A 57,396-nucleotide genomic window follows, 5' to 3' on the forward strand; every position below is an offset into this window, starting at 1 on the left:
CACTCAGCAGTACCAGAGATTTTGTTACGCACACGACGATGTCTCTTCTGACGTGTTTTGTTTTTATCTGGTTTTGTAATCACAATTGTCACCTCTTTGATTTGATAAACTGCTGAATCAGCAGTTCTCATTCAGGAACAGTAATAAAGGATAGGTGGAAAATCAGCTTTAGCGATTTTCCTACACATCTTTTATTATTATTTACCTGTTTTACCTTCTTTACGGCGTACGTATTCGCCAACATAGCGGATACCTTTGCCTTTGTAAGGCTCTGGAGGACGAACGCCGCGGATGTTCGCTGCTAATTCGCCTACAACTTCTTTATTGATACCTTTTACAACGATTTGTGTATTTGAAGGTACGTCAAATGTTACACCTTCCGGTGCTGTCATTTCTACGGGATGAGAGTAACCAACGTTTAAAGTTAGTTTGCTTCCCTGTGCCTGCGCACGGTACCCAACCCCGATAAGTTCCAACGCTTTTTCAAACCCGGCACTTACACCAACAACCATGTTGTTGAAGTTCGCACGAGTTGTTCCGTGGATTGTTTTCATTTCTTTGCTGTCATTTGGACGAGTGAATGTTACCTCGTTTCCTTCGATATTCATTTTAATATCAGCTGAAAACTCACGAGTTAATTCACCTTTTGGTCCTTTTACAGTGACGTTGTTTCCTTCTTGCTTCACTTCAACGCCAGCAGGAAGAACAACTACTTTATTACCAATACGGCTCACTTAGAGACACCTCCTTGTGTATTCTTTAAAATTACCATACGTAGGCGATTACTTCGCCGCCGATGTTTTTCGCTCTAGCTTCTTTATCAGTAACAACACCTTCTGAAGTAGAGATGATCGCAATACCTAAACCGTTCAGTACTTTTGGTACTTCGTCAGCTTTTACGTAAGCACGTAAACCTGGTTTAGAGATACGTTTTAAGTTAGTGATAACACGCTCGTCGTCTTTACCGTATTTTAGGAAAACACGGATCACGCCTTGCTTGTCATCTTCAATATATTCTACATCGCGAACGAATCCTTCACGTTTCAGGATTTCTGCGATATCACGTTTGATTTTTGATGCAGGTACTTCTAAGCTCTCATGTTTAACCATGTTCGCATTACGAATGCGAGTTAGAAAATCTGCAATTGGATCTGTCATGACCATTGAACTAGTTACCTCCTTTATGCAAGTTTACTTGTTTACCAGCTAGCTTTCTTCACGCCGGGAATTTGACCTTTATAGGCAAGTTCGCGGAAGCAAATACGGCAAAGATGAAATTTACGATAAACTGAATGTGGACGTCCGCAACGTTCGCAGCGTGTATAAGCCTGTGTTGAATGTTTAGCAGGGCGTTTGTTTTTAGCAATCATTGATTTTTTAGCCACGTAGTTCGCCTCCTTATTTTATTTTTGGAATGGCATGCCTAGTTGTCCCAACAACTCACGAGATTCTTCGTCTGTGTTTGCTGTTGTAACGATAACGATATCCATACCACGTACTTTATCTACTAAATCATAATCCACTTCTGGGAAGATTAATTGTTCTTTAATACCTAAAGTGTAGTTACCGCGTCCGTCAAAGGCTTTTTTACTGATACCGTGGAAGTCACGTACACGAGGTAGAGAAACTGAAACCAGTTTATCCAGGAATTCGTACATTCTTTCTCCGCGCAGTGTTACTTTCGCACCGATCGGCATTCCTTCACGAAGACGGAATCCAGCGATTGATTTTTTTGCTTTAGTGATGATTGGCTTTTGACCAGAGATTAAAGCTAATTCTTCAACAGCTTTATCTAAGTTCTTAGCATTTGATACTGCATCACCCACACCCATATTGATAACAATTTTCTCAACTTTTGGTGTTTGCATGATTGAACTATAATTGAATTTTTCCATCAATGATGGTGTTACTTCTTTAATATATTTTTCTTTCAGGCGGTTCATTCAATAAGCCCCTCCTTCCTCAATGTTTATTTATCTAAAACTTCACCTGTTTTTTTAGAAACACGTACTTTTTTACCGTCTACTTCTTTGTAGCCAACTTTAGTAGCTTCACCGTTAGAAGGATCGATCACCATCACGTTAGAAACATGAATCGGTGCCGGCTGTTCCAAGATTCCTCCTTGAGGAGCATCTTGACTAGGTTTCTGGTGTTTTTTCATGATGTTGATGCCATCAACGATCACTTTGTCTTTTTTAGGAAACGCTTCTAGAACAACGCCTTCCTTGTTTTTATCTTTACCAGTGATAACTTTTACTTTATCGCCTTTTTTAACAAACATTAGTGTTTCGCACCTCCTTTGATAAGTGTCTCGATTATAATACTTCTGGTGCAAGAGAAACGATCTTCATGAAGTTGTTCTCACGTAATTCACGTGCAACAGGTCCGAAGATACGTGTACCGCGCGGGCTCTTATCATCACGGATGATTACCGCAGCATTTTCGTCGAATTTAATGTAAGAACCGTCTGGACGACGAGCTCCTGATTTTGTACGAACGATAACGGCTTTAACTACTTCACCTTTTTTGACAACACCACCTGGCGTTGCTTGTTTAACCGTAGCAACAATTACGTCACCAATATTAGCAGTTTTACGACCAGAACCACCAAGGACTTTGATCGTTAGAATTTCACGCGCACCTGAGTTGTCAGCAACTCTTAATCGGCTTTCTTGTTGGATCACGATGTGTATCCTCCTTTCAGATTTATACTCAATCTATATAGGAAAATCTCGTTTTATTAGATAACAACTGCTTCTTCGACTACCTCTAGTAAACGGAAACGTTTTGTAGCTGATAATGGACGAGTTTCCATGATTCTTACGATGTCTCCAACTTTTGCAGTGTTGTTTTCATCATGTGCTTTGTACTTTTTAGAATATTTCATGCGTTTACCGTAGATAGGGTGGTTTTTCTTTGTTTCAACGACAACTGTGATTGTTTTATCCATTTTGTCAGAAACTACACGTCCCTGGTAAACCTTACGTTGATTTCTTTCTTCAGACATACGCGTTTGGCCTCCTTCCACTATTAGTTAGCTTGTTCACGCAATACTGTTTTGATGCGTGCAATCGATTGACGTACTTCTTTAATACGTGCAGTGTTTTCTAATTGTCCTGTTGCTAGTTGGAATCTAAGGTTAAACAATTCTTCTTTCAATTGTTTTTCCTGGTCAAGCATTTCGGCAGTGGTTAATTCTCTGATATCTTTAACCTTCATTCGATTCACCACCCATTTCCTCACGTTTTACGATCTTAGTTTTTACTGGCAGTTTGTGGGATGCAAGGCGCAGAGCTTCGCGAGCAACTTCTTCAGGAACGCCGGCAATCTCAAACATGATTTTACCACGTTTAACTGGAGATACCCATCCTTCAGGAGCACCTTTACCTTTACCCATACGAACACCAATAGCTTTACTAGTATATGATTTGTGAGGGAAAATTTTGATCCATACTTTCCCGCCACGTTTCATATAACGAGTCATGGCAATACGGGCAGCTTCGATTTGTCTGTTTGTGATCCAATGAGATTCAGTTGCCTGAAGACCCCATTCACCAAAAACGACTTCTTTTCCGCCTTTTGCTTCACCGCGCATTTTACCTCTAAACTCACGACGGTGTTTTACACGTTTAGGTACTAACATGCTTATTTCCCTCCTTTCTCAGTGTTTTTTTTCGCTGGAAGAATCTCTCCACGATAGATCCACACTTTTACTCCTAATTTTCCGTAAGTTGTGTCTGCTTCTTCCCATGCGTAGTCAATATCGGCACGCAATGTATGAAGAGGAACAGTTCCTTCTGAATATCCTTCTGAACGAGCAATATCTGCACCATTCAAACGACCGGATACTTGTGTTTTGATTCCTTGAGCGCCTGAACGCATTGTGCGTTGAATCGCTTGTTTTTGTGCACGACGGAAAGCTACACGGTTTTCTAATTGACGTGCAATTCCTTCGCCGACCAATTTAGCATCTAAATCTGGTTTTTTGATTTCAACGATGTTGATGTGAACTCTTTTACCAGTTAGTTTATTTAGTTCTTTTCTAAGGTTTTCAACTTCAGATCCGCCTTTACCGATAACCATACCCGGTTTAGCTGTGTGGATTGAAATGTTCACACGGTTTGCAGCGCGCTCGATCTCAATTGTAGACACAGCGGCATCAGCAAGTTTTTTAGCGATGAATTTACGGATTCTTAAATCTTCGTGTAAGAATTCAGCATACTCTTTTTCAGCATACCATTTTGCATCCCAGTCGCGGATGATGCCTACACGCATTCCAATTGGATGTACTTTTTGACCCACTGGTTGTCCCTCCTCTTATCATTTGAGGCTTGTTTTTAACAAGCTGCTCTTTTTGAGGTCCGGCAGCCATTGTTGCAGCACATAGCATCTGTTAAGCAGAACTGATGTGGTACAGTGCAAGGCTCCTCCTCTTATCCTTTTAAGGATTATTTTTCTGATACTACTACTGTAATATGACTTGTACGTTTCATGATTGGTGATGCTGAACCTTTAGCACGCGGACGGAACCGTTTCATAGTTGGTCCTTCGTTAACAAAAGCTTCAGATACAACAAGATTTTCAACATCTAAGTCAAAGTTGTTTTCTGCGTTAGCAACTGCTGACATTAAAACTTTTTCAATGATTCCAGCAGATTTGTTTGGTGTGAATTTCAAAATTGAAATTGCATCTCCAACGCTTTTTCCTCTGATAAGATCGATTACTAAACGTGCTTTACGAGGAGAAGTGCGAACTGTTTTCGCAGTTGCTTTAGCTGATGTGATTTGTTCTGCCATGTTGATGTTTCCCTCCCTCAAAATTAACGTCTAGTTTTCTTATCATCGGCAGCATGCCCACGATAAGTTCTAGTTGGTGCAAATTCACCTAATTTATGTCCTACCATATCTTCTTGAATGTATACTGGAACGTGTTTACGTCCATCATATACAGCAATTGTAAATCCAACAAATTGTGGAAAAATTGTAGAGCGGCGAGACCAAGTTTTAATTACTTTTTTCTTTTCAGCGCCTTGTTGAGCTTCGACTTTCTTCATTAAATGATCATCAGCGAAAGGCCCTTTTTTCAAACTACGACCCATGGTGAACCTCCTCTCAAAATGTACGACACATGGTCAAAAATATAAATCTTGTTAAATAAACAATCTCTATTATTATCTCTTTTGTTTTTAACAAAAGACACGTTTCGTGTAATGTAGCTTTCACAAAATTTATATAGATTATTTAGTACGGCGACGAACGATAAGTTTGTCGGATTTGGCTTTTTTGTTACGAGTTTTGTAACCCAATGCTGGTTGACCCCAAGGTGATACTGGAGCTTTACGTCCGATTGGAGTTTTACCTTCACCACCACCGTGTGGGTGATCGTTAGGATTCATTACGCTACCACGTACAGTTGGACGCTTGCGCATCCAGCGAGAACGACCGGCTTTACCGATGTTGATTAGTTCGTGTTGCTCGTTACCAACTGAACCGACTGTTGCACGGCAAGTTGCCAAGATCATACGAACTTCGCCTGAGTTCAGACGGATCAATACGTATTTACCTTCTTTACCAAGTACTTGTGCACTTGTACCAGCTGAACGGATTAATTGTCCGCCTTTACCTGGCTTCATTTCGATGTTGTGAACAACAGTACCGACTGGAATGTTACTCAACGGCAGTGCGTTCCCAACTTTGATGTCTGATTCTGGACCGGAAACGATTTTTGTTCCAACTTCCAATCCTTTAGGTGCTAAGATGTAAGCTTTCACTCCATCTTCATAGTGTACTAATGCAATGTTAGCTGAACGGTTCGGATCGTACTCGATCGTTTGAACAGTTGCAACAACGTTGTCTTTGTTACGCTTGAAGTCGATCACGCGGTATTGGCGTTTGTGTCCGCCACCATGATGACGAACAGTAATGCGACCGTTGTTGTTACGACCAGCATGATTTTTTAACGGCTGTAGTAATGTTTTTTCTGGTGTAGAAGTTGTGATTTCAGCGAAATCAGAACTAGTCATATTACGACGGCCGTTTGTGGTAGGTTTGTACTTTTTAATCGCCACGTCTTGTTTCCCTCCTACTTTACTTCGATCATTATCTCAGGTTCTGCTTTTATTCAGCAGCTTCGAAAATTTGAATTCCTTTTGAATCTTCAGTCAATGTCACAATAGCTTTGCGACGTTTTTTAGTATATCCTGCATATTTGCCCATGCGTTTGAATTTAGGACGCACGTTGATGATATTCACGTTTTTAACTTTTACGTCAAACGCAGCTTCAACAGCTTGTTTCACTAAAGTTTTGTTCGCGCGAACGTCTACTTCGAACGTATATTTTTGTTCGTCCATAGCAAGCATTGATTTCTCAGTGATTACCGGGCGTTTGATTACGTCTAGTAAGTTCATTATGCAAGCACCTCCTCAATTTGAGTAAGAGCAGTTTGCGTTGCTAGCATTTTTTGGCTTGAAACAATATCCAATACGCTGATGTTGTCTGAAGTGACAACTGTTACGTTTGGCAAGTTACGAGCAGATAATGCTGCAAAGTCATTCTCAGGTTCAAGAACCACCAATACTTTTGTATCGATAGACAAATTACCAAGAACTTGTCTGAATTCTTTTGTTTTTGGTGCGTCGAAGTTCAAGCCTTCAACTGCTACCAGATTACTTTCAGCAACTTTTTCTGACAATACAGATTTCATTGCTAAACGACGAACTTTTTTAGGAAGTTTGTAGCTGTAAGAACGTGGTGTTGGTCCGAAAACTACGCCACCTCCACGCCATTGTGGTGAACGGATTGAACCTTGACGGGCACGACCTGTTCCTTTTTGACGCCATGGCTTACGGCCACCGCCGCGAACAGCACTGCGGTTTTTCACAGCATGTGTTCCCTGTCTTAATGAAGCGCGCTGCATGATGATTGCATCGTATACAACACTTTCATTTGGTTCGATTCCGAAGATTTCTTCGTTTAAAGTGATTTCACCATTTTGAGTTCCATCTTGTTTAAATAATGCTACATTCGGCATTCCTTAGTTCCTCCTTTCCTACACGATTATTTAGCTTTTACAGCTGATTTGATTGTGATTAATGATTTTTTAGATCCAGGAATGTTTCCTTTGATCAGAATTACGTTTTTGTCTGCGTCCACTCTAACAATTTCAAGGTTTTGAATTGTTACGCGGTTGCCACCCATACGGCCGGCAAGCTTTTTATTTTTAAACACACGGTTTGGTGCAACTGGACCCATTGACCCAGGACGACGGTGGTAACGGGAACCGTGAGACATTGGTCCGCGGCTTTGTCCATGGCGTTTGATAACCCCTTGGAATCCTTTACCTTTCGTAGTACCTGTAACATCAACGATGTCTCCTGCTTGGAAAACATCTACAGCGATTTCGTCTCCAACTTTATATTCTCCCAGCTCAACATCTTTGAATTCCTTAATGAAGCGCTTAGGAGCCGTGTTTGCTTTTGCAACATGACCTTTCGCAGGTTTGTTCGCTAATACTTCACGTTTGTCTTGGTACCCGACTTGAATTGCTTCGTAGCCGTCTGTTCCAGTTGTTTTCACTTGTAGTACTACATTAGGAGTAGCTTCTACAACTGTTACCGGGATCAGCTCACCAGATTCTGTAAAGATTTGCGTCATTCCGACTTTTTTCCCTAAGATTCCTTTGGTCATGAGTACACCTCCATCATCTTGTTTTTTTTATTATAGTTTGATCTCAATGTTCACACCAGATGGTAAGTCAAGCTTCATTAAAGCATCAACTGTTTTTGGTGTTGGGTTCACAATGTCAATCAGACGTTTGTGAGTACGCATTTCGAATTGTTCGCGTGAATCTTTGTATTTATGTGTCGCACGAATAACAGTGTAAAGACTGCGTTCAGTTGGTAATGGAATTGGACCAGATACGCCAGCTCCAGTTCTTTTTGCAGTTTCTACGATTTTATCCGCTGATTGATCTAAAATACGATGTTCATACGCTTTTAAACGGATACGAATTTTTTGTTTTGCCATCTTGTTTCCCTCCTTCGCCTATTTTGAAAAGTAGACATGGCTCCACGAAAATCTCCGTCACGCTCGTCCATGGCAAAGCGTCCGGGCGTGTCGCAACCTCTCGTTTCCTAGCCGGTAAAATCTTTTTCAGATTTACCAGTGCTTTTCACACTCCTGTAAACAGCACCTTTATGATTATATTACAGAAAAGCCGAGATAGCAAGGTTTTTTTCAAGGTTTTCAGATTTATTTTCATGATTTTCATTTTATATTTTTTCTCTACTTATTTATTCAATTTTACGCTTGATTTCTTCTTCTAGATCAATACAGTCACATCACTCTCATACTATTTCAGCCTTATAAATCCAGCGACTCCTTCTTTTAACTTCTATAAGTAGTTTAGCCAAACTTCCCGCTGATTTTAATATCCCTCTGGTTTTTAGCAATCATGTTCGATTACTACTATAATATTAATCGGTATTTCTTCAAAAAACTTCTATCCTATTTTTTCTTTTAGCTGTTTCGAGCAAAAAAACACTTCCCGCTTATTCTGGAAGTGTTTTTCATTTGATTAGTTTGTTGATTCTCTATTTCTTCTCTGTATACCCTTGTTCCAGCAGCATCTCTTTGGACTGCTTCATACTAATATATTTTACAACTCTATCTTCTTCTGATCCATCGGTAATAGTTCCCATAAGCGTCATCACTTCTTTAAGGTCGGCTACTTCATAATCAACAACGACCTTTTCAACCATTTTATCTTCCTGATAATCCGCTTTATAGGTAATCCCTTTAACATCATATTCATCCTTTACAAAAGAAAACATTTCCTCTGCCTCTTCTTTAGAAGAGATGTTTAACGGCTCATATTCAATCGTAGAATACGTTTCCTGCTTCACTACTTTATCCCCATTATGAGTATAGATGATTTCCATCTCCACTCCATCCTGTTTCATTTCAAAAACCGTGGTAGCTAAATTACTATTCTTACGTTTACTCGTTGAACCACCAGTAGAACAGCCGGTTGCAATTAGACAGATTAGAAGTATCGGCAGCAGCCACCCTTTTCTCAAAACTTTTTTCATTTTCTTCCCCCCTACATTTTTATCCTTACTAACAATCGTAATTCTTTTTTTATGATATATCAATCTTTTTTTAGCTAGTAATTTTCTAATAGCCATAGAAAATTTTGTTTCTTTCACCGGATTGACTTACACTCATTCTTGACCTAATATAGAGATACGATATATAGAGGCTCGATATATATAAAAGAAGGGAATTTTTAAAGATGGATGAAAAAATCAGGCGGATATACAGCCCTATGACAGAAACCGGCTTTTATATTCTTTATTCCCTACAGTCAAAAAGACATGGCTACAGTATTATTCAGTTTGTCAAAGAACTAACTGATAACGAAATTATCATAAGCGCAGGAACCATGTACGGCAGCTTAAGTAAAATGGAACAAGACGGATTAATTCAAGTAGTCGCAGAAGAGAACCGCAGGAAAATATATGCATTGACTGAATCAGGAACAGAAGTTTTGCTGCTTGAAAAATTGAGAATTCAACGGCTTTATAAAAATAGCATAGGAGAGAAGTCATATGAATAGAAAACATATAAGAAAGTTTTTTAGCTTAGCCGACTACCTTGACGAGGAGCTTTTTCTGCAGTCCATGCATAAAGCCGGCTGGAAAATGATTAATTTCAAAGCTCTGGGCTGGCAGTATACTTTTGAAAAGTGTGAACCAGAAGACTATATTTATCAACTAGATTTTAAACAGAAAAAAGAACAAGACGAGGCGGACTATCTACTGTTATTCGCAGACTGCGGATGGGAGCATTTTTTCACTTTCAACGGCTGGTATTATTTCAGAAAGGTAAAATCAGAAGCAATGGAAGAAAATATGATTTTCAACGATGCTGCTTCCAGAGCGGAAATGGCAAAAAAGATTATGAGCTATCAATGGCTGATTATTTTCCCTACATTAATTTTCCTATTTGTTTATACGACAAATTTTTTAATAAACACTCGTTCTTTCTGGGGACATTTATTTACATTTTTTTACTTATCCTTAGCATTGCTGGCGATTGGAATAGCTGTCAGAAACTATCTAAAGCTAAATAAAATCATCGAACAAAACACTTTATTGTAAATACTGCATAAGGTTACCTGAAGTATTAGAATCAGATTGATTCTGATACTTTTTTATTAACCAAAAAACTCCAGAGGGAAATCCCTCTGGAGTTACGTCCGAGTACACCGATTTTTCCAAATCAGTTTTATTTATATTAAAACGAATTATTTAGTGATTTCAGTAACAACGCCTGAACCAACAGTACGTCCGCCTTCACGAATAGAGAAACGAGTTCCGTCTTCGATTGCGATTGGGTGGATTAGTTCAACGTCCATAGTTACGTTATCGCCAGGCATAACCATTTCAGTTCCTTCTGGCAATTCAACTACACCAGTTACGTCAGTTGTACGGAAGTAGAACTGAGGACGGTAGTTAGTGAAGAATGGAGTGTGACGTCCGCCTTCTTCTTTTGATAAAACGTAAACTTCAGCTTTAAATTTTGTATGTGGAGTGATTGTAGCTGGTTTAGCTAATACTTGTCCACGTTCGATTTCTTCACGTGCTACACCACGTAGTAATGCACCAATGTTGTCTCCCGCTTCAGCGTAATCCAACAATTTACGGAACATTTCAACACCTGTAACAGTTGTTTTAGAAGTTTCTTCTTGAATACCAACGATTTCGATTTCGTCACCAACACGAACTTGTCCACGTTCAACACGTCCAGTTGCAACAGTTCCACGTCCAGTAATTGAGAATACATCCTCAACTGGCATCATGAATGGTTTGTCAGTATCACGAGTTGGTGTTGGGATGTATTCATCCACAGCAGCCATCAACTCAAGAATTTTTTCTTCGTATGAAGCGTCGCCTTCAAGAGCTTTCAAAGCAGAACCAGCAACAACAGGAGTGTCATCACCTGGGAAGTCGTATTCTGACAATAGATCGCGAACTTCCATTTCTACTAATTCAAGTAATTCTTCGTCATCAACCATATCCATTTTGTTCAAGAAAACAACGATGTATGGTACACCAACGTTACGAGACAACAGGATGTGCTCACGAGTTTGAGGCATAGGACCATCAGCAGCAGATACTACTAAGATAGCTCCGTCCATTTGTGCAGCACCAGTAATCATGTTTTTAACGTAGTCCGCGTGTCCTGGGCAGTCAACGTGCGCATAGTGACGTGCGTCTGTTTCATACTCGATGTGAGAAGTGTTGATTGTAATTCCACGTTCTTTTTCTTCAGGAGCGTTATCGATTTCAGCATAGCTGGCAGCTTCTCCGCCACCGTGTTTAGCTAATACTGTAGCAATTGCAGCAGTTAATGTAGTTTTACCATGGTCAACGTGTCCAATAGTACCAATGTTTACATGGGGTTTAGAACGGTCAAATTTTTCTTTAGCCATTTTAAAATGTTCCTCCTAAAATCAAATGATTTATTTTTTGTATATCTGATAGGCGGCTCTACGACCGCCTGATCATCTTTAATTATTTTACCTGAAATCTCTAAAAAAGCATAGTCCCAAATACAGCTTTAAACAAAACTGAATATCTAGCGTCTTAAAACACCTAGCCTTGGTCACAACCACAGCTAATCAGCATTTCAAACTCGACCTTGGTTATTATTCAGATTTTCCGCCGTTTTTCTTGATGATTTCTTCTTGTACAGATTTAGGTACATCTTCATAGTGGTCAAATACCATCATGAATGTTCCGCGTCCTTGCGTTGCAGAACGAAGAGTTGTTGCATAGCCGAACATTTCAGCCAAAGGAACGATTGCGTTCACGATTTGTGAATTACCGTGAGCTTCCATACCTTCAACACGTCCCCGACGGCTTGTAACGTGTCCCATAATATCACCTAGGTAATCTTCTGGTACAGTAACTGTTACTTTCATCATCGGTTCCAAAATAACCGGATTTGCATTTTTAGCAGCCGCGCGCAGTGCCATAGAAGCCGCAACACGGAAGGCAGTTTCATTTGAATCGACATCATGGTAAGAACCATCGTAAAGCTTAGCTTTGATATCAACTAATGGATAGCCGGCAAGCACACCATTGTTCATTGAATCTGCTAATCCTTTTTCAACAGCTGGGATGTATTCACGAGGAACCACACCACCGACAATTGCGTTTTCGAATTCAAATCCTTTACCTTCTTCGTTTGGTGTAAATTCAACCCATACGTGACCGTATTGTCCTTTACCACCAGACTGACGTACAAACTTACCTTCTGCTTTAGTCGCAGAACGGAATGTTTCACGATAAGATACTTGAGGAGCTCCAACGTTTGCTTCAACCTTGAACTCACGTCTCATACGGTCAACCAATACGTCTAAGTGCAGCTCACCCATACCAGAGATAACTGTTTCACCAGTTTCAACGTTTGTTTCAACGCGGAATGATGGATCTTCTTCTGCAAGTTTTTGCAGAGCCACACCCATTTTATCTTGGTCAGCTTTTGATTTAGGCTCAACAGCTACTTGGATAACCGGTTCTGGGAACTCGATTGATTCAAGAATAACTGGTGCGTCTAAAGCACATAATGTATCCCCAGTTGTTGTATCTTTCAGACCAACAGCTGCTGCAATATCACCTGAGTACACTTTATCAATTTCTTGACGTGTATTCGCGTGCATTTGCAGGATACGTCCGATACGCTCTTTTTTGTCTTTAGAAGCGTTCAATACATATGAACCACTTTCAAGAACACCAGAGTATACACGGAAGAATGTTAAACGACCAACGAACGGGTCAGTCATAACTTTAAATGCTAATGATGCAAACGGACCTTCGTCATCGGCAGGACGAGTAGTTTCTTCGTCTGTCTTAACGTCAACCCCTTTGATTGCATCGATGTCAAGTGGTGAAGGCAGGTAATCAAGTACCGCATCCAACATCAATTGAACACCTTTGTTTTTGAAGGCTGAACCAGCTAATACTGGGAAGAATTCAACGTTGATTGTTGCTTGACGGATACCCGCTTTCAACTCTTCTTCAGTAATTTCTTCACCTTCAAGATATTTCATCATCAATTCTTCATCAGTTTCAGCAACAGCCTCAACTAATTTTTCACGCCATTCAGTTGCTAACTCCAAATAATCTTCCGGGATATCAGTTTCTTGAATATCAGTTCCTAAATCATTTGTGTAGATTTCAGCTTTCATTTTGATCAGGTCAATAATTCCAGTGAAATCATCTTCAGCACCGATTGGTAATTGAATTGGATGAGCATTTGCCTGTAAACGATCATGTAATGAGTTTACAGAGTACAGGAAGTCTGCACCGATTTTATCCATTTTGTTACAGAAAACAATACGGGGAACTCTATAATCAGTTGCCTGACGCCAAACCGTTTCAGTCTGAGGCTCAACCCCTGATTGTGAGTCAAGTACTGTTACTGCTCCATCTAGTACACGCAACGAACGCTGTACTTCAATTGTGAAGTCAACGTGTCCCGGTGTATCGATGATATTTACGCGGTAGCCGTTCCACTGTGCAGTTGTTGCAGCAGAGGTAATCGTAATCCCACGCTCTTGCTCCTGTTCCATCCAGTCCATCTGTGAAGCTCCTTCGTGAGTTTCACCGATTTTATGGATTTTACCAGTATAATACAAGATACGCTCTGTTGTTGTAGTTTTACCTGCATCAACGTGAGCCATGATACCAATATTACGAGTTTTTTCCAATGAAAATTCTCTTGCCATTCTGATTTGTTCTCCTCTCTTGTTTAAATAAATATATCAAGTCAATTCCTACGTCAGTAAATGTGCACGCAGAGAGGATTTTACCAACGGTAATGTGCAAACGCACGGTTGGCATCTGCCATTTTATGAGTGTCTTCACGTTTCTTAACTGAAGCACCAGTATTGTTGGCAGCGTCCATGATTTCTTTAGCTAGACGTTGTTCCATTGTATGTTCACCGCGCAGACGTGCGTAGTTAACTACCCAACGTAAACCTAGTGTTGTACGACGCTCTGGACGAACTTCAACTGGTACTTGGTAGTTAGAACCCCCAACACGACGTGCTTTAACTTCAAGAACAGGCATAACGTTCTTCATTGCTTGCTCAAACACTTCCAATGGGTCGTTACCTGTAGATTCTTTGATGATATCAAATGAATTATAGATAATGTTAGCAGCAATCCCGCGTTTTCCATCAACCATTACACGGTTGATTAAGCGAGTTACTAATTTTGAGTTATAAATAGGATCTGGTAAAACATCACGTTTTGCAACTGGACCTTTACGAGGCATCCGTAACTCCTCCTTCCGAAATATTTCTTCTATAGTATATGTCAGTTAATGTCAAATTAATTAGCAGCTTTAGGTCTTTTAGTACCATATTTAGAGCGGCTTTGTTTACGGTCAGTAACACCGGCAGTATCAAGCGCACCACGAACGATATGGTAACGTACCCCTGGTAAATCTTTTACACGTCCGCCGCGCAGCAATACAACGCTATGCTCTTGCAGATTGTGTCCGATTCCTGGAATATAAGCTGTAACTTCAATCAAGTTTGACAAACGAACACGGGCATATTTACGCAAAGCTGAGTTCGGTTTTTTAGGTGTCATAGTTCCCACACGTGTACACACCCCACGTTTTTGCGGAGAGTTCACATTTGTTTGGGCTTTCTTAAAGCTGTTATATCCTTTGTTCAATGCAGGTGAGTTAGATTTTTCCACCTTTGATTTACGAGGTTTACGTACTAATTGGTTAATTGTAGGCATTCCTTGTTTTCCTCCTTCCTCAATTCGCTTCTAGTTCCACACATCCAGGTGGTTCTTTTTTTGCGATAAAAAATAATGCATCTATGCATCCTTTATCAAATATGCTTTGATAGACAGTCAGCACGTCTCCGGAAAGAGACCTGTACATAAAGCACCTTCGCTAGAATATCATGATATATCTACTATGTCAAGCTTTTCCTGACTATTTAAATGTAAAAAACACAGTTTTATCTTTCTGTTATTTTTAGAATTTTTCTTGTTGATCTTCCTATCTTTTCTTGGGAATCCACGGTACAATATTTTTGATAAACCGAAAGGAGCATGCACTGAAATGAACCTTAAACAAATGGTCGGAATAGAAGCTGCAAAATATGTCGAAGATGGAATGATTGTAGGTCTAGGTACTGGCTCTACTGCAAAATACATGGTGGACGAAATCGGCCGGCGAATCAGAGAAGAAAACCTGTCGATTATTGGTGTTACTACTTCAAAGGCAACAGAAAGACAAGCTGCTGAACTGGGAATTCCTTTGAAAAGCATCGATGATGTTCCTTACGTCGATTTGACTATCGACGGTGCAGATGAAGTCAGTGCTGATTTCCACGGAATTAAAGGCGGAGGAGCGGCGTTGCTTTTTGAAAAGATTGTTGCCTCTTATTCGAAAAAAAACATCTGGATTGTGGATGAATCAAAAATGGTAGATAAACTGGGGGCATTTCCTCTGCCTGTAGAAGTAATTCCCTACGGCAGCCAACAACTGCTTCGACTTTTTGAAGAAAAGGGCTACCAGCCAGCGTTGAGAAAGACAACTGATAATAAGGTTTTGGTAACAGATGGCGGGCATTACATCATCGACCTCCAGCTTGATGTGATTGAAGATCCAATAGCTTTGGGTGCTTATTTGGATCAGTTGGTTGGTGTTGTAGAACACGGACTTTTTCTAAAAATTGTTTCTACGGTAATTGTCGGACGTGAACAAGGTCCGCTGACTATTCCGAATACTCAAAAGTAATACCGCAAAATCCAAAGCTAAGCATAGAAGAAGGGAGATATAATGAATTTAATCGGCTATGCACGAACAACCATTAACGAATGCAATTTGGATACACAGCTTTCACTCTTGTCAAACTACGGCTGTGACAAAATCTACCAGGAAACATTTGAGCCTGCTGGGGACATCCCAGCCTGTTCCCTTCTGGATACGGTGATTGATACACTGGAGGAGCGAGATACCCTTGTAATTTGCCGGCTGAATCATCTTGGAAAATCAACCAGACAGCTTACAGATTTGACTCAGCTTTTCAAAAAGAGCGGAATTCATCTGGTCAGCCTTGAAGAAGGCATTGATACCCGTGGACCTGAAGGCGGCGTCTACTTTAGATTAATGGACGGCTTAGCTCAGATGGAGTGCGAACTCATCAAAGAACGGACATTAGTAGGCCTAACGAATGCCCGCAAAAAAGGCAAGGTTGGCGGGCGACCAAAAATCGATTTTAAAACAATCCGCCGCATTCGCCAAATGTACTACGAAAAACACGAAAATGTTCAAATTATTGCAGCAAAGTGCCGGGTTTCTATCGGAACCTGTTATAAGTATATTAACCTTTCTGAAGCAGAAACCGAGCAGCTTAACAAGTAATAGCTCAATGTTTACTTAGCTAGTCTACCTCTATCTTTTATGCCGGACTTCAGCAAGCTGCTGAGGCGGAGAAGAATATTTCTATATAATTGCTGTTCCAATCAGAGTAGAGACAAAAACTAGCAGATGCACAGGTAATTTTCATGTTCAAAAAACATAAATGCCGTGGAAACACAGGAGCGTATGAAAAGCCCACTGTGTTTCCACGGCATAATTTATCTCTTTCTTCGTTAACAGCTCCTCAACAGCCTACTCTTTTCTTTACTGGTTCAAACAATTGAAGACGATAGCTTTCATTCCCCTTTTCATCTATTATTTTTATATGTTCTTCCAAACAAAGTCTTGACCGGTCTGAGGTATAGACTTTGTTTTGCTTAAGCTGCAGCATTAGCTGTCCCCATGACGCAGGAATGTTCTCTGTACTTTCAAAAACAGCATACACACCTCCCGGCAGCAGCAATTCTTTCATGTCGCCAGGCAGTTGAATATTTTTGGGGATTGATGCACAGACACCATAGCCATAAGGATCCCCAGCCTTTTTAGCTTTCGGCGGCATATCCCCGCCAAAAATCCGAGCCGTTCCCAGCAGTTCTTCTGCTTCCAGCCATAATAGCATTTTCTCTAACGCTTCACTTTCAGGCTCTTTATTCACCACCACCGTATAGGCCATACGCATAGCTGGCAATAAGGCAAAGGTTAGCTCATTCCCAGCCTGAAGCTCCGCTTTATCTTGAATCCGTTTAAATCTGTCCATTAGCTTCTCCCCCCATTCTAAATGATTTTCTGCTTCGGTATTTTTCATTAATTCTTGTAAATATTGTTTCAAATTTTCTAGTCTATCTAATTCCTCGGATAGTTCTTTTTTCTCTAACTGCTGCTGTTTTATTTTTTTATCTGTCAAGTTAGCCAACTGTCGATAAGACGGAGCTGCTAAAAACTGAGAAACTTCTTTGATTGAGAAATGCCAGCTTCTCAGACAGTGTATGATTTTTATCTTTAGTACTTCTTCCATTGAATACATCCGCCAACCAGATTCCGGATTCCTAATACTAGTTGTCAGCCCGACAGCCTCCCAATATCTGATTGTTCTGCTGGTAACCCCCAGCTCTTTGGCGAGTCTTTGTATCGAGATACTCATCTTCATCCCTCCTAGCTTCTTGCTACCCTTATTCTATCAGTTGTCCTTACGTCAATTACAACCCTTTCTTGCTTTTCCATCCTTTTTTTAAGATAAGTTTGGGACATAACTAAATGTCCAAACTCTGCCTTCTCTAAAATCCGAATAAATAGTGAGACAGAAGCAATTTTTTCTTAATTTCTGCTTGTTTCAAAAATTTTCATTGGAAATTGACGAAAAAACGTTGTACAATAAGCACGTACTGAAATTTTCAGAAACTATACACAAAGGAGACTTATTATGCCAAAATTAGTTTTTTCTCGTCACGGACTTAGTGAATGGAATGCATTAAACCAGTTTACTGGATGGGTTGATGTAGATTTAGCACCTGAAGGTATCGAAGAAGCAAAAGAAGGCGGACGCAAAATTAAAGAAGCCGGAATCGAATTTGACGTAGCATTTACTTCAGTATTAACACGTGCTATCAAGACTTGTAATCTGATTTTAGAAAACTCAGATCAATTATGGGTACCCCAAGTAAAATCATGGCGCTTAAACGAACGTCATTACGGAAAATTACAAGGATTGAACAAAAAAGAAACAGCTGAAAAATACGGAGATGAACAGGTTCACATCTGGCGTCGTTCTTATGACACACTTCCTCCACTATTAGAAACTACTGATCCTGGTTCTGCTGCAAACGATCGTCGTTATGCAATGCTTGACCAACGTGATGTACCTGGTGGAGAAAACCTGAAAGTAACTTTGGAACGTGCGTTACCTTTTTGGCAAGATGAAATCGCTCCTGCTTTATTAGATAACAAAACTGTTTTAGTTGCTGCTCACGGTAACTCTTTACGTGCATTAGCTAAACATATCGAAGGTATCTCTGATGACGATATCATGGATTTAGAAATCCCAACAGGTCAGCCGCTTGTTTATGAATTAAACGATGATTTAACTGTTGCTAAGAAATATTATCTATAAGAAATTAAGAAAAACCGCCGTTCTGAGTAAGTCAGAACGGCGGTTTTTTCAAATTCCAATAGCATTAAAAAGTAATGAACAAGCTCATTCTATTTTCCTGCTATTTTGAATAGTTAAAACTTACATAATAAGGCGCGCCGGCTTTACGATTCGCTAAATGTACATAGATATACGTCCCTGCTTCATAAGTCAATGGTAAATTCCCACCTGTTGAAGCACTGCTTCCGCCTTTCGCGCAATCTGCAAAGTAATACCCTCTCCATTGTGCATCATCATAAAAATTCGTTTCTATTCTATGACTAGAGGTAGCTGTATCTTGTGACCAAAGATCCTGCACTTTATATTTCGCTGTTTCAGGTGCTTTAAATTTAAGCCAACCTGACTGATTCGCATAAATTGTTCCCATGCCAAATCCCATACCAAAATTCGGTGCAACTTCTACAGCTGTCTCCTGCGTTTGACCTAAAGAAAATACTTCAACTTCCACAAATTCTTCCTGATTACTGCCACTCATCTCTTTGACACGAATCGTAGTTTTTCCAGGTGCTTTCCCAATAATCTTAAAGCGGTTCGCTCCATCACTAACAACTTCAGCAATCTTTTCATCATCTGAGAAGTACTGAACATCATTTGGTTTTGTTGTATAGCTATCTACCTTGTATGAGAAGGATACCGAATTACCAGGATTCAACAATGGTTTACATTTGTATGGAATCGTTAGCTGCGTGGTATAGATAGGTTGAGCATCTTTCGTAGTTCGCTGTAAGACAAAGTAAAATGGTTCGCCATCCATATTTGTAGAAAGCTTCAAATAGACATACTCTCCAGCACCATAGTATACGGGTGCTTTTGATGATACAGATGATGAATTAGACGTTCTTCTATGTGCCGAATAATACCCCAAAGAACGGTTCTCCCATTCATTATAGAAATTGATTTCTGATTTTTGATTAACGACGTTGTTTCCATTCAAACCACCAGCTAGCGAATACATTGCTGCTTCATCCGCTTTGAATTTCACCCATCCTGTTTGATTGACGAAAATTCGAGTAGACTGACTATCAGCTGCTGGAAAACCAGGATTAATTTCTGGCGCATCTTCCCTTGTTGCCGCCGGTTGGACAGTCGCAACAGAAGCCTTAATGGTTTTACTTAGCTTTCCGTCCTCTGTTTTAGCAGTGATTGTCACGCTGCTCCCTGTAGCTGCTTTGGCAGTAAGAACCCCATCTTGCGACACACTGACCAAATTAGCATTAGAGCTGCTCCAAATCATTTTCCCTGTATATTCTGCATCCTCGGGTAAATAACTTAGATTCAGATTTCTCACTTCACCTTGCTGCATTTTTATAAATGATTCTTCGAATTTGAAATCTTCCAACGGCACTTTGTATTCTTTATTCAAATCATAAAGTCTTGTTGTGTATTCATAAGAATCCTTTTTCCCGCTTAATCCTTCTACTTTAACAGTGAATTCATCACCTTCAGCATAATTGATTTCATTTGGTGCAAAGACCACTGTGTCATATCCCCAGCTGTTCGCAACAACGGTATATTCACCATCTTTTTGTGTATCTGAAAAATGCCATTCCTGACCACTTTTATTATTTTTCAGTGTAACCTTCAAGTTATTCCGATCAAAATCATAACCATTTGAGTTAAAACTCGCTGACCAGCGAAGATTGTAGTTATATTTTTTCATATCCTGTATTGGAAAAACTGATTCTGTTGGCCAAGTAACAATAGAATCATCCGGCACAGTATACGAGCCATCGCCTTGGGCATAAAGGGCAGCTGAGTATTCGACCTCTCTTCTTTCAGGAACATCGAGTTCAGCAAAGCCAAAGCCAATTGTTTGATACCATGGATTCAAAACAATTCTTCTGTGTCCAACTGATTGATTTCCATTTCCGTAATCAAACATGTATAAATCGCTATATTCATTCAGCGTTGGGATTGCTTCCCCATAAAACGGACTACGAACACTCCTCGCCAAATTACTTAAACGCGCACCATTGGAAGCCTCCTGCCAAAAGCTATCAGTCATTCCCTCAGGCTTTGTGTACTTTGTTCCAATGTTATGATCGATTACTCTAAGCGAGGCAATCCCTACTGCAGCATGTTGAGCAATACTTACTCTTGCTTGCGAAACGGTAACAGGGGTAAGTCCCGCGCTCTCTCTTAGCAGATTAATGTAGTCTGTTGCATTTTCCAATGTAGACGTTTTAAATGTACCTGTCGTATATTGCTCCGGACCAATGATTGGATTGATATCAAACTTATCATCAAACGCTTCCTTGCTTCGTATCTCTTTATACTTTTTTTGATAGTCCTGAATCTTTCTTACTTGTTCTACAGAAAAATCTGTAACAGTTGAGGCACTTAATGGATTTATTAATCCATCTGCCGAAGCTTCTGTTTGTACCTCTTCAATCACACCTTCAACAGGTACTTGGGTTTCATCTGCAAATACCGATCCGGCAGGACCTCCTAAACCAGCCAACACAACCATACCTAATAACCATTTTTTCTTTTTCATGCTATTTCCTCCTTTTTTAATCGTAAACTTACCTACTCCTTTTTTATAAGCTTACAACTAAAATAATAACATAATATTCTTTCTTCGGAACATTTATTAATCATAATAGAAGAAATTAACATACAATAAAAACCTAATCACCTTTCCGTTGTTCGACAGCTGCCTGAACAATAAAAACTACCCCAGAACATGATTAAATCATACTCTGGAGTAGTTTTGGTGTTAATCTTCAAATCCATTGCTTTCTGAAACTGTTTTGTACCAGTAGCCAGATTTTTTAATTGTTCTCTTGCCTTCCTGGTTCAGGTCAACCGCAATGAAACCATAACGATTCTTATAGGCGTTCATCCAAGACCAGTTATCCATACAGGTCCACATGTGGTATCCTAGACAACCACTGCCTTCTTCCAACGCTTTGTGTACGTAACGCAGATGATCTTTAACAAAATCAATGCGATAATCATCCTCTATCATCCCATCTGCATTTATATACTGTTCTTCACCTTCTACCCCCATACCGTTTTCCGAAATATAGCAGGGAATATTCCCATAGTTCTCACGAACATTAGTCAAGATATCATAGATGCCTTTTTCATAAATTTCCCAGCCGCGGTAGGGATTCATCTTTTTCCCTGGCATGTCATAATTGTCAAAATAATCATCCGGCATCGGACCGTGACTGTGATCTATTTCAGATTCCTTCGCTTTGATGCGACGAGGCTGATAATAGTTAATTCCCAGAATGTCTATTGTGTGTTCTTTAATTATTTCTAAATCTCCCGGCTCAATAGCAGGTAGTATATCCAGCTCTTTGACAACCTCTACTAATTCAGAGGGAAACTCACCTTTAACCGCTGGATCAAGAAATGAACGGTTGAAGAAAGCATCTGCCATTGCCGCAGCTTTCACATCAGCCGGATTCTTTTCATCACGAGGATAACTAGGCGTTAAGTTCAAAATAATACCGATTTGTCCGTCGAGATTCAGCTCATGATAGGCTTTAACTGCCATTGCACTTGAAAGTACCTCATGATATCCCACCTGAACAGCGTGCTCCATGTTAATCTCATTTGGATAGTGGAACTGATACAAGTAACCGCCCTCTACAGGAACAATCGGTTCGTTATGTGTGAACCATTTCTTCACCCGATCACCAAAAAGCTCAAAACAGGTTTTCGCATAGGTCACATAAGCATCCACTGTTTTGCGGTTAAGCCACCCGCCTTGCTCCTGAAGACTTAAAGGCATGTCAAAATGATATAGATTCATAAAGGGTTCAATCCCCGCTTCAATTAAGCTATCAATATAGTCATTATAGAAATCCACAGCCTTAGGATTCACTGCTCCTGTTCCATTTGGAATTAAGCGGCTCCATTGGATTGAAGTCCTGAAACTGTTGTGTCCCGTTTCTTTCATCAGCTGAATATCTTCTTTATATTTTGTGTAAACCCGAGATGTTTGTTCTGGTCCTACTTGGTCGAAAAACTTTTCTGGTTCCTGCTGATACCAATAATCCCAAATGTTTTCACCCTTGCCGTCTTCAGCGACTCTTCCTTCTGTTTGCGGACCACTGGCCGCTGAACCCCACCAAAAATTTTCGGGAAATTTATATATTGCCATTTCTATCCATCCTCTCTTTCCTTTTCTCACCTCAATGATAATCTATCACTCTGAAAAAATCAATACTTTAAAAATAAATGACTAGACATTTATTTTTAAAGATGATATATTACTTGTGTAATCGATTGCAAAACATATTATATAACTAGGAGGAATTTTCATGAACGGTTTAATGGATAAGCTTGGTGAGAAAATCATGCCTTTAGCTAACTGGTTGGGGCAGAACCGTTATCTAACTGTTTTAAGAGATGCATTTATGTTGTCATTTCCTTTAACAATGTTTGGTTCTATTGTTGTTGTTGTCAATAACCTGCCATTTTTCAGCGATGAGTTAAAGGGAACATTGGGTTCATTATTCGGAAACGGGCAAAACGCTACAATGAGCATCATGTCTGTCTTTGTTACTTTTGGTATTGGCTATTATTTATCTAAATCCTATGATGTAGAAGGCATTTTCGGCGGAGCGGTTTCTTTTGCCAGCTTCCTGATTCTGACACCCTTTTTTATGGATACTGAAAGCGGAGAAACCGTTAGCGGGGTTCTTAGTCTTGATCGTTTAGGCGCAAAAGGAATGTTCATTGGAATGCTTGCTGCTTTTATTGCAGGGGAAATTTATTGCAGAGTTACTAAAAAGGGTTGGCAGATTAAAATGCCTGATGGAGTACCTCCCGCAGTATCAAAATCTTTTGCAGCTCTGATCCCAGCTGTATGTACACTAACTGTCTTTCTTTTTATTAATGCAGCAGTAACCGGCTTTTTCAACACAAATCTTCACGATGTTATTTATGAAGTCATTCAAAAACCATTAACTGGTTTAGGAAGTAGTCTTCCGGCAACCTTAATTGCGCTCTTTTTTGTTCAGTTCCTTTGGTTTTTCGGTCTGCATGGACAAATCATTGTCAACTCAGTAATGGACCCAATCTGGAATACATTAATGCTGGATAATCTAGAGGCTTACCAATCTGGTAAAGAATTACCACATATTATCACAAAACCATTTATGGAAACATTCACCGTTGGTTTAGGCGGTTCCGGCATGACACTGGCAGTGGTATTGATTATGGCTTTCTTCCTTAAGAAAAAACAATATAGAGACGTCGGCCGACTAGCAATAGCACCTGGCCTCTTCAATGTAAACGAACCGGTTATTTTCGGTTTGCCAATTGTTCTAAATGCATCTATTTTCATCCCGTGGCTGCTGGCTCCTCTCGTAGTTACTACACTGAACTATTTAGTGATGGCAGCCGGTATTGTACCGCCGCCAACTGGAGTTTCTGTTCCATGGACCGTGCCAATCATTGCCAGCGGGGTTCTGGCTACCAACTCATGGCTGGGCGGTTTGCTGCAAGTGGTTGACTTCATCATCGTCGCGCTAATCTGGTACCCATTCTTAAAAATTATGGATAAACAAGTAGATATAGATGTTTAGACCATTACCCTCACGAAATGTGAAGGACTAATTTCCAAGAATTAAACAGGCACGTACGAAAGCAGCATCTGGTATTTTTAGTCTATTCCTATTCGACTTCGAAGAGGCTGCTTTCATTTTTAAGGACTGGAGCATAGTCAGCCTGACTAGTGTTCCAGTCCGTTTTTTCTTTTAGCAGAAAAATTAGCGTTGTAGAAAACCTGAGAGTTCGTTATACTCAAAATGAGGTGAGCATAGATGCCAAAATATGAAGAAATAGCCAATATTCTTAGAAAACGAATTAAAAATAAAACCTACACTCCCGATTCTCTTTTGCCTAATCAAACAGATTTGGTCAAAGAGTTTGATGTTAGCCGAATGACGATAAAAAAAGCAATTAATATTTTAGCGATGGAAGGCTTAGTTTACTCTCAGCGTGGAGCTGGTACCCGCATCTTGAATCACTCATTTTGGGATAAGGATACCTCGCCTGCAAATGAGTATCAAGGACTCAGTGTCCAAATGGAAGCAGCGAACAGGGAGCTATCCAGCCAGGTAATTCTATTTGAAGTCGAATTCCCCAGTGAAGAAGTACAGGAACGGTTGATTATTCAGCCGGAACAGCCGGTTTATAAGATTATCCGCCTAAGATTGCTGGAAAAAAAACCTTACGTCATGGAGTATACCTACATGCCGGTGCATCTAGCTCCCGGCCTGACAAACGAGATTCTCCTACATTCTATTTATGATTATTTAAAAAAGGAATTAGGTATTCAATTTGCCGGTGCCTTCCGAACGATTCAGGCAGCTAAAAGCAGCGAATATGATCAAAAATATTTAGACTGTGCTGTTGACGATCCCGTTTTAGAAGTAGAACAGGTGGTTTATTTGAAAAATGGTCAGCCGATTGAATATTCCCGCAGCCGAAACCGGTATGATCAGCGTGGATATTCTGTGCTGGATGTCAAAGGAATTTAAATAGTTGCCGCAAGCGTGATTCGCTGTGGGAAAGAAGCCGCTTCGTCCTTAAACAGCTCCTTCGTATCTTTGAGATTCTTCGACTCATTTCTTAGAGAATTACCTTGGACCACGCTTTATTAGGTTTTTAGGTTTTGAAGTAGAAAAAAGCGGGAGCCAACTATGGTTCCCACTTTTTTCTCGATCTTTTTAGTAATAACTTGATTCTGTCATACAGTCCTGATAGATTTTTACTACATCCTCTTTAGAAAGCGGCATGTAGGCATCTGTTTCAATCGTACTATGCTTCACAGCTTGTTCCGCCATCAGAGACAGTTTTTCCTCATTTATGCCAACTTCCGGCAAAGTCATTGGAATACCACAGGCTTTAAAGAAATCGTAGACTGCCTGAATCCCTTTCTTCGCTGCTACAAATTCGTCCTGTTCCTTAATCCCCCAGACATTTTCAGCGAACTGACTAAATTTGCTCACAGTCTCTTCTGACAACACATACTTCATCCAGCGGGGAGTCAAAATAGCTAGCCCAATCCCATGAGTAATATCATAAAAAGCGCTTAATTCATGTTCCATAGGGTGACAAGACCAAGCACCGGATTTACCGTTGCCAGTGAGTCCGTTAAGCGCCAGACTACTTGCCCACATCAGATTTGCACGAGCGTCATAGTCATCCGGAGTCTTCAATGCTGTTGGACAATTTTTGATTACTGTCCGCATCAGTCCTTCTGATACTGAATCCTGAACATCTGCTCCTACCGTTTTCTTAAAGTAGTTTTCAAACAAATGACTCAAAATATCCGCTGACCCCGCTGCTGTCTGATAAGCAGGAACCGTATAAGTATTCTGCGGATCTAAAAACGAAACCTTTGGAAGTACTGATGGACCGCCCACACCCAGCTTCTGATTGGTAGCAAGATTAGTGATCACAGCGCCGCCATTCATCTCACTACCAGTTGCCGCAAGTGTTAAAACAGTTACAAGCGGAAGCGCAGGTCCATTAAAGCCTTTACGCTTCGAAACAAGCTCCCAAGCTGGCTCTTCTGCGTAGAAGCCCGCTGCAATTACCTTCGTACAATCAATAGTTGAGCCGCCGCCTACTGCCAAAATCACATCTACCTGATGTTCTCGACATAAAGCAATACCTCTATCAACGGTTTCTACTCGTGGATTTGGTTCAATCCCGCTTAATTCAACAACCTTATTCTGATTGTCTTTCATTAATGATAAAACCTGATCATATAACCCATTCTTTTTAATACTACCACCGCCATATGCCAGCAGCACTGTTTTTCCATAGAGGTTTAGAACATCTGCTAATTCATCCTTCAAACGGTCTTTTCCAAAACGCACATCCGTTGGTACATAAAAACGAAAATTTTCCATTCTTTCACCTGCTTCAATTATAATTTTATCTCACCTACCATCATATACCTTTTCATATACTTCTGCCAGCAGCGGATTCCAGTAACCGCGCTCTTTGATAATTGCCTAAAAAGTTATCAATGGTAAATGCAAAAGGGAATGAGACATAACTTAGTCATATCCCACTCACATGTAATCTAGATAAACAGCGGGCGTAGAGCTCTCCCTTCGGAAACAAATACCTCTATCCCTTTCTCTTTTGCATCTAGTTAATCCTTCATACCAGATGTTTTTATTCCAGCAACCAAATTCTTAGAAGCAATTAGGACAGAGTCATCAATACTATAGGAACCAGTTTTGAAAAATCGCTAGAACAAAAGCGCATTATCCGCAAAAAGCAGCTAGGTTCTCTTCTTCCATCTTATCCTTACTTATCACTCCGCAGCAGTAGATAGAGAAAATAAGGTGCACCAATGATGGCCACAATAACACCAGCAGGAATTTCACCTTTTTCCTGAATTGTACGTCCAATCGTATCACTAAGCAGCAGAAGAACACTTCCAGTTAATAAAGACAGCGGTAAAATATCCTTATGCTTGGCGGCTCCTAGCTTTCTGACAATGTGCGGGGCAATTAAGCCTAGAAAGCTGATTCCACCAGTTACAGAAATAGCTGCTGCAGCTCCGGAAACAGCTAAAATCAACGAGAATAGCCGCTCTTTTCCCGCCTCCATTCCAACTGAAATGGCTGTTTCATCACCTAATTGCAGAATGTCATAAACTCGATGCTTTCTTAATGCAATCACAAAAACCAGTACCAGCCACGGCAGCAGGGCACCAGCAAAGGACCAATTACTGCCCCAGATAGTACCTGCCTGCCACATTGTGACAAAGCGATAATTTTCAGCATCCAGCTTTGTTGTCAGCAGAATCGTCAAAGCGGCAATTCCTGTACTTAATACCACTCCAGTTAAAACCATTCGAACGGGTGTTAATCCTTTGCGGCGGTCGTAGGCAATCAAAAGAATACTTCCAGCTGTCGCTAGTGCACCCAATAAAGCTACAAAAGGCAATAGAAATACGGTAGCTGTCGTTGCTTCGAAAAAGCTGATAAACAACAGCACTGCAAAGCCTGCACCTGCATTAATTCCTAGAATACCTGAATCAGCCAGTGGGTTTTGCGTGACACTTTGAAGAATAGTTCCACTTAAACCCAGAGCGCCTCCAGCTAGTACAGCGATAATAATCCGAGGCAACCGAAAATCAATGATTAATAGCCGCTGCACTTTGCTGCCAGAACCAAAAACTACTTGTAAAAAATCCTCGAAAGAAATCGCCAGCTGACCATTTGTCAGACTGAACAAGGTGATTGCTAACAACAATAAAACAAGTAAACTATAGATGCCGAGTAATTTTCCTTTACTCACCCTAGATTCCCTCCCTTACGGAATAAATAGATAAAGAATGGAATCCCAATGACTGCCACAACAGCACCAAAGGGTGTTTCAAACGGCGGATTGATCATACGGGCGATAAAATCGGCCAACACTACCAGAAAAGCCCCGCCGACAGCTGAAAACGGCAGTAGTTTGCGGTAGTTTTCACCAGCAAAAAAGCGCATCATATGTGGAACAATCAAACCGACAAAGCTGACTGATCCAGCAATCGCCACGGCTAAACCAGATAACAGCAGAATGAGTGCGCTGACCGCCAATCGAATCACCCGAGGATTTTTTCCTAAGCTAATTGCAGTGTCATCACCAAAACGCAGAATAGTAACTGACGAACTGAAAAAGAAGGAGGCAGCTACTGATGCAATAAATATAGGGGCTACAAGCTTCAGCTGCTGCCAGGAGATAGCGCTGATTCCGCCCAAAGACCAGAACGTAATATCTTGGCTTAAATTAAACTGCAGTGCAATAAACTGGCTAAGAGAAATAAACAACGCACTGATTCCGGCACCTGCTAAGGTTAATCGGATAGGTGTGGCTCCTTGCTTTGAGCGACTGGATATAAAATAAATGATTAGGACGCTCAGCCCCGCCCCCAAAAAAGAAACAAATAAAATCTGCCAGTAGCCTGCAGCTGGTAAAAAAGCAAAGACTAAGGCTAGACCCAATGAAGCACCAGCGTTAATCCCCAACAAACCAGAATCTGCCAACGGGTTTTGAGTAATCCCTTGAGCAAGAGCCCCAGTGATAGCCAGACTCGTTCCTACCAAAACTGCTCCAAGCACTCTAGGAAGGCGTATCGACAAGACTACCTGATGCAGCTGATTTTCCTTATCGAAATCAGTAAATGCTTCAATCAATGTGCTAAAAGGGACTTGAACCGCACCATACAGAACAGAGACAACAACTGCTGCCAGCAGCAAAAGAAAAAAGAGCAGAAAGCAGCTGATTTGCCGCTGTTGAAGCTTAGCTTTCCAGTTCATCAGCCTTCTCCTTTTCCGCCATTTCATAAGATAGAACCAGAGGCCGCCTTGTTTTTCCGTGACAGATAATTTCTGCTTCAATAGCAAATACCTGCATTAACAACGCTTCTGTGACAACCTCATTGGGTGTTCCGTCTTTTACTATATTTCCGTCCTTCATAGCAATGATTCGATCTGAAAAACGGGAGGCCAAATTAATATCATGAATGGTCATGACAATCGTTTTATTGTATTCCTGATTAATCATTTTCAACACGTTTAAAATTTCCAGCTGATGTGCCGGGTCAAGATAAGTGGTTGGCTCATCTAAAAGCAAAATCTCTGTATCCTGCACTAGAGCCATGGCTATCCATACCCGCTGCCGTTGTCCTCCAGATAATATCGCCACTGACTCTCTAGCCAGTTCAGTTAGCCCTGTCAACTCCAACGCCCACTGAATAAGCTCTTGATCGTGACTATTCAGGTTTTTCCAACCAGACTGATACGGATAGCGTCCAAAAGAAACCAAATCAAATACCGACAAATCTACGCTATTTTCCGGACTTTGAGATAAGATTGCCAGCTTTCGGGCAACTTCTTTTGATGAGAACTCGCTTAGCTTACGCTCTTCCAGCCAAACCTGTCCTTTAGCTTCCGGCATAATGCGCGCCAGTGTTTTAAGCAGCGTTGACTTGCCGCAGCCGTTAGGTCCAATGACACTGGTTATGGTTCCCTGTTCAAATGTACAGTTTAGCTTTTCGCTAATAACCTCTTTGCCATAGGCTGTCGCCAAATCGGTCGTTTTTAGTATATTCATGAAATTCCTTCCTCGTACTGAAGTTATATATACAACGATTCTTTTTATCTTTTCGATGAGAATGATTCTCAACGAACTGTACTTCATTATAGAAAACTCTTCTATAAAATGCAATGACCTTTATTCTTTCAGCACACAACAAAGAGAATTTATTTGTCAATTAGAAATAACAATTGACAAATCTCTCAATATAAATGATAATGAGAATCGTTATCATTTAATTATACTTAAGGGAGAGAATCAAATGAAATTGTTTAATAAATATACGGCGTTCGGACTGTCTCTATTAATTGGCGGAAGCTTACTAGCTGCTTGCGGCTCTAATAATAAAACAGACAGCTCCTCTGCTAAAGACAGTACTGCGGAAGAACGGGTCATGAAAGATGCTTTAGGAAATGAAGTGACTATTCCTGCTAATCCAAAGAAAATCATCGGCAGTTATCTGGAAGATTACTTAGTCGCTTTAGACGAGACTCCCATCGCTCAATGGACTGTAAATAATGCGAGTATTCAAGACTATCTACAGGATAAATTAGAAGGGATTCCGACAATCTCTTACGATTTGCCTTATGAGGAAGTTCTTAAATATGAACCTGATTTACTGCTGGTTAGCTCATCAGCGACGGTTGAAGGTGGAAAATATGCTGAATACAGCAAAATCGCTCCTACATATGTAGTGAAAAACGGCGACGGTGTTACCTGGCGAGATCAGCTAACTGATGTTGCGTCTGTTCTAAACAAGGAAGATCAAGCAAAAGAAATTCTAGCAGACTATGATACATTAGCTGATAAAACAAAAGCTGAGCTTGCAGACAATGCAGCTGATCAGTCAGCCGCCGTTCTTTGGATTACCAATAATCAAGCCTTTATGGTTAGCGAAACTCGTTCAAGCGGCGCTGTACTTTACGGAGATTTAGGTCTAAAAATCCCTAATTTGGTTGCTGAGATTTCTGAAACAGCAACGGCTGATTGGAGTGCTGTTTCTCTTGAAAAGATGGCCGAACTGGATGCAGACAATATCTTCTTAATCAATAGCGATGAATCCGATCCGTTCTTCCAAGAGAATGTCTGGAAAAACCTGAAGGCTGTGAAAAATGATAAAGTTTACAGCTTCGGCGGCGATTCCAGCTGGCTCTATAATGGACCAATTGCCAACACAAACATTATCAAAGATTTAAAAGCCTCACTTATTAAGTAAAAAAATAAAAAGATACCTTGAAAAGCAGCCTCTCATTGCTTTTCAAGGTATCTTTTAGTTTATATTAGCCCCAGCAAACCGCTCCCCATAATACACATACCCAACCTGCTTTTACGCTGCGTTGCTTTGTCTTCGTTAATTTTGTCATGATTATTCTCTCCTTTCCTAGTTTTTTATTGGCGGATTAGCCCCAGCAAACCGCTCCCCATAATACACATACCCAGCCTGCTTTTACGCTGCGTTGTTCTGTCTTCGTTAATTTTGTCATGGTTATTCTCTCCTTTCCTAGTCTTTTATTGGCGGATTAGCCCCAGCAAACCGCTCCCCATAATACACATACCCAACCTGCTTTTACGCTGCGTTGCTTTGTCTTCGTTAATTTTGTCATGGTTATTCTCTCCTTTCCTAGTCTTTTATTGGCGGATTAGCCCCAGCAAACCGCTCCCCATAATACACATACCCAGCCTGCTTTTACGCTGCGTTGTTCTGTCTTTGTTAATTTTGTCATGGTTATTCTCTCCTTTCCTAGTCTTCTATTGGCGGATTAGCCCCAGCAAACCGCTCCCCATAATACACATACCCAGCCTGCTTTTACGCTGCGTTGTTCTGTCTTTGTTAATTTTGTCATGATTATTCTCTCCTTTCCTAGTTTTTTATTGGCGGATTAGCCCCAGCAAACCGCTCCCCATAATACACATACCCAGCCTGCGTTTACGCTGCGTTGTTCTGTCTTTGTTAATTTTGTCATGATTATTCTCTCCTTTCCTAGTTTTTTATTGGCGGATTAGCCCCAGCAAACCGCTCCCCATAATACACATACCCAGCCTGCTTTTACGCTGCGTTGCTCTGTCTTCGTTAATTTTGTCATGTGCCCTCCTCCTTTCTATTTCCAAATTCAGTATTATATTTCTAGTACGCTAAGTGTTTCCGCCAAATCCATCACTCCTTCATATCTAAGTACCTTACCGTTTTTTATTATTATTAACGTTGGCGTTCCGGAAATATTGTATTTTTCGCTAAACTCTTTTGTTTCCAAATTGTCACCATCAAGAAACAAAATTGTCTTACTGCTTTTTTTCGCTGCTTCCGATAAAATTGGTGTAAACACTCTACAAGCTTCACAAGAATTTTTACCAAAATAAACGACCATTTCTTTTTCGTCTGCTATTCTGTTCTTTACCTCCTCAACACTAATTTCTTCAAACTCTTGATTCTTATCAGCAACAGTCAAGCGAGCTAGGCAAAAGCCTCCTGAGATTAGCAATAGCAGCGTTATCAGCAATAGTTTTACTCTTTTCATCATTTCATCCCCTCACTAATCTCTATAATCTGATCACATTGTTCCAATAGATACGTGTCATGAGTAATTAAAATGATGATTTTATCGTTCGTATTCGCCAATCCTTTTAAAACCTGTATAAATGCATCTACTGATTTTTGATCTAGATTTGTTGTAGGCTCATCAAACATATAAACTGATTTCTCCTCATATAAAGTTCTTAAAAGAAGAATTTTCTGAAGCTGCCCTTGAGAAAGATTTCCGCCTTGGGAATAGATTACATAATCATCAGGCAGCTCTAATCCCATGCACTCTTTTAAATAATCAATTCGTTGATTCTTCGGAGTCTGGGTACTATTAAGTCCAAATTTTATATTGCCTCCAACTGTATTTTGGAAGGTTCCCATCTCTGGAAAATAGGCGTTCACTGCCTCATTGATATTCGTCCCGTGTAAAGAGGAAAAGCGTTTATCATTGATTCGAATTACTCCGCTATCTGGGCTCAGAACCCCTAGAATAATTTTCATTAAGGTACTTTTCCCTGAGCCGTTTTTACCAGCAATCCCCGTTATTTTTCCTTTTTCAAAATCTATATTCATTCCTGATAAACATTTGCCATCTTCGTTATAAGAGAATGAAAGTTTCTCCAGACTAAGTTGCTCTATCGTTTTACTCCCAATATCAGTTAGATCACTTTCCTCTTGACTGTCACGTATATCCAGGCTACTTTGAATGTATGTTACAGCCTGTTCACTTTTTTGGATTCTTAACCAGGTTTGAACAATCGGTCTCAATCTGGAAAGGACCAGTGTGATAATAAAAACACTGAGAAACAACATTGTAATTGATTGATTTTTATTAAATGTATAAGCATAAATCAACAGACCAAAAATACTCAAGGTGATACAAGTACTGATAAATTCAAAGATTGAATCAATCGCTGTAGACAGCTCGTTACTAATCAGTTTCTTATTAAAGTAATCACTCATTCGAGCCTGAACTTTTTCACTGGCTTCTTCTTCCTTGGAGAATAAATGTACATCCAGCGACAAACGCAGCTGCTCTTCAATTGCTGAAGATAATGCGTTCGAGCCTGAAACTACCCCTTTTTCAAAATTCTGGATTTTTTTTGCCCTTCTACTAACCAGAACTGTGAAGGCTGCCAGCCAGGCCACAACTGTACATCCCAATAGAATATCAACTTTGAAAATAAGCAGACACAGTACTAGAACAAAAGCTAAATCAAATTTTAAATACAGCTTATTCAAAATACCTGTAACAGAGATTAATAAATTCCAAAAGTGTCCCATGATATTGTCCATATTTCTTTTTTCAGTAACATTTTTCGTTTGTTTCTCATAATAGTCCATCAGAACCTTCTGCTGAAACTGATTTTCCAGTTTAGTCTTTATTTGAATATCCTTTTGACTAATTTGATAGTAGATAAGCATTAGAGTCGTAAAGAATAGCGCAATCATACCAAAGTAAGACATTGTTATATTTTCCATCTGATAAATCATCACGTACTGCATAAATGCCGTCAGACTTAATGGAATGAGGTATTTCATAAAAGTCAGTATACCTATTTCAACTTTTGAAGAAAAAGGCAGCTTTCGAATAATCTGTTTATATAGCTGACTCTTGTTTTTCTTAACTTGATTTGTCTTCTTTTTTACATCTTCAATACAAATAGCATATCCCATAAATGTTTCGATAAATGCTGCTACATCCTTTGTAATCAATTGTGGTTCAGCTGGATCGGAATAAGTTATCTGCTGCTGACTAATCTGATGTACAGCAACATAATGCGGTAACCCCTCTCGTTTAATCATGCAGACGATAGGAAATTTTTGACTGCTTAGCTCATGAAAATCTGTGACTTGATACGCTTCACTGTAGACACCATTGCTTTTCATGATTTCCTGAAGTTGGAGCAGAGATAAACCCTGCTCATTTGAATCCAAAGACTCACTTAATGTTAACTCCACATTTTTTACTTTTAATTGTTTGAATATGGTTTCCAACGCTGCTAAGCCGCAGTCATTAGACATATTCTGCATCGTGTGTGCATACATTAGACACCCCTCCTAAATCTCACTTACGGTTATGTCGCCAAAACCAAGTTCGACTTTAATTAGCCCCTGAGTGTTCTTCTGCTGACCAGGCTGATTAACTTTTCCCTGATTGGTGCTTAGCTTGTAAGCCTTAGCAAAAATTTCAGGTACCTCCATCTTTACATTCCCTTTGTTCATCTGAATCAATAATTGTTCCAAGTTTTTCTCATCAGTCACCTGTATCGTCATTCTCAATCTATCTCCATTTAATTTCGCTACGCTCAAGCCGATTGCTGTAGAAAAATCAAGACACATTTCCTGTTCATCCGGGTTCAGCTTATCCAATTTTTCTGCAAACGAAACCGGCATTTGACCTTCAATAGACAGCTGATTAACCGAACTCTTTTCTAGATAAATGTCAATATCCTGACTAATTCCTTTTAACGTTATATTTTTGACCTGCTCCGAGGTCAGTTCCCATTGTTTATTTACAGATGTTTTCTCTTCACTAACATAATTGAAAATGAATACGCCCAAAACAGTAGTACAGATTATCAGTAATAATAGTTTCTTTTTCATTTTAGTAGCCTCCTTCTTATTTTAGTTCTTTCCTTTGAAGTATCGAAATCGTACAGGTAATAGCAGCAATTAGAAGTAGCAGCGCTCCTACAAGCACTTTTACCAGATGATCCTGGCTTAGCTCACTCAGCTGAGCAACAGCTGCTAGATTCTTAAATAGAAAGTACTGTGATAAATTCTGCATGTCGACACCTAGTTGCTCTAAAAAAATATTTACAACATTCTCGCCTAACAAGATAATTAAGACATAGACCGCTGTTGAAAGCGCTGCGGAATTCTCCAAGCTATATAAAAACAAGCCGATTGATAAAACAACAAGATATAGAATAGTTTGTAGTCCCAAGATTCCAAGAATTTCTATAAATTGAATACTGCCTTGAAATTTAAAACTAAATATGACTGCCGATATATTGTATATAGTAATGAGCAACGTACCCAGCAGATATGTCGTCACCATCTTACTAAAGTAATATTTTTCTCTTGAAACACCGGAGATAAGAGCTGAGTTGACTGTCCTGCAGACAAAATCCTTTTGCCATACCAGCATATAAATTGGAATAAACAGCATTGGCAAAAGCACTGTTCCATTAACCATCAGACTCCGAATACTCATCATTCGCTCATCGATTGTTGTTGTTAAAGTAGAAAATAAGGTAACTATCAGTGCGCAAAGCAGGGCAATGTAAATTGTTTTGCTTTTTGAAGCGTGATACAGGTCTGCCTTAATTAATTGATACATGGTAATCTCCTCCTACAATTTCCAAAAATACATCTTCTAATTCTTTTTTTACATGCTGAAGCTGATAAACACTAATTTGATGATCGGATAGTTTTTCACAGAAAATATTTAGTGTCTCATTGTCTGTATGAAAAATGATTTTATTATTCTCCACACCAACTACATTTATATTTTTTTCTTCAATCAGCTGCAGAGCCGCTTCTTTATCTGATACATCCAGTATATATTTACACGTAAGCTCAGCTGCCAGCTCCTCACTGGAAAATTCTTTTACCAATCGGCCATCCTGAATAATCCCATATCTAGTCGCTACCATTGCCAGCTCAGATAAAATATGGCTGGAAATTAAGATTGTTGTGTTTAATTCTTTGTTTATTCTATGAATCATCTTTCGCATTTCAATAATACCTGCCGGATCCAAACCGTTAATCGGCTCATCCAATATTAGTAAATCCGGATTATTTATAATTGCCATTCCGATGCTCAGTCTTTGACGCATTCCCAACGAAAAGTCCCGCACTTTCTTGTTACCAGTTGTACTTAACCCAATAAATTCCAATGTTTTATTGACACAATTCGCTTCTCTAACATTTTTCTGAATGGCTGCATATTTTAAATTTTCAAAGGCACTTAGCTCTGGATAGACCGCCGGAGCTTCAATAACTGCACTAACAGTCATCTCTTTTTTTAAATAGTTGTATTCTCCTGATGTTTGAAAAACCAACCCTGTAATCGTTCGAATTAACGTTGTCTTGCCAGCTCCATTTTTTCCGATAAATCCATAAATATCTCCTTCATAAATCGACATATTCACCTGGTCCAGCGCCGTAAAATTCTTATATTTTTTAGTTAAATCTGTTGTTTTCAACAATAAGTTACTCATGATGATACCTCCTACATTTTAATAACATTAGCTGTATGCATATTCATCCAGCCATGCTTCAAATTCTGATAGAACACTGCCCTTTTCTGGTGTCCATTCAACTTTACTAACTAATTGTCCATCTTTAAAATGTGCAATTGTTGGTGTATACATAACACCGTAAGTCTTTTTAAACGCTTTCCATTGCTGCTCATCTTTTCTCAGCTTGGAAACATTAAGATAAACAATCTTCTGTTCCAAGTTTCTTTCCTCAACCATTGAAAGAAACGACGGTTCAAAATCCGTGCAGTCCCCACAATCAGGTCGTCCAATATAAACCAGCAGCTCACCTGCCTTGACCTCTGTTTCAAAAGAATGAAAGCTTAATGAATCAATAACGTCATAAATCTCCGGGTAATCTATTTTCGCTTGATACAATTCCTCATGGCTTTTCTTAAGCTGTCCATTTACTGAATAAGTGATAATTCCAATAACCATTAAAAACAAGCCGATAATCAATGATATCTGTTTACTATTTTTTATTTTCATGTTTTTCTCTCCTATCTTTATCGTTACCATTCTTTGTTTACTTGATACATTTATTATAGTTAGCCTCTCATGTTTTCGTATGAGTAGTTTATGCAGTCTTTCGTAGGTAAATAATGCAAGCTCTCTCAACAAACGAATCCCTTTTTATTTATTTGTTTGTCTAACCAGCAAATTAGATGAACATTCATCAATAAAAGACCTTCTCCTGTTTCTATTTGGTAAGTTTTAGCAAGCCAAAAAGTCTTGAGTACTATTTTCATCCTTATGTGATTAACTAAACGAAAAGACAAGTCCCCTTTCTTTATCCTAGGAAATACATCTGCTTACTTCTTGCTCCCATCTTGATTTGGATCACTTCTCTCTTACTAATTAAGCTTCTCTTCCTTGAATAACTGCTCAGTATTTCAATCCTTTTCACCATAAAATTTAATCAAAAAAAGACAGAACCAGCTATTTTCAAGCTAATTCTGTCTATTGTACTGTCACATAGTATTTAAAATTTATCGACAATCCCTAACTCAATTCCTCTTACTACTGCTGAAATAGAGGAGTTGACATGAAATTTTTCATTGATTGACTGAATATGATTGGCGACTGTTCGCACACTTAAAAATAGAGTCTCTGCTATCTCTTTTTGTTTCAAGCCATCGGCAGTCAGTTGAAGAATCTCTTTCTCGCGATCCGTCAACGGTTCTACATCTGTATAGAATTTAGGAAAAACAGTTTTCCCCGCCATCACTATCTTCATAACATCAAACAGCTTTTCGGGATCGCTATTCTTATCAATAAAAGCCTTTGCTCCCATATTAATCGCCTGGCTATGATATTCTAATAAATCATGACCTGAATGAAAGATAATCTTCTGATCTGGAAATTCTGCTAGTACCCGTTGACCAACCTTTAGTCCATTCTCTCCTTTTAACTGAATATCTAAAAGCAGGATGTCCGGTTTTTCTTTTCTAAGAGTCTCTGATAAGCCGTCTGCATTAAGATGATAAGAAAATTTTTCTATTTTTGGATTAAATGATAGATAAAACTGCAGACTTTTAGCATATCCGCCATGATCATCAATCATTAAAATTTTCATTTTCTCCACTCCTTTCCCCAATTGGAATCATCATTTCAATCGCTGTCCCACTCTTTTCTTTGCTTCTAATCTGTATATCCCCCTTGATGGCATTAATATCCTGCTTTACTGACAGCAGCCCAATATGATTTGTATAGAAGTTTTCTTCTATTTTTTCTTTCACATTAAAACCGACACCATCATCTGTTATACAAATTTTAACTGTTTCAGCCAATTGACTGATTTCCAACACAATTTCATTCGCATTCGCATGCTTTACAGCATTTTGTATCAGCTCTTTAACTGCTCTAAAAACAGTAAATTTATATTCTTTCGGCACATAGATACTTTCTTCATATACATATTTTATTTTTATATTCTTATTTTTGAAGCTTTGATCTTTTCTCAGCTTTTCACAATAAATCCCCAAGCTTTCCTGAAGTGACATATTAGCCAGCATAGATGGATAAATATCGAACATTTTTTCCCGAATCGATGTATTTAGTTCTACCACATTCTCAATGATGAAGTCTTTAACTACACCATCTTCCATCGTAGACACAATGTTCTTTATAGCCAGCAGATTTTGTAAGATATCATCATGCAGGTAATACGTGAAGTCTTTTTGAATTCGTTCATTGCTGTATAATATTTTAAATTGAATATATTGATCGTATTTGATTTGAGGGAGCTTTTGAACTTTACTTGTTACTTGATTTAGCAATTCACTAGTCCCAAGCAGTTCACTAACCGTCTCACTTAATAATTTTAGTGAAGATACTTCATTTGCCCGATAACGCTGATTTTGCTTTCCTAGTACTAACCATCCTTGTATTTGATTGTTATAGAAAAGTTCAAAAAAGAGGTACGAATTTTTATGCCAGATAATAATATTTTCACTCGTCTGAAAGGTCTTAATCCATTCCTTATTCAATACGAAATCATTAAAACATCCCTCCTGCTTCAAAATGAAGTGGACCATTTGATCCTTCCAGATAATCATCAGACCGTCCGTTTCAACGGTTCGATTTACTAATTCTGTAACTAAATCCCCAAGTGAACTAAAGTAGTCTTCATATGTAATCTGATGAAAGATTTTTAGTTTTTCTGCTTCAAGATTCTCATTCATTTTATCGATTTTCTCAATTTCTTGAATCGAAAACAGCTCAGAAACGTATTGATAAACAAATAACATCATTAATAATAGACTATTTAAAAGCAGCTGCTGTTCAAGAGAAACCCTCTGAAAAGACAACACCACACTATTAGTTGCCAGTAAAACGACGATTAGCAAAACCTTTTTTAGAAGCTGCGTATAATTCGTACTAATAATCAATGTGTTATTTTTTATTAAAATATAGGCAATCGTTGTGGGTAGAATAAAAATAGGACAAAACAAAATCAGAAATTCAGCAAGATTATTTGAAAATTTCGGCATTTCAAACACAACACTGAAAATATACGGAAAAAAAGAAAGCACTGCGCTCTTCAGCAATAATCTGGAGAATCGCTGCGGCAAATAACGCTGCTTTCCTTTAAATTTGAAATAACTGTAAATACTGAATGAAACTGCCAATACTAAACCGATAACGTATATCTCATTAATATAAAAATTGGTTAAAAACATAAGCAGGCTAAACCCGGAAAATAACAGCAAAACCGTTCTCAGCCTCTTAACGATTATCTGCTCATCAATGGTGATAAATGTGGTAAAAAAATGGAACATTACAACAGGCGAAAGTGCTACAAAAATTCTTTCCAGATAAATCAGTAATGGCTCTGTAGAGCTTAAGGTCTGGAAAATCCCCCCCATTAACAGAGTAAGCCAAAAATAAGCCTTTGTTACTTTGGTTGTCTGAGACTTTAATAAAACAAGACATCCTAAAAACATCGAAAATACACCAATGATAAATTGAAAATTAAACATCTGAAAATCATCGATGCTTGTTTTTCCTGTCAGATAATAATTTCGCTCTATAAAATAAACAATAATAGAGAATAAAATCCCCATCGGAATAAATCGAACTGGATTCATGTTATTCCTCATTTTTTTTCCTCCAGTCCAAATATTGAAACAATCTCTCTGTCTCCATGGCTTTATCTTTAAATCGGTTCTTCACCATTCTATAGGCTTCTTGATGTGCTTTATAAGCAACAATTAAGCAGTACTGAAGGGCACCACTCTTTTTAATGTAAAGATGGAGTTGAGTTTCCAATGCGGTGTCCGCTCCTCCATTAACCGAATAAATCTTTAGCTGCTCAAGCAGCTGACCATCATTTTCTTGACTATATTTATTTGCCATAATCAGGGGAAGCGTTGGCTTCATTGCTCGCAAATCATTTTTTTTCGGATTGATACAATCTAGTGTGTCGTTAATCAGTTGTCTGGATGTTCCTAATTTCTCAGCTATCTGTTCACCAAAAGCTGTCTCCTGCTCGCTTGCCAATTCAAAAATATACTGATACACAGAAATTGTTTTAGTTAACATTTCATCAAAGTAATCTTTTTCAGAAAGTTCATTTGTTAGCTGATTCTCTACATCAAACCATTCACCGTCAATTGCTGTATTCAATCTTTCAATAAGATTACTTACGGATTTTTTCGGCACAAAAAAAGAAAGTTGTTCCAAAGACTCCAGCAACAGTCTTGTTAATTGGTAGTAAGACTGTTTATCAAAGGAGTTGTTCTTATCCCCATCCATCAAATCATCATATAGACTAAAACATAAATTCAGTACTTCAATATAAAAACCAATTGCTATATCCTTTTCTGAACATTCATTTTTATGTAGCATTCGTATTAACAAGTAAATTTTTCCCCAACTGTGTTGATCTTTTTCAAAGATTCTATTCAGCTGTTTCTGAACAAAGACAGTAAAATTAGTCGGATACACTTTAAAAAAACGTGATTGCTCAAAATCAGTATGTAGATACTTTATTAACGACTCTTGCTCATTCAAAAAATCAACTCCTATTGGATTATTTACCAAGAACTGCTGTATGTTTCAGCTGTAACATCTGCTGTATAAAACTGTTGTATCTCATCCAGCTCAAGACTAGTAATTTCTGTTGCTAACTGTAAATCACGTTCCATTTTATTCACTGCATTCATTTCTTGAATAAATTCCCATAAGTTTTTCATTTCAACATTCTCCTGACATATTTGATACGTCCATCATAGGAGAAAAGAAGTTATTTGAAATGAGTAATTTATGCAAAAATAAAATTTATCTCCCAAAAGTAAACAATAGTATCTAAAAATGATAAAAAACCACTCATTATTAATAATGACATCTCTCTTCAAAAAAAACAAGACTAAACAAAGGAAAAAAGTCTGGGAACAAAACTAAAAATCAGTTTTTGTCCCAAACTTTAATTCTGAATAAACGGTGGCCAAAAGTCAGCTTTTTCGGAAATTTCAAGCAAGACAAGCAATGCAAAAAAGTGTATTATTCGTTTTTATTTACAATTTATCAAACCTAAGAGACTTTTATACGAAAACTAAATACTAAAAAACAAAGAAGCTGCCCCCGACTTTTTGATGGATGTCTAATCCAGCACAACACGAGCAAAGTACATCTTTCATAAGAATTCCTCCTTGAAAAAAGTACAGGAGAGGCTATTCTACTTATAAAAACAATTTATTTTTATACGCAGGTTCTATGACCTAATGATCGGTGCAACTAAGTAGAATGATCTAGTTTGTCCCTCAAGGTCAACTTGGAGAAAAACCTCAATCAATAATCGACCTACAAGCCACTCCTATCAGTTTTAGTATGACAGGAAATGACCTGTAGGTCGATTCTTTTTTTATTTTCATTCTGTTTGGTGGCGGGAACCGCCATAGATATTTGTTTCAGCCTCTTTCAGTACGCACTTTATCTTATTCAAAAACGGGTGCTCTACCTCATTCTTATAAGCTTCGTACTTGTTTAATTACTATAAATTAGCTCTTAATAGCTGTTTCCAGACCTACTTCAATCATTTCATTAAATGTTGTCTGTCTCTCTTCAGCCGTTGTTTCCTCACCAGTGATAATATGGTCACTTACAGTACAGATTGCTAATGCCTGCACGTTAAATTTCGCCCCTAAATAATACAAGGCTGCAGCTTCCATTTCCACTCCCAGTACACCTAATTCAGCCAACTTCATTGTTTCAGCTGTATCATCCTTGTAAAATGTATCTTCAGACAATACATTTCCTACATGGGTAGTAAATCCTTTTTCTGTCGCAAGCTGATAGGCTTTAAGCAATAAGTCAAAATTGCCGATTGGTGGAAAATGAAACTGTTGGAAATTTTTAGCAATCATTGCAGAGCTAGTTGCCGCGCCTTGAGCAATCACTAAATCTCGAACATGAACATCTGTAGAAAGCGCGCCGCAAGTGCCTACTCTAATCAATTTCTTCACATCATAGGAATTGATTAATTCATGGGCGTAAATCGTTGCGGAAGGCATACCCATACCTGTTCCCTGTACAGAAACACGTTCTCCTTTATAGGTTCCCGTATAGCCCAGCATTCCCCGAACCTGATTGTAACAAACCGGATTCTCTAAAAAGGTTTCTGCAATATATTTTGCCCTTAGCGGATCGCCCGGCAATAGAATTTTATCTGCTATTTCACCTTGTTTCGCTTCAATATGAACACTCATTTGCTTCGCTCCTTTATTTTCTTCTCATTAGTGTTAGAGATAACAAACGTTTCATCGTACTACATATTTTTCAATGTAGTTTTCACCAGCTGCTTGAATTGCTCCTTCACCCGCTCTGTTGTTTCCACAACTTCTTCATGGTTTAGGCTGCTCTGCATCCCAGCAGCCAGATTAGTAATACAAGAGATTCCCAGAACCTTCAAGCCGCTATGAGCAGCCACAATTACTTCTGCCACAGTGGACATCCCCACAGCATCAGCCCCCATCGTCCGAGCCATGCGTATTTCAGCAGGTGTTTCATACGTCGGACCAGAAAAGCCCATATACACGCCTTCCTGTAAAACAATCCCTTGTTCAGCAGCTGCTGCCTTTGCAGCCTCCTGATAATTTTTCGTATAAGCCTGACTCATATCCGGGAAACGTGGTCCCATGTCATCTTCATTCTCACCAATTAACGGATTGTCTCCAGTGAAATTGATATGATCAGTAATCAGCATCAGATTACCTGGTTCAAAGGCTTCATTCACTCCACCTGCAGCATTGGTTACTACAATCGAATGAATACCTAACGCTGCCATCATACGTACTGGATACGTCACTGTCTGCATTGAATGACCTTCATAGTAATGGAAGCGTCCCTGCATAGCCAGCACTTTTTTCCCAGCTAGTGTACCATACACTAGCTTACCCGCATGACCAACGACTTTAGAAAGAGAAAAATGCGGTACTTCAGAAAAGGAAATCGCTACTGGATTTTCAATTTCCTCTGCCAGTTCACCAAGACCAGAGCCCAAAATCAAACCAAAGTCTACCTGTTCAAGTCCTTTTCCTCTCAAAAAATCAGTTGTTTCCTGCAGCTGTTCTTTCAATTTTGTCATTGTTTTCCTCCTATTTTAAATCACTTAAAAAGCTGACGCCGTTTTCTGTTTTAGGAACTCCAAAGTTTTCAGCAATCGTTGCGGAAATATCTGCATAGTGTCCTTGAGCAAGCTGACCTTGTCCCTGCATTTTTTTACTATAAACAAGCAGTGGAACGTACTCTCTAGTATGGTCTGTCCCAGGAAAAGTCGGATCATTGCCGTGATCGGCTGTAATCATCAACAAATCATCTTCCTGCATAGTTTCTAAAATCTCAGGTAGCCGCAGGTCGAACTCTTCTATTGCATGCGCATAGCCAACAACATCTCGGCGATGACCAAATAATGCATCGAAATCAACCAGATTGGTAAAGCTTAAACCTGTGAAATCCTTCTTCATGACATTCAACAGCTGATCAACACCGTCCATGTTGCTCTTTGTACGGACTGCTTCAGTGATGCCCTGTCCGTTGAAAATATCATTAATTTTCCCAACTGCAATCACAGCTTTGTCGGCTTCCTTCAACGAATCCAGCACCGTATGTCCAAATGGATCCAATGCGTAATCATGGCGGTTGCTTGTACGTGTAAAGTTGCCTGGTTCACCAAGATAGGGACGGGCGATAATGCGTCCAATCATATACGGCTCATCTTTTGTAATGTCTCGGACGTACTGGCAAATTCGGTATAGCTCTTCTAAAGGAATAATGTCTTCATGTGCTGCAATCTGCAAAACCGGATCAGCAGACGTGTAAACGATTAAATCCCCTGTTTTCATTTGATGTTCACCGTAATCATCAATCACAGCCGTACCACTATATGGTTTATTGCAGACAATTTTTCTTCCTGAAAAATCTTCAATCTGCTTCAATAATTCATCAGGAAAGCCCTCAGGAAAGACACGAAACGGCTTTTGAATGTTCAAGCCCATAATTTCCCAATGTCCCGTCATAGTATCTTTACCAACCGAAACTTCTTCCAATTTTGTTGCATAGCCTAAATGATCAGCATCAGCAGCAACTTTATGCAAAGGAGCAATTGTACCCAAGCCCAGCTTTTCAAGATTAGGGATAGTCAACCCGGCTTCCTTAGCAATATGCCCTAATGTATCACTGCCTACATCACCAAATTTATCAGCATCTGGCGCTTCTCCAATTCCTACAGAATCCATTACAACTAAATGTACACGTTTAAACATAACCATCCTTCTTTCTTCCAGTTTTGTTTAGTGCTTATAGACATCAGACAAGTTCGTTCCCGCTGATATCTGATTAAAATAGTAAAAACTATTTTTTTACTGCTGTTACATTAGCTAGCTTGCCCAAGGGAGATAATGGACCAGCTTTTTACTCCTGCTTCTCATAGCTTAGAGCAGAAGTATTATTATACAAGCAAATAAAACATTCCTCTTCTGCTTTTATCTTTACAGTACTCATTTATGCAAAAAAAGGCAAGACTAAAGAAATGTTCCCATAGTCCCGCCCTTTTAATACAACTATCTAAATCCTGTAAGAAAACTGTGATGTACTCTATTCCCTTACTTGTTCTTTTCAAAACGGCATTTTTTAAGTCGCCGCTTCATGCTAGAGGATTTATATAGATTAATTATTTAGATTTGATATAGTTCTGACCATTGGCTTTCGGTCCGGAAGCTTTTCCTAAGAACAGTACCAATACAATGATTGTCAGTACATAAGGTGCTGACTGCAGATAGACATCAGGAATCTTGGAAATAATCGGAATACTTGATCCGGCAATACTCAGATTTTGTGCAAATCCGAAGAACAACGCCGCACCCATCGCACCCAATGGATTCCATTTACCGAAGATCATAGCTGCCATCGCGATAAACCCTTGTCCGGCGATTGTGGTTGCTGCAAAACGTCCAGCAATCGATTGTGCGAAAATCGCACCGCCCATACCGCCAAGGAAACCTGACAGCATTACACCAGCGTAACGCATCATGTAGACATTGATACCCAGCGTATCCGCAGCTTGAGGATTTTCCCCTACCGAACGCAAACGGAGACCAAACCGGGTTTTAAAAATAACAAACCAGGCAAGAATCGCAATCAGTACCGCAAAATATGCCGGTAAGAAGGTCCGTTTAAAGAATAAATCACCAATAATTGGAATATCTTTCAAGATTGGAAAGGCAAAGTAGCCAAATGATTTTGCAATCGTATCTGTCTGCCCTTTTCCATAAATTACTTTTACAAGGAATATGCCCAGTGCCGGCGCCATCAGATTAATAACTGTACCGCTTATAATATGATCCGCACGGAGATTAACTGTAGCTACTGCATGAAGCAATGAGAAAACCAGACCAACAGCACCGCCGACGAGACAGGCGATCCAAGGCGTCATGCTGCCGAAAGTATCGGCGAAGGTTAAATTGAAGACAACTGAACTGAATGCACCCATGACCATAATGCCTTCCAGTCCTACGTTTACAATCCCGCTTCGTTCTGAGAACGTACCGCCCAAAGCAGTCAGAATCAGTGGAGTGGAATAAAATAATGTCTGATTAATAATTGTCTGAATTGTTGATAGTAATGCTGCATCCATTAGATTTTCCCTCCTTGCTGGCTTTCATCATTGCCGGCTGACTCTATCTCTTGAACAACCACAACTTCTTTTTTACTTCCAGATGCTTTTGCCATCAGGAAACGGATAAGGTAGCTAATCCCAACAAAGAAGATGATTGATGCAATAACAACATCGACCAATTCGGTTGGAACGCCTGCACGAAGCGGCATTCCTTGTCCGCCCAGCTTAAGAATACTAAACAGCAGAGCTGCCAGTAAAATACCTGCTGAGCTGCCGGCACCTAGTAAGGATACCGCCATTCCATCAAATCCAATACTCAGTGACGAACCTTGTACAAAGAAGTTCTGGAAGGTTCCTAATCCCTGTACAACACCGCCTAAACCAGCAAGTGTACCTGAGATAATCATAGAAAGAATAATTGTCCGTTTACTACTCATCCCTGCATATTCAGAAGCAAAAGGATTTAGTCCAACAGAGCGTATTTCATAGCCGATTGTAGTTTTCTTCATCATAAACCAGACAATCACCAGAAAAATAAGCGCTAAGAAAATACCAAGATTTAACCGGGAACCATTACTCATCTCAGTCAAGAAAGAATTTCTAAGGGTCGCATTTGCTCCAACCATCTTGGTTACCCCTTTGTTGCTCATCACTTCAGGATTCATAACATTATTGACAATATGAGTGCTTGCATAAAGCAGCACATAGTTCATCATAATCGTAACGATAACTTCACTCGTTCCAAAATACGCCCGTAAAATACCGGGAATCGCAGCCGCAGCCGCACCGGCTAGCGCACCAGCAATCACTGCTAATGGTAATACAACCATTCTAGGCGCATCCGGCATTGCCAGCGCCACCCAGATACTTGCTACCCAGCCGCAAAGCGCCTGACCAGAAAGCCCGATATTGAAGAAGCCGGCTGAGTTCGCTACAGAAAAGCCCAGGGCTGTAAAAATCAGCGGCCCGGCTGTTACAAAAATTTCACCAATATTTTTAGGTCCCTGACCAAAAACAGTGGTAAACATTGCGGAATATCCTTGAACAGGTGAATACCCGAAAATCAACATAATAATTGCACCAAGAATGAATCCCATCACTACCGACAGTATCGGCACCATAATATTTCTGATTCGTTCTGTCTTGTTATTCAACAGAATCACCTGCCTTCACACTGTTTAGCTCTTCACGTGCTTCTTCCAGTGAATACCCTGCCATCAGAAGCCCTAGTTCATTTTCAGATGTTTCCTTCGGATCAACAATCCCTACAATTTTTCCAGCATGGATTACTGCGATACGGTCAGAAACATTCATAATTTCATCGAGTTCAAAGCTGACAACTAACACAGCCTTCTCCTGATTACGCTGTTCAATCAGACGTTTATGAATATACTCAATCGCCCCCACATCAAGTCCCCGTGTTGGCTGAGATACAATGAGTAAATCAGGATTTCGGTCTACTTCTCTAGCGATGATTGCCTTTTGCTGATTCCCGCCGGACAGAGCCTTTGCAGGCACCAGTTCATTGGTTGTACGGACATCGTATTCTTCAATCAGCTTGCGGGCATACTCATTAATTTTATTATAATTCAGCACTCCGGTTTTACTTAGCGGTTCCTTGTAGTAAGTCTGCAGTGCTATGTTTTCTGCCAAAGTCATTTCCAGAATCAAGCCGTACTTATGACGGTCTTCCGGCACATGTCCCACACCAGCTTCTGTAATTTGGCGAGGCTTCTGATTAACAATGGATACTCCGTTCAGCTCCACTGATCCGCTTTCGATTTTCCTTAAGCCTGTCAACGCCTGAATTAACTCAGTCTGTCCGTTACCATCAATCCCAGCTATCCCTACCACTTCACCAGCTCTGACATCCAGACTCAGGCCTTTAACCGCTTCAAGTCCCCGACTCTCTTTAACGACTAAATCTTTAACAGACAGGACTGTCTTGGTCGGTTTTGCAGGTATCTTTTCTGTTTTAAATGATACTGAACGGCCGACCATCATATCTGCCAGCTGCTGAGAAGATACGTCTTTAATATCAACGGTACCGATACTCTTGCCTCGGCGAATAACTGTACAACGATCTGCAACTTTTTTAATTTCATCCAGCTTATGGGTAATCAGAATAATCGATTTTCCTTCTTTGACCAGCCCCTGCATAATTGCAATTAATTCATCAATTTCCTGAGGCGTCAGCACCGCAGTCGGTTCATCAAAAATCAGAATATTGGCTCCGCGATAAAGAGTTTTTAGAATTTCCACTCTTTGCTGCATACCAACAGAAACATCTCGAATATACGCATTAGGATTTACATCTAATCCGTATCTTTTGGATACTTTTTGAATTTCTTCAACAGCTTTTTTACGGTCCAGAACACCGCCTTTAGCAGGTTCGTTTCCTAAAATGATATTCTCAGTGACAGTAAAAGCATCAACCAGCATAAAATGCTGATGGACCATTCCTATCCCTAAGCGGTTAGCAGCAGTCGGTCCATTGATATCTACCTTTTGACCGTCTATGTAGATTTCTCCTGAGGTCGGTTCCAATAAACCTGACAGGACATTCATCAGTGTAGATTTTCCCGCACCATTCTCTCCCAGCAATGCGTGAATTTCTCCAGGCTTTACTTGCAGGTTGATGTTGTCATTGGCTTTGAATGTGCCGAACTGTTTGGTAATATTGCGCATCTCAATCACATATTTTTCTTGAGCCACGTTTTTTTCACATCCTAACGTTTTTTTCACTTGTGACAAGCAACAAGGTTTTACATGTTGAAACTGAACATAAAGCTTAGGCACTGCTGTTTCTTCAAAAATTCGGGTGACCAAATCTTAAAAGTCCGAAAGATGATTTCTGTCGTTTGACTTTTAAGAAAACAGATTAGTAAACTAGTTTATCTCCTATTCTGCTTTCTTAGAAACCGGAACTTTTTTAGGAATGGGATAGGAGGGACATTCGCATGTCCCATTCCTCATTCCCTGTTCAACAACTTAACTATTTACGAATTAGTCTTTTACATCTTCCGGTGTTTCAGGCACTTCAATATCTCCTGCAATAATTTTTTCTTTTGCAGTATCTACCGCTTTTTGTGCATCATCTGAAAGGTAGCCTTCAGTCAAATCAACACCGCCGTCTTTCAAACCATATACTTTGTGTTCGCCGCCAGGGAATTTGTCTTCCAAAGCAAGATTAGAGATATCTTTGACTGCTGCGCCTACACCTTTAAGCGTAGAAGTCAATGTAAAGTTATCATCTTTGCCATCTGATGTTGTATATTTACCATCTTCATCCTGGTCTCTATCCACACCGATAACCCATACTTTGTCTTGGTCGCCAGATTCATTCAAATCTTTCGCTTCTTGGAAGACACCTGCTCCTGTACCGCCTGAAGCGTGGAAAATGATGTCTGCTCCGCCTTGGTACATTGCAGCTGCAAGAGATTTCCCTTTCGCAGGATCTCCAAATGATGCAGCATATTTCACATCAACAGTGATTGTCTTGCCTAGCTCTTCAGCAGCATCTGCAACACCTTGACGGAAGCCAGCTTCAAAGCGGTCAATTACAACCCCTTCTTCACCACCGATAAAACCAACCTTATCAGTTTTAGTTGTATTGGCAGCAGCTACCCCTGCAAGATAAGAAGCTTCATGATCCTTGAAAGTTGCTGAAACTACGTTGTCTTTGTCTTCGATTACACTATCAATGATAACGAATTGTGTATCCGCATTTTGATCTGCAGCAGCACTAATAGAGTCTGCCAACAGATAGCCGATACCGAATACTGTTTTGAAACCGTTGGAAACAGCTGTATCGATGTTTGTTACGTATTCAGAAGCATCATTTGATTGGATGTAGTCATAACCGCCAGCACCTTTTGGCAGGTCATTCTCTTTACCCCACTCCTGCAATCCTTCCCATGCAGACTGGTTAAATGATTTGTCATCCACACCGCCGATGTCGGTTACGATCACTGCACTGTGGTCAGCATCTCCTGAACCACTTGCTGATCCGCCATCTTTTGAGTCATCCGTTGTGCCGCCGTTACCTCCGCCACATGCAGCTAATGCAACTGTCAATCCAGCTGCCACTACGCCTAGACCAAATAATTTTGCTTTTTTCATTTCTGTAAAGCCCCCTAAATAATAGTTTTATATTTTCAACAGCCAGGATGACTGAATGAAACGTAGATAAGAAAACCTGTGCAGAAAATGTATGCCTTATACAGAAACAGCGGATGCCATTGCTGTTAAGGATTACATCTGCTGCTGATAGTACTGAACCGCAAAACTGATTGATTCATTTTCAGAAGAAGCAAGCTTCTTCTGACCAGCCCTTTTCAACATTGTTTATGTGCTTGTCCGCCCTTCTCACATCTGCGGTTTACAAGTCATCATCAGTAAAGGCGTACGGTAAAAGCTCAGCCACTGTTGTTTCTTTGGTAACACCATTGTCGCCAACTAGCGTCACCGGCATTGAAGGCTCACAAAACTCGGCAATAACCTGCCGGCAAGCACCACATGGCGCAATTGGTTTAGGTGTATGCCCGGCAACAACTAAATGCTGAAACTTTCTTTGTCCCTCTGAGACAGCTTTGAAAATAGCTGTCCGTTCTGCACAGTTTGTTAGTCCATACGAAGCATTTTCAATATTAATTCCCTGATACGTCTGACCGTCTTCAGTGACGAGACAGGCTCCTACCGGGAAATGAGAATAAGGAACGTAGGCCTTATCTAATGCATTTTCTGCAATTGCAATCCATTCTGGTTTTACAGTCATGATTTCCCCACTCTTCTATTCTATGGTTTAATTCGCATCCGTTTAAAACTAGTAGCCGGTACCTGTTGCACCTTCCATGATTGACACACCTGCACTTGTACCGATTCTTGTCGCACCGGCAGCAATCATTGCTTCTGCTTCTGCTTTGTTATGGATCCCGCCTGAAGCTTTAACACCCATATCAGAACCGACTGTTTCTCTCATTAACCGAACATCTTCGACTGTCGCTCCGCCCGTTGAAAAGCCTGTAGAGGTTTTAACGAAATCAGCCCCTGCTTCTTTTGCCAGCTGGCAAGCTTTCACTTTTTCTTCATCTGTCAACAGAGCTGTTTCAATAATCACTTTTACCAAGACTTTACCTGCCGCTGCTTCCACTACTGCCTGAATGTCCTTCAGAACTTTTTTATATTGCTTAGATTTCAGCGCACCGACATTCAAAACCATGTCTACTTCGTCTGCGCCATTTGCAATTGCATCTTTTGTTTCATAAGCTTTTACTTCAGAAGTATTTGCTCCTAGAGGAAAACCAATAACTGTACAAGTTGAAACAGCTGTACCCGCTAATTTTTCATGCGCCAAGCTCACCCAAAACGGATTTACACAGACAGAAAAGAATTCATATTTTTTTGCTTCTTCAATAATTTTCAATACGTCTTCTTCTGCTGCATTTGCTTTCAATATCGTGTGATCGATCATTCGATTAATTTCCACGTTTTTACACTTCCTTTTACGTTTATAGAGTAATTATATCATGAATCAGAACAGGTTCCTCCCCTGACTGTCCAATTTCGATATTTTTATAAATCAGATCCTTTACTTCTTCTATGTCTTCAGTATTCGCATAGATTGTCAACAGGGATTCTCCTTCATTCACAGGCATACCGACCTTCTTGTGCAGCTTAATTCCTACTGCATAATCCAGCTCATCTTCCTTAGTTGCCCGACCCGCACCTAAAAGCATTGCAGCCACGCCAATCTCATTTGCAACAATCCGTTGAACAATGCCGCTGGATTTTGCCGGCAATTCAACTTCATACTTAGCTGTCAATAGTCGTTCCGGGTTATCGATGATTGTATCATCGCCCCCTTGATTACGAATCATTTCTCTGAATTTTTCCAAGGCTTTTTCAGATTCCAGCGCTTCCTTCAGCATCGCCCGTGCTTCGTCCAACGTTGCGGCTTTTTCTGCTAGAACAACCATCTGACTGCCCAGCACATAGCACATTTCCACTAAATCTTCTGGCCCATTTCCCTTCAGAGTCTCGATTGCTTCAACAATTTCCAAACTGTTGCCAATCGCCTCGCCCAGCGGCTGAGACATATCTGAAATAACCGCCATCGTCTGCCTGTTAGCCAATTTACCAATCCGCACCATCGTTTCTGCCAACCTACGGGCTTCATCCAGGTTTTTCATGAAGGCTCCTTCACCAGTTGTCACATCCAGTACAATCGCGTCCGCACCTGCTGCGATTTTCTTGCTCATAATTGAACTGGCAATCAGCGGAATTGAATTCACTGTTGCGGTAACATCTCTTAATGCATAAAGCTTTTTATCTGCAGGAGCCAAATCGCCCGACTGACCAATCACCGCTACATGGCTTTCATTGACTAATCGTATAAACTCTTCATCCGGCAGTTCAACCTTAAAACCGGGAATTGCTTCCAGCTTATCAATTGTTCCGCCGGTATGTCCTAAGCCTCTGCCGGACATTTTAGCAACACTCACACCTACACTAGCTACTAAAGGAGCTAAAATCAGCGTTGTGGTATCGCCTACTCCGCCGGTAGAATGCTTATCTACCTTGATGCCTTTTATCTCAGAAAGATTGATTACTTCACCGGAATGAGCCATCGCCAAAGTCATATCTGTAATTTCTTCATCTGTCATGTCCTGATAAAAAACTGTCATCAAAAATGCACTGAGCTGATAGTCTGGAATATCTCCTTTGGTATATCCGTCAATAATGAACTGGATTTCTTCTTTCGACAGTACATTTCCGTCTCTTTTTTTCTCGATTAAATCTACCATTCTCATTCTTGCATTCCTCCGAATTCCCAATGTTGTATTATACACTAAAAACTTTTGTCATGAAACCGTTAGTAAAACAGTTTACTAAACCTAATAAATAAAAAAGAAAGTGCTTACAAGACGAACATTACCTTTTTTTTCTTTTATTGTCAATAGAAATTACACTGTCCCTTTCGACAAAAGTTGTTTCAAAAATTTTATTTGGAATTTTTTGTGCGTCGCCGTGAATACCCTCAACTAGAAATTTTGCTGCATAATAGCCGATATCAAATGCGGGCTGATAGACAGTGGTTAAGCTTGGCGTCAAATACTGAGAAATTTCCAGTCCATCAAAGCCTATAACTGAAATGTCTTCTGGAATCCGCAGCCCATTCTCATAAATTGCCTGGTAAGCACCGATGGCCATCTCGTCATTACCACAAAAAATAGCAGTGATCTCTTTATTTTCCAACACCTTTAAAGCAGCCTTGTAGCCGCCCTTAAGTGTCAATTCTCCACTGCAGATGTATTCTTCTTGAACGAGGATGCCATGGTCTTCCAAAGCATTCCGATAAGCAGATACCCGCTCGGTCAACTGATAATAGCCTTCTGTTTCCTTCAGCATACCTATATGCCTGTGCCCCTTAGCAATTAAGGAAGTCATCGCTTTGTATGCCCCTTCATGCTCATTGATCAGCAGCTGGCCGTAATTCCGTTTATTAATTCCCCGGTCTACAAGCACTACAGGAAAGGATGCAGCCATTCTTTTTTTCAGAAGATGGTCTTCATCCAAAACATTGGGTGTCGCTAGAATGATTCCATCCACCGACCGATGAATCAGCTCTGTCACATATTTCTCTTCTTCTTCCTTGCTGTGTTTGGAGTTGCAAAGTAAAATCATATAGCCTAGTGCGTTCAGATGAGTTTCTACGCCCTCAACAATTTTCGAAAAGAAAAAATCCGTTACGTCCGGAACAATCATTCCAACAGTTTTCGAATGCCTAGTGATAATATTTGACGCAAAGAAATCAGGCTTGTACTGGTACTTATCCACTATTTCTAAAACATTTTTTCTAGTTGCTTCACTAAACCTGCTGCCCTTATTGTTAAGTATCTGGGAAACCGTGGTCACTGAAACCCCAGCCATATCCGCAATTTCCTTAATTGTTAATTTCATTTTCCCACTCCCCGTTGACACACTCCATATGACATGATACATTTTCAAAATACTTATTGAACAATCATATCTTATCAGAATCGTTCGGAAAAAAACAGATAAATGAAAAATTTATTATTTAATAAAAAAGTGCTTAGCTAGAAAAGCGAGCAGTCTGAAAAACATCAGAAACCTTACACATTTGCTATTTTCACACTTTCATATTTTTTGATAATTTACTGAAAACTTCCAAAAATAGTAATTGCTATATTCCAGAAAATCCCGAACATTCACCGAACCTAGTTACTGCTTTTGCAGCTTTTTACAATTTTGTAAAATACCTTCTGCAATTTAACTTATCGTAGTCAAATTACAGATAAATACTGCTTTTAAAGCAACTGCACTGATTGTAGTTCAGTAAGCAGAGCATGAGCAGAGGGCTTGTTTAAAAGAAACAGTTTTTCAACTCAGCTTAGTTTATGAAAAAAGAAAGGATACCCAATGATTATTGATACCTATTCTCTCAATGCATTCACTAAAAATAATTCAGGCGGAAATCCCGCCGGTGTTGTTCTTGATGCAAAAAATCTTGCTGAAACTGAAATGCAAAAAATTGCAAGCATCTTAGGATTTTCAGAAACAGCGTTTCTTTTTCCTAGCGTACAAGCAGATTTTCAGGTTCGCTACTTTACTCCGGTTGAAGAAGTCCCTATTTGCGGCCATGCTACGGTAGGCCTCTTTTCCGCTTTACTTCAAAAAAAGAAGCTTGCTTCGGGCAGCTATTCTATTGAAACAAAAGCAGGTATTCTAACGGTCAATGCAACATCTGCTGGAGAAATTTTTCTACAGCAGACACCGCCGCAGTTCCTGACTATTCTCTCAGCTGCTGAGCTGGCGGATTCACTGGGATTATTAGAAAACGACTTTCATGATTACTTGCCTGTTCAAATTGTTTCAACAGGACTTAAAGATATCTTGATTCAAGTTAAGAGCTTACAGCTAGTGACAAATGCTCAGCCAAATTTTCCGAAAATAACAGCAATCAGCCAGAAATATCAAGTAACAGGCTATCATCTTTTCTCAACAGAAACCGTCACACCCGCAGCAACTGCTCATTGCCGGAATTTTGCTCCTCTATTTGATATCCCAGAGGAAAGCGCCACAGGTACATCAAACGCGGCCCTTGCCTGTTATCTCAGTAAATATCAGCAGAATGACCAGTCTAACGGCAGCTGCCATATGATTTTTGAACAGGGCTACTCTATGGGTCTGCCTTCTGAAATTCAGACCTCTCTGACGAAAAAAGAAGACAAAATTCGCGAAATTTTCGTCGGAGGTAAGGCATCGTCGGTACAGAAGAGATTGTTATCCATCTAGCTGTCAACAAAAAAAGTAATATAAGCAAACAGTGGGTAAACTACTTGTCGAAATAGTTTACCCACTATTTTTTTCATACAGATAAAGATAGGCTAGTCACCATACCACTCTTCTCTTGTAAATTCATATTCTTCTCGAAGCTCTTCAGAATATTTCGTTAAAATCAATCCATCTACTGTAATGTCTATATTTAAAAGCAATGTTGGGAGTAAAGTAACTAGAATAAGAATTGAGAGACCAATAAAAATAGAAAGCACTGATAATACATTTCCAATTAATGAATTATTTAATCCCGATAGAAAATCTGGGTTGTGATCATTTAGCCATCCTTTATTAAATCTAAAGAATGCCATAAATCCAATTAACACAAAAATGAAGACACTCAGAATAAGAGTTAATCTCGTTATATTTTCTATAGCTTTTTTCTTTAATACAACCTTATTTTCAGGTACATATTTCTTTTGCAACACTTCAAACACTTTAGTTCTTATAACATAAAAAGATAGAAAATAACTAACTAAAATATAAACGAATGCTACTATTTTATTTACTGTTGTATCACCTGTCACTTTTAAAGAGGAAAGGTAAAATACAAGAGCATTCTGAGTAAATAGATAAACCGTCATCGTATAAGCTGATTTTTTTAATTTAGGGCTTTTAAAATAGCGTATCAATATAAAAAATACAATCAATGTCGACATAATTGGAAATAAAACCCAATTTATACTAGATACTAAGCTTATCAACCTAGAAATACAGACAACGTTGAGTACCTTTAACGTTTTCTACAAAATCTCAGTTTCTGATTTATTGATAGTTATATATACCTTATGAAGAGAGTTTTCTTTAAAGCCGTTGAAAAGGAGATTTGATCTATTAATTTGAACAGTTCTTTCATTAAATATCTCTCCCAGTTTTCAAGAGGGAAATTAATGGTATCAGTGGCCTTTCATGTTGATTAGGTGTATATTGATTGTTTGGATTAAAGTTAGAGTTCAGCCACACATAATTCAATCAACCTTCATACCATTCTTTCTTTGTATAATCATAACGCTCTCTAAAATCTTCTGCGTATCGATTAATTACTTTTGCTTCCACATAGCTTTTTGAATTAAATAAAAAGTAAGTAGGAATTAGTGTTATTAGTAATAAAATAGGAATTCCTATGAAAATACCTATCAAATCATCAAAAAAATTCGCTTGAGTTTTAGAATCTGGGAGAACAGAATCAATTAGCCACCATTTATTTATTCGATAAAATTGCATAGCTAAAAAGATGACTACTACAACTAAACCTGAAGTTTTCATCATAATATTCAGAGTTTTAGATGTTTTATATTGCTTGTTAAAACGTTTGTTGAGCTCTTCTATAATCATATTTTCTTCTACTTTTTCATAGAGAACCAAGAAAGTGATAATACACATCGTAACTACTAAAAAATTGATTATATAGCTTCCCTCATCCATCCCATATCCTATAGAGAACAAAGATATATATGCCATTTTAACAAGTGAATATCTAGTTTTTTCATATCCCCAATAACGCAAAAAATTACAATATGGGGATAAAAATTTATAAGTCATGTAGCCTATTATCGCTAGCTCTATAACAATTGCAATGATAGTCTGTGGAAGATATTTTGAACCACTAGCTATAAGACTAATTATCATTAACGCTGGGAGAAACACACTTGCTAAGTAAACATACCATTTTTTTATAATTGTAGAAAATTTTTGCTCAGGTTTCCCATCCATGATAAATTTAACATCTTCAAAATAAATATTTTTAGTGGCTTCTTCCAATGATATCGAGTTGATATAGCTGTTGCTTCTGCGTTTGTTAATCTCCTTCATAAAACTAATACCCTCCATTTGGAAATATATTATTATTTGCATTGGGATTAGAATTAGGAATACCGCCCACCCCTTTAAAATAAAATCATTTGTGAGTTTAAATCATCACTATAAAATATATCATACTTATATCTGCTTTCAT

General features: G+C 39.4%; 62 protein-coding genes (1 of these 62 cut by a window edge). 9 read left to right on the forward strand and 53 right to left on the reverse strand.

Features of this window, described 5'->3' with window-relative positions:
* The 19 genes from rplR to ACPWSO_RS08895 form a co-directional block, all read right to left on the reverse strand.
* A protein-coding gene (rplR, locus tag ACPWSO_RS08805) for a 50S ribosomal protein L18 (protein WP_426082576.1) crosses the window boundary here: on the reverse strand, positions 1 to 83 show its 5' end (the start). It extends 274 nt beyond the left edge of the window; only the first 83 of its 357 coding nucleotides appear in the window; the start codon lies at positions 81 to 83; its stop codon lies off the left edge, out of view.
* 114 nt (positions 84 to 197) lie between these two features.
* Positions 198 to 734 carry a 50S ribosomal protein L6 gene (gene rplF, locus ACPWSO_RS08810; RefSeq protein ID WP_426082578.1) on the reverse strand — a complete coding sequence of 179 codons (537 nt, stop codon included), beginning with the start codon at positions 732 to 734 and terminating at the stop codon, positions 198 to 200.
* 31 nt (positions 735 to 765) lie between these two features.
* Positions 766 to 1,164: a 30S ribosomal protein S8 gene (gene rpsH / locus ACPWSO_RS08815; protein ID WP_426082579.1), complete on the reverse strand. Its 399-nt coding sequence runs from the start codon at positions 1,162 to 1,164 to the stop codon at positions 766 to 768.
* A 35-nt stretch (positions 1,165 to 1,199) separates the two neighbouring features.
* The gene (locus tag ACPWSO_RS08820) at positions 1,200 to 1,385 is read right to left on the reverse strand and encodes a type Z 30S ribosomal protein S14 (RefSeq protein ID WP_002356214.1); all 186 of its coding nucleotides are present in this window, start codon (positions 1,383 to 1,385) and stop codon (positions 1,200 to 1,202) included.
* Positions 1,386 to 1,403: 18 nt separating this feature from the next.
* Positions 1,404 to 1,943 carry a 50S ribosomal protein L5 gene (gene rplE, locus ACPWSO_RS08825; protein ID WP_202058253.1) on the reverse strand — a complete coding sequence of 180 codons (540 nt, stop codon included), beginning with the start codon at positions 1,941 to 1,943 and terminating at the stop codon, positions 1,404 to 1,406.
* Between the two features lie 26 nt (positions 1,944 to 1,969).
* The gene (gene rplX, locus ACPWSO_RS08830; RefSeq protein ID WP_426082582.1) at positions 1,970 to 2,281 is read right to left on the reverse strand and encodes a 50S ribosomal protein L24; all 312 of its coding nucleotides are present in this window, start codon (positions 2,279 to 2,281) and stop codon (positions 1,970 to 1,972) included.
* A gap of 34 nt (positions 2,282 to 2,315) precedes the next feature.
* Positions 2,316 to 2,684, reverse strand: a complete 369-nt coding sequence (gene rplN / locus ACPWSO_RS08835) for a 50S ribosomal protein L14 (protein ID WP_086349668.1) — start codon at positions 2,682 to 2,684, stop codon at positions 2,316 to 2,318.
* A 56-nt stretch (positions 2,685 to 2,740) separates the two neighbouring features.
* A complete protein-coding gene (rpsQ, locus tag ACPWSO_RS08840) occupies positions 2,741 to 3,007 on the reverse strand; it encodes a 30S ribosomal protein S17 (protein WP_426082584.1) in 267 nt (88 codons plus the stop codon).
* A 23-nt stretch (positions 3,008 to 3,030) separates the two neighbouring features.
* A complete protein-coding gene (rpmC, locus tag ACPWSO_RS08845; RefSeq protein ID WP_209557371.1) occupies positions 3,031 to 3,219 on the reverse strand; it encodes a 50S ribosomal protein L29 in 189 nt (62 codons plus the stop codon).
* Positions 3,209 to 3,643 (reverse strand): 50S ribosomal protein L16, encoded by a 435-nt coding sequence (gene rplP, locus ACPWSO_RS08850; RefSeq protein WP_289868718.1) that lies wholly within the window; start codon positions 3,641 to 3,643, stop codon positions 3,209 to 3,211. The genes rpmC and rplP overlap by 11 nt, the downstream gene beginning before the upstream one ends.
* Before the next feature lie 2 nt (positions 3,644 to 3,645).
* Positions 3,646 to 4,302, reverse strand: a complete 657-nt coding sequence (gene rpsC, locus ACPWSO_RS08855) for a 30S ribosomal protein S3 (RefSeq protein WP_426082586.1) — start codon at positions 4,300 to 4,302, stop codon at positions 3,646 to 3,648.
* A 146-nt stretch (positions 4,303 to 4,448) separates the two neighbouring features.
* The gene (gene rplV / locus ACPWSO_RS08860) at positions 4,449 to 4,796 is read right to left on the reverse strand and encodes a 50S ribosomal protein L22 (protein WP_426082588.1); all 348 of its coding nucleotides are present in this window, start codon (positions 4,794 to 4,796) and stop codon (positions 4,449 to 4,451) included.
* 23 nt (positions 4,797 to 4,819) lie between these two features.
* A complete protein-coding gene (rpsS, locus tag ACPWSO_RS08865; protein ID WP_271493795.1) occupies positions 4,820 to 5,098 on the reverse strand; it encodes a 30S ribosomal protein S19 in 279 nt (92 codons plus the stop codon).
* A gap of 138 nt (positions 5,099 to 5,236) precedes the next feature.
* Entirely contained in the window at positions 5,237 to 6,067 is an 831-nt protein-coding gene (gene rplB, locus ACPWSO_RS08870; RefSeq protein WP_426082589.1) for a 50S ribosomal protein L2, read from the reverse strand.
* A 49-nt stretch (positions 6,068 to 6,116) separates the two neighbouring features.
* Positions 6,117 to 6,407 (reverse strand): 50S ribosomal protein L23, encoded by a 291-nt coding sequence (gene rplW, locus ACPWSO_RS08875; RefSeq protein WP_426082590.1) that lies wholly within the window; start codon positions 6,405 to 6,407, stop codon positions 6,117 to 6,119.
* Entirely contained in the window at positions 6,407 to 7,030 is a 624-nt protein-coding gene (gene rplD, locus ACPWSO_RS08880) for a 50S ribosomal protein L4 (protein WP_426082591.1), read from the reverse strand. Before rplD ends, rplW begins: the two co-directional genes overlap by 1 nt.
* 26 nt (positions 7,031 to 7,056) lie before the next feature.
* On the reverse strand, positions 7,057 to 7,686 hold the full coding sequence (gene rplC / locus ACPWSO_RS08885; protein WP_426082592.1) for a 50S ribosomal protein L3: 630 nt from the start codon (positions 7,684 to 7,686) through the stop codon (positions 7,057 to 7,059).
* A gap of 30 nt (positions 7,687 to 7,716) precedes the next feature.
* Entirely contained in the window at positions 7,717 to 8,025 is a 309-nt protein-coding gene (rpsJ, locus tag ACPWSO_RS08890) for a 30S ribosomal protein S10 (RefSeq protein ID WP_010734471.1), read from the reverse strand.
* Positions 8,026 to 8,591: 566 nt separating this feature from the next.
* On the reverse strand, positions 8,592 to 9,089 hold the full coding sequence (locus ACPWSO_RS08895) for a DUF1307 domain-containing protein (protein ID WP_426082594.1): 498 nt from the start codon (positions 9,087 to 9,089) through the stop codon (positions 8,592 to 8,594).
* A 203-nt stretch (positions 9,090 to 9,292) separates the two neighbouring features.
* On the opposite strand from ACPWSO_RS08895, the gene ACPWSO_RS08900 reads away from it, so the two are divergent.
* Together ACPWSO_RS08900 and ACPWSO_RS08905 are read left to right on the forward strand one after the other, a co-directional pair.
* Positions 9,293 to 9,616 carry a PadR family transcriptional regulator gene (locus tag ACPWSO_RS08900; RefSeq protein WP_426082596.1) on the forward strand — a complete coding sequence of 108 codons (324 nt, stop codon included), beginning with the start codon at positions 9,293 to 9,295 and terminating at the stop codon, positions 9,614 to 9,616.
* Positions 9,609 to 10,160: a DUF2812 domain-containing protein gene (locus tag ACPWSO_RS08905; protein ID WP_426082598.1), complete on the forward strand. Its 552-nt coding sequence runs from the start codon at positions 9,609 to 9,611 to the stop codon at positions 10,158 to 10,160. Before ACPWSO_RS08900 ends, ACPWSO_RS08905 begins: the two co-directional genes overlap by 8 nt.
* Positions 10,161 to 10,306: 146 nt before the next feature.
* Here the strand turns inward: ACPWSO_RS08905 and tuf are convergent, their stop codons facing one another.
* The 4 genes from tuf to rpsL all read right to left on the reverse strand — a co-directional run bounded on the left by tuf (position 10,307) and on the right by rpsL (position 14,822).
* Positions 10,307 to 11,494, reverse strand: a complete 1,188-nt coding sequence (tuf, locus tag ACPWSO_RS08910) for an elongation factor Tu (protein WP_426082600.1) — start codon at positions 11,492 to 11,494, stop codon at positions 10,307 to 10,309.
* Between the two features lie 216 nt (positions 11,495 to 11,710).
* A complete protein-coding gene (gene fusA / locus ACPWSO_RS08915) occupies positions 11,711 to 13,795 on the reverse strand; it encodes an elongation factor G (RefSeq protein WP_426082602.1) in 2,085 nt (694 codons plus the stop codon).
* 80 nt (positions 13,796 to 13,875) lie between these two features.
* Positions 13,876 to 14,346: a 30S ribosomal protein S7 gene (gene rpsG / locus ACPWSO_RS08920; RefSeq protein WP_069662405.1), complete on the reverse strand. Its 471-nt coding sequence runs from the start codon at positions 14,344 to 14,346 to the stop codon at positions 13,876 to 13,878.
* A gap of 56 nt (positions 14,347 to 14,402) precedes the next feature.
* Positions 14,403 to 14,822 (reverse strand): 30S ribosomal protein S12, encoded by a 420-nt coding sequence (gene rpsL, locus ACPWSO_RS08925; protein WP_426082604.1) that lies wholly within the window; start codon positions 14,820 to 14,822, stop codon positions 14,403 to 14,405.
* A 331-nt stretch (positions 14,823 to 15,153) separates the two neighbouring features.
* On the opposite strand from rpsL, the gene rpiA reads away from it, so the two are divergent.
* The gene (rpiA, locus tag ACPWSO_RS08930) at positions 15,154 to 15,834 is read left to right on the forward strand and encodes a ribose-5-phosphate isomerase RpiA (RefSeq protein ID WP_426082606.1); all 681 of its coding nucleotides are present in this window, start codon (positions 15,154 to 15,156) and stop codon (positions 15,832 to 15,834) included.
* A 42-nt stretch (positions 15,835 to 15,876) separates the two neighbouring features.
* The gene (locus ACPWSO_RS08935) at positions 15,877 to 16,461 is read left to right on the forward strand and encodes a recombinase family protein (RefSeq protein WP_426082608.1); all 585 of its coding nucleotides are present in this window, start codon (positions 15,877 to 15,879) and stop codon (positions 16,459 to 16,461) included.
* Between the two features lie 241 nt (positions 16,462 to 16,702).
* Here the strand turns inward: ACPWSO_RS08935 and ACPWSO_RS08940 are convergent, their stop codons facing one another.
* On the reverse strand, positions 16,703 to 17,599 hold the full coding sequence (locus ACPWSO_RS08940) for a MerR family transcriptional regulator (RefSeq protein ID WP_426082610.1): 897 nt from the start codon (positions 17,597 to 17,599) through the stop codon (positions 16,703 to 16,705).
* 279 nt (positions 17,600 to 17,878) lie between these two features.
* Between ACPWSO_RS08940 and ACPWSO_RS08945 the strand changes: the two genes are divergently transcribed.
* A complete protein-coding gene (locus ACPWSO_RS08945) occupies positions 17,879 to 18,565 on the forward strand; it encodes a 2,3-diphosphoglycerate-dependent phosphoglycerate mutase (protein WP_426082612.1) in 687 nt (228 codons plus the stop codon).
* Between the two features lie 100 nt (positions 18,566 to 18,665).
* On the opposite strand, the gene ACPWSO_RS08950 is transcribed toward ACPWSO_RS08945, so the two are convergent.
* Positions 18,666 to 21,101: a hypothetical protein gene (locus ACPWSO_RS08950; protein ID WP_426082614.1), complete on the reverse strand. Its 2,436-nt coding sequence runs from the start codon at positions 21,099 to 21,101 to the stop codon at positions 18,666 to 18,668.
* A gap of 222 nt (positions 21,102 to 21,323) precedes the next feature.
* Entirely contained in the window at positions 21,324 to 22,721 is a 1,398-nt protein-coding gene (locus tag ACPWSO_RS08955; protein ID WP_426082616.1) for a glycoside hydrolase family 1 protein, read from the reverse strand.
* Positions 22,722 to 22,881: 160 nt separating this feature from the next.
* On the opposite strand from ACPWSO_RS08955, the gene celB reads away from it, so the two are divergent.
* Both celB and ACPWSO_RS08965 read left to right on the forward strand, forming a co-directional pair.
* Positions 22,882 to 24,150 carry a PTS cellobiose transporter subunit IIC gene (gene celB, locus ACPWSO_RS08960; protein ID WP_426082617.1) on the forward strand — a complete coding sequence of 423 codons (1,269 nt, stop codon included), beginning with the start codon at positions 22,882 to 22,884 and terminating at the stop codon, positions 24,148 to 24,150.
* A 237-nt stretch (positions 24,151 to 24,387) separates the two neighbouring features.
* On the forward strand, positions 24,388 to 25,107 hold the full coding sequence (locus ACPWSO_RS08965) for a GntR family transcriptional regulator (protein WP_426082618.1): 720 nt from the start codon (positions 24,388 to 24,390) through the stop codon (positions 25,105 to 25,107).
* 189 nt (positions 25,108 to 25,296) lie between these two features.
* Here ACPWSO_RS08965 and ACPWSO_RS08970 read toward each other — a convergent pair whose 3' ends face one another.
* The 4 genes from ACPWSO_RS08970 to ACPWSO_RS08985 form a co-directional block, all read right to left on the reverse strand.
* On the reverse strand, positions 25,297 to 26,487 hold the full coding sequence (locus ACPWSO_RS08970; protein ID WP_426082619.1) for an iron-containing alcohol dehydrogenase: 1,191 nt from the start codon (positions 26,485 to 26,487) through the stop codon (positions 25,297 to 25,299).
* A 406-nt stretch (positions 26,488 to 26,893) separates the two neighbouring features.
* Positions 26,894 to 27,892: a FecCD family ABC transporter permease gene (locus tag ACPWSO_RS08975; protein WP_426082620.1), complete on the reverse strand. Its 999-nt coding sequence runs from the start codon at positions 27,890 to 27,892 to the stop codon at positions 26,894 to 26,896.
* Positions 27,889 to 28,899 carry a FecCD family ABC transporter permease gene (locus ACPWSO_RS08980; protein ID WP_426082621.1) on the reverse strand — a complete coding sequence of 337 codons (1,011 nt, stop codon included), beginning with the start codon at positions 28,897 to 28,899 and terminating at the stop codon, positions 27,889 to 27,891. Before ACPWSO_RS08980 ends, ACPWSO_RS08975 begins: the two co-directional genes overlap by 4 nt.
* Positions 28,883 to 29,695 carry an ABC transporter ATP-binding protein gene (locus tag ACPWSO_RS08985; protein WP_426082622.1) on the reverse strand — a complete coding sequence of 271 codons (813 nt, stop codon included), beginning with the start codon at positions 29,693 to 29,695 and terminating at the stop codon, positions 28,883 to 28,885. The genes ACPWSO_RS08980 and ACPWSO_RS08985 overlap by 17 nt, the downstream gene beginning before the upstream one ends.
* Positions 29,696 to 29,939: 244 nt before the next feature.
* On the opposite strand from ACPWSO_RS08985, the gene ACPWSO_RS08990 reads away from it, so the two are divergent.
* Positions 29,940 to 30,893: an ABC transporter substrate-binding protein gene (locus ACPWSO_RS08990; RefSeq protein ID WP_426082624.1), complete on the forward strand. Its 954-nt coding sequence runs from the start codon at positions 29,940 to 29,942 to the stop codon at positions 30,891 to 30,893.
* Between the two features lie 901 nt (positions 30,894 to 31,794).
* Here the strand turns inward: ACPWSO_RS08990 and ACPWSO_RS08995 are convergent.
* From ACPWSO_RS08995 to ACPWSO_RS09095, 21 genes are all read right to left on the reverse strand, one after another.
* Positions 31,795 to 32,196, reverse strand: a complete 402-nt coding sequence (locus ACPWSO_RS08995; protein WP_426082626.1) for a thioredoxin family protein — start codon at positions 32,194 to 32,196, stop codon at positions 31,795 to 31,797.
* Positions 32,193 to 34,247, reverse strand: coding sequence for an ATP-binding cassette domain-containing protein (locus ACPWSO_RS09000; protein ID WP_426082628.1), 2,055 nt, complete (start codon positions 34,245 to 34,247; stop codon positions 32,193 to 32,195). The genes ACPWSO_RS08995 and ACPWSO_RS09000 overlap by 4 nt, the downstream gene beginning before the upstream one ends.
* 12 nt (positions 34,248 to 34,259) lie before the next feature.
* The gene (locus tag ACPWSO_RS09005; RefSeq protein ID WP_426082630.1) at positions 34,260 to 34,805 is read right to left on the reverse strand and encodes a hypothetical protein; all 546 of its coding nucleotides are present in this window, start codon (positions 34,803 to 34,805) and stop codon (positions 34,260 to 34,262) included.
* A 16-nt stretch (positions 34,806 to 34,821) separates the two neighbouring features.
* The gene (locus tag ACPWSO_RS09010; RefSeq protein ID WP_426082632.1) at positions 34,822 to 35,544 is read right to left on the reverse strand and encodes a hypothetical protein; all 723 of its coding nucleotides are present in this window, start codon (positions 35,542 to 35,544) and stop codon (positions 34,822 to 34,824) included.
* Positions 35,528 to 36,427: an ATP-binding cassette domain-containing protein gene (locus ACPWSO_RS09015; protein WP_426082633.1), complete on the reverse strand. Its 900-nt coding sequence runs from the start codon at positions 36,425 to 36,427 to the stop codon at positions 35,528 to 35,530. Before ACPWSO_RS09015 ends, ACPWSO_RS09010 begins: the two co-directional genes overlap by 17 nt.
* Before the next feature lie 27 nt (positions 36,428 to 36,454).
* A complete protein-coding gene (locus ACPWSO_RS09020; RefSeq protein WP_426082635.1) occupies positions 36,455 to 36,955 on the reverse strand; it encodes a thioredoxin family protein in 501 nt (166 codons plus the stop codon).
* 493 nt (positions 36,956 to 37,448) lie between these two features.
* The gene (locus ACPWSO_RS09025) at positions 37,449 to 38,042 is read right to left on the reverse strand and encodes a response regulator (RefSeq protein WP_426082637.1); all 594 of its coding nucleotides are present in this window, start codon (positions 38,040 to 38,042) and stop codon (positions 37,449 to 37,451) included.
* Positions 38,023 to 40,068, reverse strand: coding sequence for a sensor histidine kinase (locus tag ACPWSO_RS09030; RefSeq protein WP_426082639.1), 2,046 nt, complete (start codon positions 40,066 to 40,068; stop codon positions 38,023 to 38,025). The genes ACPWSO_RS09025 and ACPWSO_RS09030 overlap by 20 nt, the downstream gene beginning before the upstream one ends.
* The gene (locus tag ACPWSO_RS09035) at positions 40,058 to 40,981 is read right to left on the reverse strand and encodes a polyprenyl synthetase family protein (protein ID WP_426082641.1); all 924 of its coding nucleotides are present in this window, start codon (positions 40,979 to 40,981) and stop codon (positions 40,058 to 40,060) included. Before ACPWSO_RS09035 ends, ACPWSO_RS09030 begins: the two co-directional genes overlap by 11 nt.
* Positions 40,982 to 41,004: 23 nt before the next feature.
* A complete protein-coding gene (locus ACPWSO_RS09040) occupies positions 41,005 to 41,163 on the reverse strand; it encodes a hypothetical protein (protein ID WP_426082643.1) in 159 nt (52 codons plus the stop codon).
* A gap of 804 nt (positions 41,164 to 41,967) precedes the next feature.
* The gene (gene deoD / locus ACPWSO_RS09045; protein WP_426082644.1) at positions 41,968 to 42,675 is read right to left on the reverse strand and encodes a purine-nucleoside phosphorylase; all 708 of its coding nucleotides are present in this window, start codon (positions 42,673 to 42,675) and stop codon (positions 41,968 to 41,970) included.
* 59 nt (positions 42,676 to 42,734) lie between these two features.
* Positions 42,735 to 43,553 carry a purine-nucleoside phosphorylase gene (locus ACPWSO_RS09050; protein WP_426082645.1) on the reverse strand — a complete coding sequence of 273 codons (819 nt, stop codon included), beginning with the start codon at positions 43,551 to 43,553 and terminating at the stop codon, positions 42,735 to 42,737.
* A 10-nt stretch (positions 43,554 to 43,563) separates the two neighbouring features.
* Entirely contained in the window at positions 43,564 to 44,730 is a 1,167-nt protein-coding gene (deoB, locus tag ACPWSO_RS09055; protein ID WP_426082646.1) for a phosphopentomutase, read from the reverse strand.
* 407 nt (positions 44,731 to 45,137) lie between these two features.
* Entirely contained in the window at positions 45,138 to 46,100 is a 963-nt protein-coding gene (locus ACPWSO_RS09060; RefSeq protein WP_426082647.1) for an ABC transporter permease, read from the reverse strand.
* On the reverse strand, positions 46,100 to 47,236 hold the full coding sequence (locus ACPWSO_RS09065; RefSeq protein WP_426082648.1) for an ABC transporter permease: 1,137 nt from the start codon (positions 47,234 to 47,236) through the stop codon (positions 46,100 to 46,102). The genes ACPWSO_RS09060 and ACPWSO_RS09065 overlap by 1 nt, the downstream gene beginning before the upstream one ends.
* Positions 47,229 to 48,797 carry an ABC transporter ATP-binding protein gene (locus ACPWSO_RS09070; protein WP_426082650.1) on the reverse strand — a complete coding sequence of 523 codons (1,569 nt, stop codon included), beginning with the start codon at positions 48,795 to 48,797 and terminating at the stop codon, positions 47,229 to 47,231. The genes ACPWSO_RS09065 and ACPWSO_RS09070 overlap by 8 nt, the downstream gene beginning before the upstream one ends.
* A 291-nt stretch (positions 48,798 to 49,088) precedes the next feature.
* The gene (locus ACPWSO_RS09075) at positions 49,089 to 50,204 is read right to left on the reverse strand and encodes a BMP family lipoprotein (protein WP_426082652.1); all 1,116 of its coding nucleotides are present in this window, start codon (positions 50,202 to 50,204) and stop codon (positions 49,089 to 49,091) included.
* Between the two features lie 259 nt (positions 50,205 to 50,463).
* A complete protein-coding gene (locus ACPWSO_RS09080) occupies positions 50,464 to 50,859 on the reverse strand; it encodes a cytidine deaminase (protein ID WP_426082654.1) in 396 nt (131 codons plus the stop codon).
* Positions 50,860 to 50,907: 48 nt separating this feature from the next.
* On the reverse strand, positions 50,908 to 51,570 hold the full coding sequence (gene deoC, locus ACPWSO_RS09085) for a deoxyribose-phosphate aldolase (protein ID WP_426082656.1): 663 nt from the start codon (positions 51,568 to 51,570) through the stop codon (positions 50,908 to 50,910).
* A 22-nt stretch (positions 51,571 to 51,592) separates the two neighbouring features.
* A complete protein-coding gene (locus tag ACPWSO_RS09090) occupies positions 51,593 to 52,894 on the reverse strand; it encodes a pyrimidine-nucleoside phosphorylase (RefSeq protein ID WP_426082658.1) in 1,302 nt (433 codons plus the stop codon).
* A 121-nt stretch (positions 52,895 to 53,015) separates the two neighbouring features.
* The gene (locus ACPWSO_RS09095; RefSeq protein ID WP_426082659.1) at positions 53,016 to 54,044 is read right to left on the reverse strand and encodes a LacI family DNA-binding transcriptional regulator; all 1,029 of its coding nucleotides are present in this window, start codon (positions 54,042 to 54,044) and stop codon (positions 53,016 to 53,018) included.
* A 480-nt stretch (positions 54,045 to 54,524) separates the two neighbouring features.
* Between ACPWSO_RS09095 and ACPWSO_RS09100 the strand changes: the two genes are divergently transcribed.
* Positions 54,525 to 55,400, forward strand: a complete 876-nt coding sequence (locus ACPWSO_RS09100; RefSeq protein WP_426082660.1) for a PhzF family phenazine biosynthesis protein — start codon at positions 54,525 to 54,527, stop codon at positions 55,398 to 55,400.
* Between the two features lie 92 nt (positions 55,401 to 55,492).
* Here the strand turns inward: ACPWSO_RS09100 and ACPWSO_RS09105 are convergent, their stop codons facing one another.
* Together ACPWSO_RS09105 and ACPWSO_RS09110 are read right to left on the reverse strand one after the other, a co-directional pair.
* Entirely contained in the window at positions 55,493 to 56,101 is a 609-nt protein-coding gene (locus ACPWSO_RS09105; protein ID WP_426082661.1) for a hypothetical protein, read from the reverse strand.
* Positions 56,102 to 56,414: 313 nt separating this feature from the next.
* Entirely contained in the window at positions 56,415 to 57,254 is an 840-nt protein-coding gene (locus ACPWSO_RS09110; RefSeq protein WP_426082662.1) for a hypothetical protein, read from the reverse strand.
* Positions 57,255 to 57,396: the final 142 nt, after the last annotated feature.

The sequence above is a fragment of the Enterococcus sp. LJL51 genome (assembly GCF_049894025.1).
GTDB lineage: Bacteria > Bacillota > Bacilli > Lactobacillales > Enterococcaceae > Enterococcus_L.

Bases quoted from the DNA above. Each gene is read 5' to 3' on its own strand.
- rpsH (WP_426082579.1), bottom strand. From the start codon at position 1,164: ATGGTCATGACAGATCCAATTGCAGATTTTCTAACTCGCATTCGTAAT.
- rplE (WP_202058253.1), bottom strand. From the start codon at position 1,943: ATGAACCGCCTGAAAGAAAAATATATTAAAGAAGTAACACCATCATTG.
- rplX (WP_426082582.1), bottom strand. From the start codon at position 2,281: ATGTTTGTTAAAAAAGGCGATAAAGTAAAAGTTATCACTGGTAAAGAT.
- rpsQ (WP_426082584.1), bottom strand. From the start codon at position 3,007: ATGTCTGAAGAAAGAAATCAACGTAAGGTTTACCAGGGACGTGTAGTT.
- rpmC (WP_209557371.1), bottom strand. From the start codon at position 3,219: ATGAAGGTTAAAGATATCAGAGAATTAACCACTGCCGAAATGCTTGAC.
- rplP (WP_289868718.1), bottom strand. From the start codon at position 3,643: ATGTTAGTACCTAAACGTGTAAAACACCGTCGTGAGTTTAGAGGTAAA.
- rplV (WP_426082588.1), bottom strand. From the start codon at position 4,796: ATGGCAGAACAAATCACATCAGCTAAAGCAACTGCGAAAACAGTTCGC.
- rpsS (WP_271493795.1), bottom strand. From the start codon at position 5,098: ATGGGTCGTAGTTTGAAAAAAGGGCCTTTCGCTGATGATCATTTAATG.
- rplW (WP_426082590.1), bottom strand. From the start codon at position 6,407: ATGAACTTACTAGACGTAATCAAACGCCCGGTAATCACTGAGAAATCA.
- rplD (WP_426082591.1), bottom strand. From the start codon at position 7,030: ATGCCGAATGTAGCATTATTTAAACAAGATGGAACTCAAAATGGTGAA.
- rplC (WP_426082592.1), bottom strand. From the start codon at position 7,686: ATGACCAAAGGAATCTTAGGGAAAAAAGTCGGAATGACGCAAATCTTT.
- rpsJ (WP_010734471.1), bottom strand. From the start codon at position 8,025: ATGGCAAAACAAAAAATTCGTATCCGTTTAAAAGCGTATGAACATCGT.
- ACPWSO_RS08895 (WP_426082594.1), bottom strand. From the start codon at position 9,089: ATGAAAAAAGTTTTGAGAAAAGGGTGGCTGCTGCCGATACTTCTAATC.
- ACPWSO_RS08900 (WP_426082596.1), top strand. From the start codon at position 9,293: ATGGATGAAAAAATCAGGCGGATATACAGCCCTATGACAGAAACCGGC.
- ACPWSO_RS08905 (WP_426082598.1), top strand. From the start codon at position 9,609: ATGAATAGAAAACATATAAGAAAGTTTTTTAGCTTAGCCGACTACCTT.
- tuf (WP_426082600.1), bottom strand. From the start codon at position 11,494: ATGGCTAAAGAAAAATTTGACCGTTCTAAACCCCATGTAAACATTGGT.
- fusA (WP_426082602.1), bottom strand. From the start codon at position 13,795: ATGGCAAGAGAATTTTCATTGGAAAAAACTCGTAATATTGGTATCATG.
- rpsG (WP_069662405.1), bottom strand. From the start codon at position 14,346: ATGCCTCGTAAAGGTCCAGTTGCAAAACGTGATGTTTTACCAGATCCT.
- rpsL (WP_426082604.1), bottom strand. From the start codon at position 14,822: ATGCCTACAATTAACCAATTAGTACGTAAACCTCGTAAATCAAAGGTG.
- rpiA (WP_426082606.1), top strand. From the start codon at position 15,154: ATGAACCTTAAACAAATGGTCGGAATAGAAGCTGCAAAATATGTCGAA.
- ACPWSO_RS08935 (WP_426082608.1), top strand. From the start codon at position 15,877: ATGAATTTAATCGGCTATGCACGAACAACCATTAACGAATGCAATTTG.
- ACPWSO_RS08940 (WP_426082610.1), bottom strand. From the start codon at position 17,599: ATGAGTATCTCGATACAAAGACTCGCCAAAGAGCTGGGGGTTACCAGC.
- ACPWSO_RS08945 (WP_426082612.1), top strand. From the start codon at position 17,879: ATGCCAAAATTAGTTTTTTCTCGTCACGGACTTAGTGAATGGAATGCA.
- ACPWSO_RS08950 (WP_426082614.1), bottom strand. From the start codon at position 21,101: ATGAAAAAGAAAAAATGGTTATTAGGTATGGTTGTGTTGGCTGGTTTA.
- ACPWSO_RS08955 (WP_426082616.1), bottom strand. From the start codon at position 22,721: ATGGCAATATATAAATTTCCCGAAAATTTTTGGTGGGGTTCAGCGGCC.
- celB (WP_426082617.1), top strand. From the start codon at position 22,882: ATGAACGGTTTAATGGATAAGCTTGGTGAGAAAATCATGCCTTTAGCT.
- ACPWSO_RS08965 (WP_426082618.1), top strand. From the start codon at position 24,388: ATGCCAAAATATGAAGAAATAGCCAATATTCTTAGAAAACGAATTAAA.
- ACPWSO_RS08970 (WP_426082619.1), bottom strand. From the start codon at position 26,487: ATGGAAAATTTTCGTTTTTATGTACCAACGGATGTGCGTTTTGGAAAA.
- ACPWSO_RS08980 (WP_426082621.1), bottom strand. From the start codon at position 28,899: ATGAACTGGAAAGCTAAGCTTCAACAGCGGCAAATCAGCTGCTTTCTG.
- ACPWSO_RS08985 (WP_426082622.1), bottom strand. From the start codon at position 29,695: ATGAATATACTAAAAACGACCGATTTGGCGACAGCCTATGGCAAAGAG.
- ACPWSO_RS08990 (WP_426082624.1), top strand. From the start codon at position 29,940: ATGAAATTGTTTAATAAATATACGGCGTTCGGACTGTCTCTATTAATT.
- ACPWSO_RS08995 (WP_426082626.1), bottom strand. From the start codon at position 32,196: ATGATGAAAAGAGTAAAACTATTGCTGATAACGCTGCTATTGCTAATC.
- ACPWSO_RS09000 (WP_426082628.1), bottom strand. From the start codon at position 34,247: ATGTATGCACACACGATGCAGAATATGTCTAATGACTGCGGCTTAGCA.
- ACPWSO_RS09005 (WP_426082630.1), bottom strand. From the start codon at position 34,805: ATGAAAAAGAAACTATTATTACTGATAATCTGTACTACTGTTTTGGGC.
- ACPWSO_RS09010 (WP_426082632.1), bottom strand. From the start codon at position 35,544: ATGTATCAATTAATTAAGGCAGACCTGTATCACGCTTCAAAAAGCAAA.
- ACPWSO_RS09015 (WP_426082633.1), bottom strand. From the start codon at position 36,427: ATGAGTAACTTATTGTTGAAAACAACAGATTTAACTAAAAAATATAAG.
- ACPWSO_RS09020 (WP_426082635.1), bottom strand. From the start codon at position 36,955: ATGAAAATAAAAAATAGTAAACAGATATCATTGATTATCGGCTTGTTT.
- ACPWSO_RS09025 (WP_426082637.1), bottom strand. From the start codon at position 38,042: ATGAAAATTTTAATGATTGATGATCATGGCGGATATGCTAAAAGTCTG.
- ACPWSO_RS09030 (WP_426082639.1), bottom strand. From the start codon at position 40,068: ATGAGGAATAACATGAATCCAGTTCGATTTATTCCGATGGGGATTTTA.
- ACPWSO_RS09040 (WP_426082643.1), bottom strand. From the start codon at position 41,163: ATGAAAAACTTATGGGAATTTATTCAAGAAATGAATGCAGTGAATAAA.
- deoD (WP_426082644.1), bottom strand. From the start codon at position 42,675: ATGAGTGTTCATATTGAAGCGAAACAAGGTGAAATAGCAGATAAAATT.
- ACPWSO_RS09050 (WP_426082645.1), bottom strand. From the start codon at position 43,553: ATGACAAAATTGAAAGAACAGCTGCAGGAAACAACTGATTTTTTGAGA.
- deoB (WP_426082646.1), bottom strand. From the start codon at position 44,730: ATGTTTAAACGTGTACATTTAGTTGTAATGGATTCTGTAGGAATTGGA.
- ACPWSO_RS09060 (WP_426082647.1), bottom strand. From the start codon at position 46,100: ATGGATGCAGCATTACTATCAACAATTCAGACAATTATTAATCAGACA.
- ACPWSO_RS09075 (WP_426082652.1), bottom strand. From the start codon at position 50,204: ATGAAAAAAGCAAAATTATTTGGTCTAGGCGTAGTGGCAGCTGGATTG.
- ACPWSO_RS09080 (WP_426082654.1), bottom strand. From the start codon at position 50,859: ATGACTGTAAAACCAGAATGGATTGCAATTGCAGAAAATGCATTAGAT.
- ACPWSO_RS09090 (WP_426082658.1), bottom strand. From the start codon at position 52,894: ATGAGAATGGTAGATTTAATCGAGAAAAAAAGAGACGGAAATGTACTG.
- ACPWSO_RS09095 (WP_426082659.1), bottom strand. From the start codon at position 54,044: ATGAAATTAACAATTAAGGAAATTGCGGATATGGCTGGGGTTTCAGTG.
- ACPWSO_RS09100 (WP_426082660.1), top strand. From the start codon at position 54,525: ATGATTATTGATACCTATTCTCTCAATGCATTCACTAAAAATAATTCA.
- ACPWSO_RS09105 (WP_426082661.1), bottom strand. From the start codon at position 56,101: ATGTCGACATTGATTGTATTTTTTATATTGATACGCTATTTTAAAAGC.
- ACPWSO_RS09110 (WP_426082662.1), bottom strand. From the start codon at position 57,254: ATGAAGGAGATTAACAAACGCAGAAGCAACAGCTATATCAACTCGATA.